The sequence below is a fragment of the Ruminiclostridium josui JCM 17888 genome, from assembly GCF_000526495.1.
GTDB lineage: Bacteria > Bacillota > Clostridia > Acetivibrionales > DSM-1351 > Ruminiclostridium > Ruminiclostridium josui.
This window is the reverse complement of the sequence record NZ_JAGE01000002.1, coordinates 634,386-692,056: the sequence shown is the minus strand read 5'-3', so window position 1 is coordinate 692,056 and position 57,671 is coordinate 634,386. Positions and strand designations below refer to the sequence as shown.

The window sequence follows — 57,671 nt, the reverse complement described above, 5'->3', positions numbered from 1 at the left end:
AAGCAAATTAAGGAAGAGGCTCAAAAGCTTTCTGTTCATGAAGCAATTGAGTACTTGTCGTCTTTACATAACACAGGATTTAAAGTAGACAAGCTGTTAGAAAAGTATTACAAACTAAAAGAAAAACACCAAAAGGAAATGGAACGCCTTCATAAAATGCTTTCCTTTGAAAGACAAGCTATAAGCGAAGGCTTTGAATACATAGCAGGTGTTGACGAAGCAGGCCGGGGACCTCTGGCTGGGCCTGTAGTTGCAGCAGCTGTTGTTTTGCCTAAGGGATTGACAATAGAGGGTGTAAATGATTCAAAAAAACTTTCAGAGGCTCAAAGAGAAAAATTGTTTGAGGAAATAAAAGAAAAAGCCATTTCTTATGGGATTTCTGTTATTGATGAAAAATACATAGATGAAGTTAATATTTTAAATGCTACCAAAATGGCAATGACAGATGCAGTAAACCAACTTAATCCCATTGCTGATTGTATTCTTTTAGATGCTGTAAGTCTTGACAATGTAACCACAAAGCAAATGCCCATTATAAAGGGGGATAGCCTAAGTCTATCCATTGCAGCAGCTTCAATCCTCGCAAAGGTTACAAGAGATAGGATTTTAACAGAATACGATAAAAAATATCCCCAATATGGTTTTGCTACTCACAAGGGATATGGAACTCAACAACATATTTCCGCTATTAAAAAATTTGGTCTTTGTCCGATACATAGATTAAGCTTTGTAAAAAATTTCGTGAAGTAATACATATTCTTCAGAGATTTGCATAGCAATTTACTGTATGGCTGGAGGATAAGAGATTGAGAATAGATGGGTTAGCAGCAGGTCAAATAAATATTTCAAATAACAATACGGACATTCTGAATAAGCTTAAGCCGGGTGACGTTATCCGAGCACAGGTACTTGAAAACAGCGGAGAAGAGCTGACCATAAAGCTTTCAGACGGTTCAGAGGTACATGCAAATGCCCTAACAACCATAAATGCAAAAGAAGGAGACTTTGTCAACTTTGTTTTCAAGGGGACAGAAGGGGGCAAGATTGTTCTTGAGTCTTTAGGTGCTAACATGACACAACATGTTAATGAGGCTCTTGTAAATGCTAAAAACGCTTTAGCTTTAATTAATGTGCCTATTTCTGATAAAAATATAGAATTGGCAATGGCATTACTTAAGCAAAATGTACCTGTAACCAATGAATCTTTACTAAAAATGGAGCAATTAGTAAATACAGACAAAGGATTAAAAGCTGATGCAGCTGCTTTTCTAATAGCCTCAAAATTATCTGACAATATAAATAATATAGAAAAGCTGCAAAGTTTGCTTTCTGGCCGATTAAAAATAACAGACAACATAAGTGGACTTATAAAGCTTATAGAGGGAACAGGGAAAACTGAAGCTCCCAAAACGCCGCAAGAAGTTGTTAACAGACTTGCAAGTCTTGTGAAGGAAAACAATGAAAATGTACCTGTAAAAGCAGCCGTAATGGATAATCTCTTTGAAAGACTTACGCAAAGCGTTAAAATAAAGTTTGAAACTTCTCAGGAGATGTTGGAAAGAAACAGTGCAAGTAGCAGTACTGCTGGAAGAGCCGCAGCGGCGATTTTAACCGAAGATGGTCCCGCTACAATTATAAAAAGTTCTGCTGTACCTGAAAATTCGGAAAATACTGAAAATACTAAAAATGGTCAGATTAAACCTGAAACTAGTCCTATATTACGTGAAGAGAATGGTTTTACTATAGATAAAAGCGTAACTCCTACAGCTCTTTCAAAAGCAGACCTGCCTGTACTCAAGGAGCTAGGAAACCAACTTCAAACATTGGCAGAGAACCAAAAACTTAGTCAAGAACAATTAACTGCTGTAAAATATATTGCCAAGGAAATTAACAATGCTATTGACAAAATAGGATTGAGACAGAAGGAATTGGATAATTTCAACCTCGATGCAGGGAAGCAGCATATTATAAAGGATGCGGTAAATACCCTTAAGAATCTGATTGTCAGAATAGACCATCAGAACAACGATGAAATTAATCCTGTAAAGCTTTACAATGAGTTGGAAAGTTCTTTAACAGTAGTAAAAAATGCTATACAGCATTTACCTTCCGTAGTTAGGGAGTCAGCGGTAAACATAGTCAATAATTTGGAAAGTAATGTTAATTTTATAAACCAACTAAATAATTATAGCTCTTATGTTCAAATTTCTTTAAGTATATTCAACCAAAACACTACTGGTGAACTTTATATGTTAAAAAAAGGCTCCAAGGCAAAAAAACTGGACCCTTCAAATTTAACGGTACTCCTTTCATTGGAAACTAATAATATCGGAAGAATAGATACCTTACTAAGCATAAAAGAAAAGGATGTCAGCACAAATTTCAGGCTTAAAGACAGTGGAGTTTTCAATATTTTAAAGGACAGTCACAAGATGCTGTACAATTCTTTGCTTGAAAAAGGCTACAGGTTGGTGGATTATACTTATCGACTTTTAGAAGACCCAATCAACATTGTGAATTTTGAAGATGAAGCTAAAAAAGAGTTTATTAAGACGCCAAATAACATAGACATTTTAGTGTAAATAGCAGCAACAATAAAATACGAATGGTGGGGGATGTGGGTTGAAGGAAGACAACATAAAAAAACAAATAAAACATGCAGCTGCTTTGCAATATTCACCTGAAACTGACGCAGCTCCTAGAATAGTTGCGGCCGGAAAGGGCCAAGTAGCAGAGCGAATTATTCAGAAAGCACAAGAAAGTAATATTCCGTTATATCAGGATAATAATCTTGCCCAAACCCTTTCCTCTTTGAGTATTGGGGATGAAATACCTCCGGAAATATATGAGGTGGTAGCAGAGATACTTATATTTATAGGCTGTGTGGATGAAAGTTATGGGGATTTGCATGATGACTGATTCAAATAAAAGGGAAATTGGAGCAGCCGGTGAGAAGGAAGCAGTGGAGTTTCTTCAAAGAAACGGATACACTATTCTGAAAGCAAATTACAGGGTAGGACGTTTGGGCGAAATAGATATAATTGCTAATGAAAATGAATACATTTGTTTTATAGAGGTAAAAACCAGAAGAACAATCACCTTCGGAACACCTGGAGAAGCAGTGAACTGGGTAAAACAGCAGAAGATTCGCCAAATAGCATCTATCTACCTGACAAACACAAGAAAAATGAATACTAAGGTGAGATTTGATGTAGTTGAAGTTTTAATTGAAAAATCTACAGGAAATGCAAATATCGTAAAAAGTATAAACCTTATAAAAGATGCCTTTTAAAAAGTGAAAAATTTATATTATTTAATGGAGATGACAGCATGACTTATGTTGACGCACATTGTGATACCATTACAACTATCATGAAAACAGGGGAAGCTCTGAAAAAAAATAGCGGTCATATTGATCTTGAAAGATTAAAAAAAATTGATAGTTTTGTTCAGTTCTTTGCAGCATTCATTTCTCCTGAGCAGGCAAAAATGGGGGCTTTAAGGCGGACACTTGATATTATAGACAAACTTTATAGAGAAATTGAAATTAATAAGAATGACATAATGTTATGTCGTAATTACAAGGATATAGTAAATGCAATAAATAGTCGTAAAGTAGCTGCTGTTCTTACCATTGAGGGCGGGGAAGCACTTGAGGGAAGCTTAGCTGTGCTGCGTATGCTATACCAACTGGGTGTAAGGGCAATAACTCTTACATGGAATTTTAGAAACCAGATTGCCGATGGTGTAGCTGATGGGGTTACCAATGGAGGATTAACACCATTTGGTAGGGAAGTAGTTGCCGAGATGAACAGGTTGGGAATGATGGTTGATGTATCCCATTTGTCAGAGGCAGGATTTTGGGACGTAATAAATCTTTCCTCAGCACCAATAATAGCATCTCACTCCAATGCTAAAAAGATTTGCGGCCACAGTAGGAACTTAACCGACGAGCAGCTTCTTGCATTGAAAAAAAATGGTGGTGTAACAGGCATAAATCTTTGCCCATATTTTATCGTTAATGAGGGTAAAGCGGAAATGAAGCATGTCATATCTCACATTGAACATATTGTTGGACTTACAGGTGAGGATACTCTTGGATTTGGAGCAGATTTTGACGGGATAGATAATACACCTGTCGGACTTGAAGGAGTACAGTTTATCCCTGATTTAATCAATGAACTGCTGAAATTAAATTATAGCGAATCTCTTATTAATAAAATTGCAGGAGAAAATTTTTTAAGAGTAATAAGAACTGTAGTTAAGTAATTAAGTAATAAAATAATTTACAAGCCGCTAATCTCAACTAACAGGAAGGGGAGTATTAGCGGCTTATATTATTATTCTTGAAAATGCTGCTTAATGGCATTTATGTCTGATGTGGAAGCTTTACAGGCCTCTTTATTTTTCAGAAATAAGATGAAGGGTTGCTTATAATATTTATGTTTCCAGCTGATTTAGCTTGAAAAATAAGGCGCAGGTTACGCTGGCACCTATGTAAGATAACCCAACATGAACTTATATCTTATTAATATTTTTACATTGTGGTTTACATAATATAATTGCCTTGTACTTATTATACAAAGTATATGTCTTAATGTCAATTAACAAAAAATATATAATCCATCTACTTTTTGCTTAATTTTCCTTACAAATATAGATATGCAATAATGGCCTTTTATTGCTATATTTCAACATAGAAATCCATTTAGAAAATAACTGCAGTTTGTTTTTTGAATTCCTGCATAATTTCTAAAAAAAGTCTTTTTAAAAATATTTTAGATTAGATTTTTTGAATTGGTAAGAACATAAAACTTGCATATATTAATAATATGTATTAAAATTGATTTATGTTTGTTTAGGTCAAAATGGCAATCGGAGGAGATAATAATGAAGAGTTATAAAGATTTGTCTAAAGAAGAATTAAAAAATGAGATTGAAATATTAGAAAAAAGATATAATGAATTTAAAGCACAGAATCTAAAACTCGATATGACAAGAGGTAAGCCTTGTGCTGAACAACTTGATATAAGTATGGATATCCTTGATATACCTGCAAAAGAACTCAGAAAGGCTGCTGATGGTACAGACTGCTTCAATTATGGTGTTCTGGATGGTATTCCGGAAGCAAAAGCACTTTTTGCTGAAATGCTGGAAGTAGCTACAGACGAAATTATAGTTGGAGGTAATTCCAGTCTGAATTTGATGTATGATACTGTTGCAAGAGCTATGTCGCTAGGTATCTTGGGAGGTACTCCATGGTCAAAGCTTGACAAAGTTAAATTCCTTTGTCCCAGTCCAGGATATGACAGGCATTTTGCTATATGTGAATTATTTGGAATAGAAATGATTACCGTTGATATGAAACAGGACGGACCTGATATGGATACTATTGAAAAACTTGTTTCAGAAGACGAAAGTATAAAGGGTATTTGGTGTGTACCAAAATACAGCAATCCTGACGGAATTACCTATACAGATGAGGTTGTTGACAGGTTTGCAAACCTTAAACCAAAGGCAAAGGATTTCAGAATATTCTGGGATAACGCTTATTGTGTACATCATCTTTCTGAAAATCCTGATAAATTAAAGAACATACTTAAAGCATGTAAGGATGCAGGAAATGAGAATATGGTATATATTTTCAGCTCAACATCCAAGATAAGTTTCCCGGGAGCAGGGGTTGCGGTAATGGCGTCAAGTGTTGAAAATTTAAAAGGAATCAAAAAGAGTCTTACCATACAAACAATTGGTCATGATAAAATAAATCAATTAAGACATGCTAAGTACTTTAAAAACCTTGAGGGCATCAATAATCACATGAAGAAACATGCTGAAATATTGAAACCAAAATTCAATACAGTTCTTGAAATTCTTGAAAAAGAACTTGGAGGCAAGGACATTGCATCTTGGAATAAGCCAAACGGAGGATATTTTATCAGCCTAAATACAATGGACAATTGTGCAAAAGAGGTTGCTAAGCTTGCAGGGGAGGCTGGCGTGGCATTAACTAAAGCAGGCGCTACATTCCCATATGGCAATGACCCAAGAGACAGGAACTTGAGAATTGCTCCAACAATGCCCCCTGTTGAAGAATTGAAGAAGGCAATAGAAGTTCTGGCAATATGTGTTAGGCTTGTAAGTGCTACTAAACTGTTAAATCAATAATTATTTTATAAATAGCTTGAATAGGTGAATTATTCAAGCTATAATAATCCATGAGTTAGAATTGTAATGTAAATTACAATCTCATATTCATAAATGTCTAAAGCGGGATAGTATCCCGCACTTTTTTTGCAGTTTCAGAATCCGAACATTTTTAAATTTATTGGTGCAAATATTCGGCATATGTTGTATAATATTTGAGTGGTATGAGATATGATTAATTTAATTATTTTGTTAGTTGGGGGATTAGTTGAATGAAAAATGTTTATGAAAGTCCTTTTAATGCAAGATATGCAAGCAGTGAAATGCAGAAGATTTTTTCACCGGATATGAAATTTACTACATGGAGAAAGCTATGGATTGCACTGGCAGAAGCTGAAAAGGAACTTGGATTGAATATAACCGATGCTCAAATTGAGCAAATGAAGAAAAATCAGGATAACATTAATTATGAAGTTGCCGAAAAGTATGAAAAAGAGTTTAGACATGATGTTATGTCCCATGTTCATGCTTTTGGCGAGCTTTGTCCCGACGCAAAGCCTATAATTCACCTTGGAGCAACATCCTGTTATGTAGGAGATAATACTGATATTATAATTATGAATGAAGCATTGAAGCTTGTAAAAAGTAAAATGCTTATTCTTATTAAGAAACTTTCTGACTTTGCAATAGAGTATAAGGATCTGCCAACTTTAGGTTTTACTCACTATCAACCTGCACAGTTGGTTACGGTAGGTAAAAGAGCTACCTTGTGGATTCAGGAACTTCTGATGGATATGGAAGATTTGGAGCATGTAATTGATAATATGAAACTCCTTGGCTCAAAGGGTACAACTGGTACACAGGCTAGCTTTTTAAATCTATTTGATGGAGACCACGAAAAAGTTAAGAAACTTGAAAAACTTATTGCTGAAAAGATGGGCTTTAAAAATGTATTTGCTGTTTCCGGTCAGACTTATCCAAGAAAGCTTGACAGCAGAGTTCTTGGAGTATTAAGTGGAATAGCTCAAAGTGCGTATAAATTTAGTAATGATATGAGATTGTTACAGAGTATGAAGGAAATAGAGGAGCCTTTTGAGGAAAAACAGATAGGTTCATCTGCAATGGCATATAAACGTAATCCAATGAGATGTGAAAGAATTTCTTCCCTTGCAAGATATGTTATAGTTGATGCATTAAATCCTGCTATTACAGCGTCTACACAATGGTTTGAAAGAACACTTGATGACTCTGCAAATAAGAGAATCTCTGTACCAGAAGCTTTTCTTGCAATAGATGCTATACTTAACATATATATTAATGTAGCAAGCGGTCTGGTAGTATACCCAAAAGTTATTACAAAGCACGTTATGGATGAACTTCCATTTATGGCTACTGAAAATATAATGATGGAAGCTGTTAAGCGTGGGGGAGACAGACAAGAACTTCATGAGTTAATAAGAACCCATTCAATGGAAGCTGGCAAGCGTGTCAAAGTTGATGGTGAGAAAAACGATCTAATTGAAAGAATTGCAGGAGACCCACGTTTTGGAATGACTCTGGAAGAACTGAATTCTGTGTTGGAGCCAAAGAACTATATAGGAAGAAGTCCGGAGCAGGTTGTTGAATTCATAGAGAATGAAGTAAAGCCAATTCTGAATAAGGAACACTTAGCTGATATTCAGGTTGAATTGAAAGTTTAGAAGATTTATGTTGAAGTTTAGTATTATGTTGTTATAATTATAAAGATAGGATGTCTATACATCATCCTATCTTTTATCATATTCTGGGAGTGATTCAATGATAAATAAATTTAGCAGCATACCGCTATATTTGCAATTAAAGGATTTAATTATAAAAAAGATAGAAAATAATGAGTTTCCGGCAAATTCTCAAATACCTTCTGAGCAGGATTTATGCCAGATGTATGACATAAGCAGGCCTACTGTGAGACAGGCTATAAGTGAGCTTACTAACAGCGGCTATCTATATAAGGAAAAGGGAAAGGGAACCTTTGTATATGGAAGAAAGAACGTAATTGATATTAAAGATTACAGCGGATTTACAGATTCAATTCTTGACTGCCAGACTCCAGCTGAAAAAAATATTATTGAATTGAAAGAAATAGATAGTTCATTGATAAATCAGCTTAATGAAATATTTAACTATAATTCAAATATGCCAATTGCAGAGATAACGTATTTGTCATTTATAAATAATGAGAGAAATGAAGTTTATTCTCTCAATAAGTCGTACATACCCCTAAGTCTTTTCCCTGATATTATTTCCCAGTTGAAAGACGGAAAATCTTCCATAGATATTTTAAGAGGGAAATACCCTTTAATTCCTGATAAGAGCAGGAGTATACTTGAGATAGTGTTTGCGGACCAAAATGATTCGCCGCTTCTGAGAGTTCAGCCTGGTCAACCACTTATTAAGCTTCAGAATACATTATTTTCAAAAAGCGGTCAGCCGGTTGAATATATAATATCTAAATACAGGGCAGATAACTGCAGATTATTGTTTGAAAATAGTAAATAAAGGATACATTTTACAGAGTACATTAATTCTACTATAATGTTACTGTTAGAAGCAAATGTAATTATATACGGAGGATAAAAATGAGTTCTTACTACATTAGAAATGAAAAAAAATATAAAAAAAGACGTGCACTTATTACTGTAATAAGCGTGTTTGGAATAATAGCAATAGCTATGGGAGTTTACCTGTTCATGAATAAGGGAGAAACAACGGCTACTTCTCCTACTGATTCAACAAAACCCACAGTCGCTCAAACGGATACATCACCAACTACACCAACATCGTCAGAGCATTCTGCGGCAGCAGCATCTACATCAACTTCTGTCACCAGCCTAAACGGAGTGAATACAAAGGACCATGGCTTTTTACCTAATATAGGATCTGTTAAAAAAAGCGGTAAGATGGATGGATTAAGAAAATTAATAACCGATTATACTTCGAGACTTTCAGGAAAGTATGGAGTTACATTTATTGATTTGGCTACCGGAGAGATGGTCAATGTTAACGATACCGACAGATATATAGCAGCAAGTACTTCGAAGCTTCCTATTAATGTTCTTTTGTATAAGTATGTTGAAGCTGGAAAGGTTAATTTGAACGATATGCTTACATATCAAAAGGAAGATGTTGAACCTGGTACGGGAATAATACAGCAATCTCCTTTCGGAACCCAGTATAGCGTTCGAGAAACATCAAAGCTGTCAATACGAAAAAGCGATAATTGCGGTGTTAATATGATAATCCGACTTCTGGATATTCAAAATGTACGTCAATACCTGGTTGATCTTGGTGGAAAGGTCTATTATGATAATCGTCATCGTTCATGCCCATACGATATGGCATTGGTAGCACAGGATTTGTACAAACATTATCTAAAAAATGAAGATGTTTATGGAGAACTTATAAATAACCTTGAAAATACTGATTGGCATGATAGAATTGATGCACAGCTAACAGGTGTGTTAATGTCAATCAAAATTTAGGCCACTTACCGGAGTAAAATCAGGCCACCATTTCATAAAAAATCAGTCATTATTTGCCTGCTTGGAAAGAGCCTGCTTAAACCTGTAGCTTTCACCATTGATGTTCAGTATGTGTGCATTATGGGTCAGGCGGTCAAGCAGGGCAGCTGTCATTTGTTCATCGCCTAACACCTCCGTCCATTTTGGAAATTCTAAGTTTGTAGTTATGATCAGGCTGCCTCTCTCATATCGGGAGGAGCAGAACTGGAACAATAATTCAGCTCCGACTTTATTGAAGGGCACATAGCCCAATTCGTCAAGGATCACTAATTGCGGCGCCAGCCATTGCTTTTCGAACTTGTTAAGACGATATTCCTGCTGTGCTGCAAGCAATTCATTTATCAAACCAGCTGCCGTATAGAATTTGACCTTCATACCCTGCCGACAAGCCTCGTAACCGAGCGCAGTTGCAATATGGGTTTTCCCTACTCCGGAGTTGCCTATCAAAATGACATTTTCTCTTCTTCGGATATATTCTCCCTGCATGAGTTTCAATACCCGTGGTTTGTTCAAAGAAGGTATGGCAAGGAAGTCAAAGCTTTCAATCGTTTTGATTACGGGGAAGCCCGCTTGTCGTATCCCTCTCTGAATCCGGTTGTTCTCCCGCTGGTGTACTTCCTGCTCCAGCACACACAGCAGATATTCTTCATAATCCAGATTGTTGTCTGCGGCTTCTCTTGCCAGGGATTCATAGGTTTTTGCCACCTGAGGCATTTTTAGCTTCTTCAAGTAAGTTTCAATAAGCATTTTATTGACCGGCATTATTGCCCACCTCCTGACATGAGAGCGCTGTATTTGCTGAGATCAGGAGGTATTACAACAACCTCGGGGATGCCCTGAAGCTTGTCTTTGCTGACAGGAGCCGTCTTAGGATTGCCTGAGACCAGCAGCTGTCCTAATATGTTAAATAAACCGTCATAACTGTATACATTGTATGCCATAGCTATTTCAATAGCTTCTGTCACCAGTGCCGTAGGGTAATCCCTGTGCAGCATAAGTATCTTTACGAATTCCCTGTTGCCTCTCGGACTTCTTGCATTTAAGCTTCGACGATACTGCTCATAAACGGGTGCCAGCATCTGAGGTTTATATACTTTTGTGTTGCCCAGGGCGCGTGATTTTTGCAGCAGCAGTTCCAGATAGTGATCAAGCTTTATCTGCTCCTGGTATCGTCCGTATATCCTTGGATGGCTTGCTATCATTGTCCCTTTGTATAGTATTTTTACTTCATCTGCTGTAGCTTTAACAGTGACTTTCTCTCCCACATATATCGTGGGAACAGAGTATCGGTTAGTTTCAAACTGTACCATAGAATAGCGGTTGACCTTTGCTTCTTTATACCTCGCGCCATCAAACCTTACTGTCGGTAATGGCCTCAAAGCAGCCCTTTCCGCCTCCCATTTCGGATTACTTTCCAAAATCTTTATGCATTCGTTGTGCAGATATTCATTCAACTCCTCAAAGGAATCAACCTCAGGGTAGGGTACGAAGAACCTTCGCACAGCCTCTTTGCCTGCATTCTCCACACCGCCTTTATCGCTTCCCTTTGCTGGCCGGCAGAATGAAGATTCATAAAGGTAATGGGTACGTAAGGCGATAAATTGCTCCTGTTCTTCTCTGTTGCTGCCTTCGAGTATCTTCTTCACTGCCGTTTTTAGATTGTCATATGCTATCTTGTATGGTACACCGTTCATAAACTCAAAGCATTTGATATGCCCATCAAAAAATGCTTCCTGTTTCTCAAAAGGGTATGCTCTTACGTAGAATCCGCCTGATCCTCTCAACTTCATTACAAACAAATGTGCCTTGGTTTCTTTGCCTTTCAGATAAAAGTATGCTTCTGTCCAGTCCACTTCTGCATAGGCCCCCAGTTCGAACTCCAATGGCAGGAAAGCTTCCTTTTGCTTTCTGTATTCCTTCCTCAGGTAATCCATTACAGTATTGTATCCGCCCAAGAAGCCTTCTTTTTTAAGTGTCTCAAATATTTTAGTCCCTGTGTGACGCTGCTTACGATGCCTTGTTTTATCGTCTTCTATTATTTGCTTGATCATTGGTATGTATGGGCCTAATACCGGATGGCTACGTTCTTTTGTCAACTTATATTTCGGCGGTTTTGGTTCATCCATGGAAATATATTTTGAGATCGTATCCCTGTGCATTCCAGTTCTGCGGCTTATTTCCCTGATACTTAGGTCTTCCATGAAGTACATTTTTCTGATATCCTCTAATTGTGCCATCTTAATCATATCCTTTCCTCCTGTACGATGATGCTGTCAACATAATCATACAGGAAATTTGATTAAGGTGGCCTAATTTTTTACCGGTATGTGGTACAATTTTAGAGTAGCACTAACACAGGTGTAAAAGTTGCTCATAAAATAGGCAATCAGGTAAAAACCGCCAATGACGTAGGTATAGTATTTGCCTCTCATCCATATGTACTTTCCATTATGACGGATAATGTTGATTTTGTGGCAGCCTGTAAGAATGAAGCTACATTATCAAAAAAGATTTATGATTATGTAGAGAGTTATGCTGCTCAAGACCAATTACAAAATTGATATGAATAAATAAATTGCAAGAGCTCATTCACAAGTCATGTGCAATGAGCTTTTTGTCTTTTTCAGACAAACTGCGAGTTATTGGGTATAATAGATATATGTTTACCAAGGAGGCTCCCAAAAATAATGCAAAATTTTATTTTAAATTTGATAAATGACGTAATAAATAATAATGTTATTGTTACATATTTATTTTTCTTTTTATCTGGAATTCTTCAGTTGGTTTTTCCGCCGTATCCTTCAGATGTTATAATTGTATTTGAAGGCTATTTGACAACTTTAGGAGGTCAATTTCATTTTGCACCAGTATTAATTAATTCAATATTGGGCAGTCTTGTGGGTTCAATACTTGTTTATTGGTTCGGGTATAAAAAGGGTAATGAAGTTTTAAGGTATAAGATAGTATTAAAGTATATTGACGAAAAACATATTAAACGTTCTGAAAAGGTATTCCATAAATATGGTAAATATGGACTGATACTAAGTAAATTTATACCTGGGACAAGTACCATAATGGTTTTATTTTCAGGAGTTTTCCGGGTTAAAAAGAGTGTTTATTTTTCATATATTGTTATCTCAATATTAATACAGCAGGTTATATATATGATTATTGGACGTTTTATAGGCAATAATATTTCCATGGTAAATAAGTTTTTATCATATTTTAATATTCTTTCAGTGATTGTTTTAGCTTTCCTGGTTATTGCGGGATTTTTATTTTACAAAGTTAAAAAGTCTAAAAAAAACGTAAGTACAGATAACCAGTAATTTTGATAATGTTAAAAATTCCTTTGTTTAATTATTTATAATGTGAAAATAATATCTCTTAGTACAGCATTACAGAAAAAATACTGGGAGGTGATTGTAAATGGATGCACCTTGTATGAAAGTTAAGTGCGGTGTCACAAACTGTGCCTACAATGAAGGTCACATGTGCTATGCCAATGCACTTGAAGTTAACCCTATGGATGGAGCTAAAGCCAGTATAAGTGATGAGACATGCTGCACAACATTTAAAGAGAAAACTTGATATAGAATAACCAAGAATAGGATAATCAGTTTATTGCTGATTATCCTATTCTTTAGAAGAGATAAAATATATTAAACAAGGAGAATTTAATTGAGCAGTAAATCTATAAAAAAAGGATTTAACAGAAACCATCTTATAATAATGGCACTTGGAAATATTATTGGCTCAGGCATATTTCTAGGGAGCGGAACAGTAATTTCAATTGCAGGCCCTGCAGCAATCCTAGCTTATATTTTTGGTGGGATTATTATGGTAATGGAAATAATGTTTATAACTGAAATGACTATTATTAATCCTGCTCCGGGGTCTTTTAGGGTACATGCGTCAGAAAATGTACAGTGCTTCAAGGATGCTGAACTCACTTAGTATGGGGAAACAAGCTCCTAAGGCATTTTTAATTAAAAATAAAAACGGAGTTCCTGTTTATGCTCTTGGACTCAGCAGCATTGTTCTGTTTCTTACAGCGGTTATTTCATATATAATACCATCAAAGGTATTTGAAATATTGGCGGCTGCCAGCGGATTTACTGCACTTGTTAACTGGCTTACAATTTCAATTACACACTTTTTCTATAGAAGGAAAACTCTAAAAGAGAAACCAGACAGACTTAAATATAAAGTTCCGGGATGGCCTATAATAAATTTTATCGCGGTAACATTTATATTGATTGTATTTGCCACATCACCTTTATATCCTGGACAGATATCAGGACTAATCGGAAGTATAACATTATTTGCATTTTTAGTAATTATTTATATAATAATGAAGTCAAAAAAGTTGATAAATTAATTATGTCGATATAATGTAAAGAAGTAATTACATGTAAAAACAAATATAAACGATAAAAAATATTGATTGCAGTTTGTCATTTAGCTTATAAATATGGTAAAAACTAAAAAATAAGTTTTTATATTGCATATTATTATTATTTATGGTAGTTTATATCTAGAAAATTACAAAAGTGGCAAACGATTAACATAAGACGGTTATTATTTGTATTATTGTTGCAGAAATTAGCATAAAAAACAAAAAAAAAGAAGGGCGAGCTTTATATAAAATTACTAAAAATCTGTTGAAAAAATGTTGAAAAAGTACTTGTAATTTAATTACATAAATGGTAATATGAATTTGAGGCATTTATGACTATACGAAAAATATGAAAAAAAGCGTTTAAAGGGGTAATGTATTATTAATTATTAAAACAAAAAATGATAAAATTTGATAATGGTAAGCACCTAAAGTAAACGGCTTAAACATATTCATTTCAAATATCTGTAAGACTCGCTTTATAAGTATTAATTCTCTAAGTTATATTCTTTCTAACTATCATTATATCTAAATTTAAATTACGTCTACGAACTATTTGGCTATATTTAGCTACAAGCATTATGACAGAATAGTACCTTCTTTTCAGAAAAAGTTATCGTTATTTAAAAAAATATAATAAAAGTGATTATAAAAAGTATCAAAATAATCGGAATAGATGACTGTGGTAATGTGTATATTTTGAGAATTTTATAATCAAGTTAAAGCATTTCTGAATTAATTTAAATTATGAAAAACCACTTAGCCAATAAAGATTAAGGAGGTGAAAATATTTATTCAGTTATATCGGTGTGCCTGTAAAAATGAAACATTTTAAAACATTTTTAGAGTAAGGCAGTTTAAAAGCATCTTTTATTTAAAAGTACTTTTTATTAATAACTGCCTTAAACTGATAAAAGACTGAATATTGGTGATAAAACCCATAGTCAAAAGGCCAGATGGTTTTCATGTAAAATAAAAAATAGGAGGTTTACAAATGCGTAAAAAGTCTTTAGCATTTTTGCTAGCACTAACAATGTTGGTGACATTATTAGGAGCTCAGCTTACAGCTTTTGCAGCTGATACTGGCGTCATATCAGTTCAATTTAATAATGGTAGTTCACCAACATCATCAAGTTCAATATACGCTAGATTTAAAGTTACAAACACAAGTGGTTCACCAATCAACTTGGCAGATTTGAAACTTAGATATTATTTTACTCAGGATGAAAATAAGCAAATGACATTCTGGTGTGACCATGCAGGTTATCTGAGTGGTAACAACTATATGGATGTTACTTCAAAGGTATCTGGAACATTTAATGAAGTAAGCCCTGCAGTTACAAATGCAGATCATTATCTTGAAGTTGCATTAAGCAGTGATGCAGGAAGTCTTCCAGCTGGAGGATCTATAGAAATTCAAACCAGATTTGCAAGAAACGACTGGTCTAATTTTGATCAATCAAATGACTGGTCATATACTTCAGCTGGTTCATACATGGATTGGCAGAAAATTGCTGCTTTCGTAGGCGGAACTCTTGTATATGGTTCAACACCTAATGGTGATGACAACCCAACACAAGACCCAAAAATCAGTCCTACTTCTATTTCTGCAAAACAGGGACAATTCTCAGACGCTGTAATAGCTCTTACACCAAATGGAAATACATTTAATGGAATTACTGAGTTGCAGAGTAACCAATATGTAAAGGGAACAAACCAAGTAACAATATTGGCTAGCTATTTGAATACATTGCCAGCAAATAGCACAAAAACTCTTACATTTGATTTCGGTGTAGGTTCAAAGAATCCTAAATTGACTATCAATGTAGGTGAAAGTGGTAATACAAATGGTCTTAAGGTTTCAGTAGGAACAGCTGTTGGTGCTCCTGGTGATACAGTAACAGTTCCTGTTACATTTGCTGATGTAGCAAAAGTAAACAACGTAGGAACATGTAACTTCTATCTTGGATATGATGCAAGTCTTTTGGATGTAGTATCAGTAGATGCAGGTCCAATAGTTAAGAATGCAGCAGTAAACTTCTCAAGCAGTGCAAGCAACGGAACAATCAGCTTCCTGTTCTTGGACAACACAATCACTGATGAATTGATTACTTCAGATGGTGTGTTCGCAAATATCACATTTAAGATTAAGAGTACTGCTACACAAGGTACAACACCAATAACCTTCAAAGATGGAGGAGCTTTTGGTGACGGTACTATGTCAAAGATAGCTTCAGTTATTAAGACAAGTGGTAGTGTAGTTATAAGTCCAGATCCTACAAATGCTCTTAAAGTAACAGTAGGAACAGCAGAAGGTAATGTTGGAGAAACAGTAACAGTTCCTGTTACATTTGCTGATGTAGCAAAAGTAAACAACGTAGGAACATGTAACTTCTATCTTGCATATGATGCAAGTCTTTTGGATGTAGTATCAGTAGATGCAGGTCCAATAGTTAAGAATGCAGCAGTAAACTTCTCAAGCAGTGCAAGCAACGGAACAATCAGCTTCCTGTTCTTGGATAACACAATCACTGACGAATTGATTACTTCAGATGGTGTGTTTGCAAATATCACATTCAAATTAAAGAATGTATCAACTAAAACAACAACACCAATAACCTTCAAAGACGGAGGAGCATTTGGTGACGGTACTATGTCAAAGATAACTACAGTTATCAAGACAAACGGTAGTGTAACAATTATTCCTGGTGACCCAGAACCTACAGAAGATCTTAACGTAGCAGTAGGAACAGCAGAAGGTAATGTTGGAGAAACAGTAACAGTTCCTGTAACATTTGCTAATGTAGCAAAAGTAAACAACGTAGGAACATGTAACTTCTATCTTGCATATGATGCAAGTCTTTTGGATGTAGTATCAGTAGATGCAGGTCCAATAGTTAAGAATGCAGCAGTAAACTTCTCAAGCAGTGCAAGCAATGGAACAATCAGCTTCCTGTTCTTAGATAACACAATCACTGATGAATTGATTACTTCAGATGGTGTGTTTGCAAATATCACATTCAAATTAAAGAATGTATCAACTAAAACAACAACACCAATAAGCTTCAAAGATGGAGGAGCATTTGGTGACGGTAATATGGCAAAGATAGCTACAGTTGTTAAAACAAACGGTAGTGTAACAATTATTCCTGGTGATCCAGAACCTACAGAAGATCTTAACGTAGCAGTAGGAACAGCAGAAGGTAATGTTGGAGATACAGTAACAGTTCCTGTAACATTTGCTAACGTAGCAAAAGTAAACAACGTAGGAACATGTAACTTCTATCTTACATATGATGCAAGTCTTTTGGATGTAGTATCAGTAGATGCAGGTCCAATAGTTAAGAATGCAGCAGTAAACTTCTCAAGCAGTGCAAGCAACGAAACAATCAGCTTCTTGTTCTTAGATAACACAATCACTGACGAATTGATTACTTCAGATGGTGTGTTTGCAAATATCACATTCAAATTAAAGAGTGTATCAACTAAAACAACAACACCAATAAGCTTCAAAGACGGAGGAGCATTTGGTGACGGTACTATGGCAAAGATAGCTACAGTTGTTAAGACAAATGGTAGTGTAACAATTATTCCTGGTGATCCAGAACCTACAGAAGATCTTAATGTAGCAGTAGGAACAGCAGAAGGTAATGTTGGAGATACAGTAACAGTTCCTGTAACATTTGCTAACGTAGCAAAAGTAAACAACATAGGAACATGTAACTTCTATCTTACATATGATGCAAGCTTGTTAGATGTAGTATCAGTAGCTGCAGGTCCAATAGTTAAGAATGCAGCAGTAAACTTCTCAAGCAGTGCAAGCAACGGAACAATCAGCTTCTTGTTCTTAGATAACACAATCACTGACGAATTGATTACTTCAGATGGTGTGTTTGCAAATATCACATTCAAATTAAAGAGTGTATCAACTAAAACAACAACACCAATAAGCTTCAAAGACGGAGGAGCATTTGGTGACGGTACTATGGCAAAGATAGCTACAGTTGTTAAGACAAATGGTAGTGTTACTATCGATGTTGGTGAGCCTGTTGTTACAGGACTTGGAGTAAAGATTGCTTCAGTAACAGGAAAAACTGGTGATACTATAACAGTACCTGTAACTCTCAGCAATGTTGCTACAGTAGGTAATGTAGGAACATGTAATTTCTATATTACATATGACCCAACCTTGTTGCAGGCTGTATCAGCAACAGCTGGTGATATAGTAATAAATGCACCTGTTAACTTCTCAAGCAGTATCAATGCAACAAATGGTACTATCAGTATTCTTTTCCTTGATAACACTATAACTGATCAACCTATCGCAAGTGATGGAGTAATCACTAACCTTACTTTCAAAGTATTAGGTTCTTCAAGCACAACTACTCCTATCGCTTTCAAAGCAGGTGGAGCATTCGGTAATGGTAACATGGCAAAAATCAGTGATATCACATTCACAAATGGAAGTGCAAAACTTAATTAATTATTGAATTTAAATTTTCCATACTTTATGGCTGAAAGGCCATAAAGTATGGAGCTTTTAAAAACTTATAGCAGTTTTACTGCCATAAAATTCAAATAATAAGGAAGGTGTAAAATGAGTAAGAATTTTAAGAGAGTAGGAGCAGTTGCAGTTGCTGCAGCAATGTCATTATCAATAATGACAACAACTAGCATAAATGCAGCAGCAAGCCCGGTAAACAAGGTGTACCAGGAGCGTTTCGAATCCATGTACAACAAGATTAAGGATCCTTCAAACGGATACTTCAGTGAAGAGGGAATTCCTTATCACTCAGTAGAAACACTCATGGTTGAAGCTCCAGACTACGGACATGTTACAACAAGTGAAGCAATGTCCTATTATATGTGGTTGGAAGCAATGTATGGAAGATTCACAGGAGATTTTTCAGGTTTTAACAAGTCTTGGACTACTACTGAAAAATATTTGATCCCTACAGAAAAGGATCAGCCTAATTCAAGTATGAGCAGATATGATGCTAACAAGCCTGCTACATACGCTCCAGAATTCCAGGATCCAAGCAAGTATCCTTCACCATTGGATACTAGCCAACCTGTTGGTAGAGATCCAATTAATTCACAATTGACTTCAGCATATGGAACCAGCATGCTGTACGGAATGCATTGGTTACTTGATGTTGACAACTGGTATGGATTTGGAGTAAGAGCTGATGGAACAGGAAAGCCATCATATATCAATACTTTCCAAAGAGGTGAACAAGAGTCAACTTGGGAAACCATTCCTCAACCATGTTGGGATGAACATAAATTTGGTGGACAGTATGGATTCTTGGATCTCTTTACAAAGGATACAGGTACTCCAGCAAAACAATTCAAATACACAAATGCACCGGACGCTGATGCTCGTGCAGTTCAAGCAACTTACTGGGCTAATGAATGGGCAAAAGAACAAGGTAAGAGCGTAAGTACAGAAGTAGGTAAGGCATCAAAGATGGGTGATTACCTCAGATATTCATTCTTTGATAAGTATTTCAGAAAGATTGGACAACCTACTCAAGCTGGTACAGGATATGATTCAGCACATTATTTGCTTTCATGGTACTATGCATGGGGTGGTGGAGTTGACTCAACTTGGTCATGGATAATCGGTTGCAGTCATAACCATTTTGGATACCAGAATCCATTTGCAGCTTGGGTACTTTCAACAGATTCAAGCTTCAAGCCTAAGTCATCAAATGGTGCAACTGACTGGGCAAAGAGCTTGGACAGACAGCTTGAATTCTATCAGTGGTTGCAGTCATCAGAAGGTGCTATTGCCGGTGGTGCAACAAACTCATGGAACGGACGTTATGAATCAATTCCTTCAGGTACTTCAACATTCTACGGAATGGGTTATGTAGAAAACCCTGTATATGCTGACCCAGGTAGTAACACTTGGTTTGGTATGCAGGTATGGTCAATGCAGCGTGTAGCTGAATTGTACTACAAGACTGGTGATACTAGAGCTAAGAACCTCTTAGACAAATGGGCAAAATGGGTTAACAGTGAAATTAAGTTCAATGCTGACGGAACATTCCAGATTCCTGGTACACTTGATTGGGAAGGACAGCCAGATACTTGGGACCCAACACAAGGATACACTGGAAATCCAAACTTGCATGTTAAAGTTGTAAACTACAATACTGACCTTGGTTGTGCTTCTTCACTTGCAAACACATTGACTTACTATGCTGCTAAATCAGGAGATACAACTTCTAAAGAGAATGCTAAGAAGCTTTTAGATGCTATGTGGAATAATTACAGCGATTCAAAGGGTATTTCAACTATTGAACAACGTGGTGATTACCACAGATTCCTTGACCAGGAAGTTTATGTACCAGCTGGTTGGACTGGAAAAATGCCTAACGGTGATGTAATTAAATCTGGTGTTAAGTTCATAGATATTCGTTCTAAGTACAAGCAGGATCCTGAATGGCAGACAATGGTAGCTGCTTTACAGGCTGGACAGGTTCCTACACAGAGATTACACCGTTTCTGGGCTCAGAGTGAATTTGCAGTTGCAAATGGTGTTTATGCAATACTCTTCCCAGAAGGATCTAATTTGGGAGATGTTAACGGCGACGAAACTGTAGACGCTATTGACCTTGCTATGCTTAAGAAATATCTGTTAAACAGCAGTACTTCAATAGTTGCTGGAAATGCAGATATGAACGGTGATGGAGCAATTGACGCTATTGACTATGCTCTTTTAAAGAAGGCACTTCTTGCTAATCAATAGTATTAATTAATGCTATAACGCATATGTAACCTTAAAGTCCGGACGGTATTTGATGTGATTAGATTATTCATTCTTGTGCCGTCCGGGCTTATGAGTTACAAAGAAAAATAAGAAAAGGATTAAGGTAAGAACATGATTAAAGGTTCAAGCTTAAAAAGAATTAAATCACTTGTTATGATGGCTATATTCAGTGTTTCAATAATCACAACGGCCATCGTGTCAAGTGCAGCTGATCAAATTCCTTTCCCATATAATGCAACATATCCATATGGAGCTTACAGTTGTCTGGCGGATAGTCAGTCAAGTGCAAATAATTTACTTAAAAGCGAATGGGAACAGTGGAAAAGTGCTCATATTACATCCAACGGAGCAAGGGGATATAAAAGAGTTCAAAGAGATGCTTCTACAAACTATGATACAGTTTCAGAAGGACTTGGATACGGAATGTTGCTAGCTGTTTATTTTGGAGAACAGCAATTATTTGATGATTTATATCGATATGTTAAAGTTTTTTTAAATTCAAATGGACTTATGTCTTGGCGCATTGATGCTAACGGCAATATAATGGGACAAAATGCTATTGGTGCTGCTACAGATGCAGATGAAGATATTGCAGTATCTCTTGTGTTCGCTCATAAAAAATGGGGAACAAGTGGAGGATTTAATTATCAGACAGAAGCTAAAAATTACATAAATAATATATATAATAAAATGGTAGAACCAGGTACATATGTATTAAAACCAGGAGATATGTGGGGAGGGTCTGATGTAACTAATCCATCATACTTTGCTCCTGCTTGGTATAGAATCTTTGCTGATTTTACAGGTAATTCTGGATGGATTAATGTAGCAAATAAATGTTATGAAATAGCTGATAAAGCAAGAAACAGCAATACGGGACTTGTTCCTGACTGGTGTACAGCAAATGGAACTCCGGCATCAGGACAAGGTTATGATTTCTATTATGATGCAATCCGTTATCAATGGAGAACAGCTATTGATTACAGTTGGTACGGTACTGCAAAGGCTAAGACACATTGTGATGCTATCTCAAACTTCTTCAAGAATATTGGGTATGCTAACATAAAAGATGGATACACATTATCTGGTAGTCAGATAAGTGCAAATCATACTGCTACTTTTGTTAGCTGTGCTGCTGCTGCTGCAATGACAGGTACAGACGCTACATATGCAAAGAACATCTATAATGAGTGTGTTAAAGTAAAAGATACAGGTAACTACACCTATTTCGGTAATACTTTAAGAATGATGATTCTTCTTTATACAACGGGTAACTTCCCAAATCTTTATAGCTACAGCTCTCAACCACAGCAAGGTTTAAAAGGCGATGTCAATAATGATGGTGCTATAGATGCCCTTGATATTGCTGCGCTCAAGAAGGCTATTTTGACTCAATCAACTTCTAATATTAATTTAACAAATGCTGATATGAATAATGACGGAAATATTGATGCCATTGATTTTGCTCAGCTAAAAGTTAAACTGCTCAATTAGAATTTAAAAGGAAGTATGTCAAATTTAATTTTAGGGAGTGATGGCAAATTGCTTAAAACTAAAAGAAAATGGACAAAGGCTATCGGTGTTGCATTATCGATTTCAGTATTGTCTTCTTTGGTATCATTTATACCTCAAACAAACACATATGCTGCAGGAACATATAATTATGGAGAAGCTTTACAGAAATCAATAATGTTCTATGAATTTCAGCGTTCAGGTGACCTTCCGGATGATAAGCGTGACAACTGGAGAGGCGATTCCGGTATGAAAGATGGTTCTGATGTAGGACTTGATCTTACAGGCGGATGGTACGACGCTGGTGATCATGTAAAATTTAACCTACCAATGTCATATACATCTACAATGCTTGCATGGTCTTTATATGAGGATAAAGATGCTTATGATAAAAGTGGTCAGACCAAATATATCATGGACGGTATTAAATGGGCAAATGATTACTTTATTAAATGTAATCCCACACCAGGTGTATATTATTATCAGGTAGGAGATGGAGGCAAGGATCACTCTTGGTGGGGTCCTGCAGAAGTAATGCAGATGGAAAGACCGTCTTTCAAGGTTGACGCTTCTCATCCTGGTTCTGCAGTATGTGCTTCCACAGCAGCTTCTCTGGCATCTGCAGCGGCAATTTTTAAATCCAGTGACCCTGCTTATGCAGAAAAGTGCATAAGTCATGCAAAGGACTTATTTGATATGGCTGATAAAGCAAAGAGTGATGCAGGATATACAGCTGCTTCAGGTTTCTACAGCTCAAGCTCATTTTATGATGATCTTTCTTGGGCTGCTGTATGGTTATATATTGCTACAAATGACAGTACTTATTTGGACAAAGCAGAATCCTATGTACCTAATTGGGGTAAGGAACAGCAGACAGATATTATAGCCTACAAATGGGGACAGTGTTGGGATGATGTACACTATGGTGCTGAACTTCTCCTTGCAAAGCTTACAAACAAGCAATTGTATAAGGATAGTATAGAAATGAACCTTGACTTCTGGACAACTGGTGTTAACGGAACACGTGTTTCTTATACACCAAAGGGATTGGCATGGTTATTCCAATGGGGTTCATTGAGACATGCGACAACTCAGGCATTCTTAGCTGGTGTTTATGCAGATTGGGAAGGCTGTACGCCATCCAAAGTATCTGTGTATAAGGATTTCCTCAAGAGTCAGATAGATTATGCTCTTGGAAGTACTGGAAGAAGTTTTGTTGTAGGATATGGAGTAAATCCTCCTCAGCATCCTCATCACAGAACAGCTCACGGTTCATGGACAGATCAAATGAATTCACCAGCATACCACAGACATACTATATATGGTGCGTTGGTAGGAGGACCTGATAATGCAGACGGCTATACTGATGAAATAAACAATTATGTTAATAATGAAATAGCCTGCGACTATAATGCTGGATTTACAGGTGCACTTGCAAAAATGTACAAGGAGTTTGGCGGAGATCCGATTCCGAACTTCAAGGCTATTGAAAAAATAACCAACGATGAAGTTATCATAAAGGCTGGTTTGAATTCAACTGGTCCTAACTACACTGAAATCAAGGCTATAGTGTATAACCAGACAGGATGGCCTGCAAGAGTTACAGACAAGATTTCATTCAAATATTTCATGGACTTGTCTGAAATCGTAGAAGCAGGAATTGATCCTTTAAGTCTTGTAACAAGTTCAAATTATGCAGAAGGTAAGAACACAAAGGTTTCTGGCATATTACCATGGGATGTTTCAAAGAATATTTACTATGTAAATGTTGATTTGACAGGAGAAAATATCTACCCAGGCGGTCAGTCTGCGTGCAGAAGAGAAGTTCAGTTTAGAATTTCCGCACCACAGGGAACAAGCTATTGGAATCCTAAGAATGACTTCTCATATGATGGATTACCAACCAGCAGTACTGTTGATACAGTTACCAATATACCTGTTTATGATAACGGTGTAAAAGTATTCGGTAACGAACCAGCTGGTGGACCAGAAAATCCAGATCCTGAAATCTTGTATGGTGATGTAAACAGCGATAAGAATGTAGATGCATTGGATTTGGCTGCCTTAAAGAAATATTTACTGGGTGGCACTTCCAGTATAGATGTTAAGGCTGCAGATACATACAAGGATGGAAATATTGATGCTTTAGATATGGCTACTTTGAAGAAGTATTTATTGGGAACAATTACCCAATTACCTCAAGGCTAATAGAAGTTTATTTTAATGCTTATTGAGTTTTTAATGCTTGCATTATTTAAAAATGTAGGCTTTAAAAAATAAAAAATTTTACTAGGAGGTAAATATGAAAAAAAGGTTAGTGAAGAAAATTGCGATGCTTGTCGCAATTGTGCTGGTTCTATCTTCTTCAATAGGACAAGCATTTGCCCTTGTTGGGGCAGGAGACTTAATTCGAAACCATACCTTTGACAACAGAGTAGGTCTTCCATGGCACGTGGTTGAATCATACCCTGCAAAGGCAAGTTTCGAAATTACAGCAGACGGTAAGTACAAAATAACTGCTGAAAAAATCGGTGAAGCAGGAAAAGGTGAAAGATGGGATTTACAGTTCCGTCACAGAGGACTCACAATGCAGGCAGGACATACATACACTGTAAAGTTTACTGTTACTGCTAGCAGAGATTGTAAAATCTATCCTAAAATAGGAGATCAGGGTGAGCCATATGCTGAATATTGGCATATCGGTCAATGGGAATTTTTGGACTTAAAAGCAGGTGTACCAGTAACTTATACTGATACATGGAGACAGAATGTAGATAAGAGTAATGTTGAATTTGCTTTCCACCTTGCTCCAGATAAAGATAAGGCTTCATATGAATACAATGGCAACTTCCAGCCAATAACATTTACTTTTGATGACATTTATCTTCAGGATCCTCAATTCGCTGGATACGAACCAGATCCAGTTGAACCTACTAACGTTGTACGTTTGAACCAAGTAGGATTCTATCCTAATGCTGATAAGGTTGCAACTGTAGCAACAAGTTCAACAACTCCAATTAACTGGAAGTTGGTTAACAGTTCAGGAGCAACTGTTTTAAGTGGTAAATCAACTGTTAAAGGTAACGACTCTGCATCAGGTGACCATGTTCATATCATTGATTTCTCAAGTTACAAAACACCTGGTACAGGCTATAAGATAGTTACAGATGTTCCTGTAACAATTGCCGGAGACAATGAAAGTATGCCTTTCGATATTGGCGATAACCTCTTTACTCAAATGAAATACGATTCAATGAAGTATTTCTATCACAACAGAAGTGCTATTCCAATAGAAATGCCATACTGTGATCAACCACAATGGGCTCGTCCTGCAGGACACACAACTGATATACTTGCGCCAGATCCAACAAAGTCTTACAAGGCTAACTACACACTTGACGTTACAGGTGGTTGGTATGATGCTGGTGACCATGGTAAATATGTTGTTAATGGTGGTATTGCAACTTGGACTGTAATGAATGCATATGAGCGTGCACTTCATTTGGGTGGAGACCTTTCAGTTGCTCCATTTAAAGATGGTTCATTGAAAATACCTGAAAGCGGAAATGGCTATCCTGATATACTGGATGAAGCACGTTACAACTTAAAAACATTATTAAATATGCAGGTTCCAGCAGGAAATGAATTAGCTGGTATGGCTCACCACAAAGCTCATGACGAACGTTGGACAGCTCTTGCTGTACGTCCTGACCAGGATACAATGAAGCGTTGGTTGCAGCCTCCAAGTACAGCGGCTACATTAAACCTGGCTGCTATTGCTGCACAAGGTTCACGTCTCTGGAAACAGTATGATTCTGCTTTCGCGACTAAATGTTTGACAGCAGCAGAAACTGCATGGGATGCAGCTGTTAAACATCCTGACATATATGCAACTATGGAACAGGGCCCAGGTGGTGGAGCATATGGAGACGACTACGTTCTTGATGATTTCTACTGGGCAGCATGTGAGTTGTATGCAACAACAGGCAGTGATAAGTACTTAAACTACATAAAGAGCTCAAAGCATTATCTCGAAATGCCAACTGAATTAAATGGCGGTGAGAATAATGGAATTACAGGAGCTTTTGACTGGGGTTGTACAGCAGGTATGGGAACAATAACACTTGCACTTGTACCTAACAATCTTCCAGCTGCAGATGTAGCTAAAGCTAGAGCTAATATTCAGGCTGCTGCTGACAAGTTCATATCAATTTCAAATTCACAAGGTTATGGAGTACCAATTGAAGAAAAAGTAATTTCTTCTCCATTTGATCAATCAGTTGTTAAAGGTTTCCCTTGGGGATCAAACTCATTTGTTATTAATGAAGCAATAGTTATGTCATATGCTTATGAATTCAGTAATAACAAGAAATATATCAATGGTGCATTAACTGCTATGGATTACCTCCTCGGACGTAACCCAAATGTTCAGAGCTATGTAACTGGTTATGGTGATAACCCACTTGAAAATCCTCATCACCGTTTCTGGTCATATCAAGCAGATAACACATTCCCAAAACCACCTCCGGGATGTCTCTCTGGCGGACCTAACTCTGGTTTACAGGATCCTTGGGTTAAGGGTTCAGGTTGGCAACCAGGTGAAAGACCTGCAGAAAAGTGTTTCATGGATAATATTGAATCTTGGTCAACAAACGAAATAACTATCAACTGGAATGCTCCTCTTGCATGGATGTCAGCTTACCTTGATGAAAAGGGTCCAAAGATTGATAGTCAGACTTCTACAACAAACTTAGGAGATGTTAACGGTGACGGTAACAAGGATGCAATAGACTTCGCATTATTGAAGAAAGCATTGTTAAGTCAAGATACTTCTACTATAAATGTTGCTAATTCTGATTTAAACCAAGATGGTTCTATTGATGCAGTTGACTTTGCATTACTTAAATCATTCTTGTTAGGAAAAATCACACTGTAATTTAAGTTTTATTTGGAACAATAGGAATGCATAAAAAGCATTCCTATTGTTCCTATCCTATTATAGTTTCAAGTGTTTGAACGGATATGTTATTTCCTTTAATTAAAATGTCTATAGTCATTTTATAGTAATAAAATATTGAATAAACAAGGAGAAAAGCCATGAAAAAAGTAATATTGGCAATATTATTAATTATTTTAGTGACTGCTGCAATAATATTTGGGGTAAACCATTTTACATCTGATTCAGAAACATCAACTTCAACAATAAGTAGTACAGCTTCATCATCACCTTCAGTATCCGCATCTTCTTCACCGGCCCAAAATTCAGATTCAAAATCTACTAAATCAACATCCGATAAGGATAGTAAAGATTCAAATAGCGATTCAAAAGACAAAACTCCAGGCGGTGAGGCAGAAATATCAATAGGAAAGGCAAGCGGAGCTACTGGTTCAACTGTAACAATCCCTGTAAAGCTTAATAACTTACCTAAAAAAGGTATTGGAAGTTTTAATTTCAATATTAAGTATGACACAGATGCTCTTGAAGTTGTTGAGGTAAAACCAGGTGAAATTTTTGGAAGTAACAATTCCAATTTTGATTATACAGTTATTGATGCAACAGGTCTGGTCAGTTTTCTCTATACAAGCAGTAACAGTGGGAAAGATACTGTAACAAAGTCAGGAGTTATCACAAATATTACTTTCAAAATAAAGGATAATGCTAAGAAGGGAACAATTAAAATTTCAAAAGGTACTGCTGGTGCATTTGGAGATACTGAACTTAAGAAAATTAATCCTGTATTCACAGATGGTGAGATAACAGTTAAATAACTGATTCATGCATGGAGTGTGTAAATATGGATAAAATGAAAAGAGTAAGTATATATGCCCTTATCGTTGCCATAGTAATAACCATAACTCAATTTAACTTTCAGTATGAATGTTCTTCTGCAACAACCGCTTTTAACTATGGAGAGGCTTTGCAGAAATCTATTTTATTTTATGAAGCACAGAGATCAGGTTCATTATTAACATCAAATATTCCAACCAGATTATTATGGCGTGGAGATGCTCAATTGACAGATGGCCAAAAGGAAGGCTTAGACCTTACCGGAGGCTGGGTAGATGCAGGTGATAATATCAAGTTTGGTGTTACATGTGCTTATACAACAAGTTTACTTGCTTTTGGTGCTATAGAATATAAAGATGCATATGAAAAAAGCGGTCAGATGAAATGGCTTCAAAACCAGTTGAGATGGATTAATGATTATTTTATCAAGTGTCATCCTGAGCCAAATGTTTTTTGGGCGCAGGTTGGAATGACGGCAAATGATCATAATAATTGGGTTCCCATTGAAGTTACACATCTAATGAACGATAGAACAGCAATAAAACTGGACGAACAGCATCCGGGAACGGAAATAGCTATGGGAACAGCTGCTGCTATGGCTGCTTCATCCATTGTTTTTAGAAATACAGATCCGACATATGCTGATAAATTGCTTGAACATGCAAAGCAGTTATATGAATTCGGAGATAAATACAGAGGAGTTTTTTCTGATGTAATAAGTAAAGTTGACCCACAAGGTGCAGCTGCTTATACCTCACACAGCGGTTATAATGATGAATTGGTATGGGGTTCAATCTGGCTTTACAAGGCTATGGAAGACAAGTCTTCAGGAAGCGGTTCAGATTACCTTGCAAAAGCAAAAGAATATTATAATGGAATTGGTAAAGAAGCAAACCAACAGGTTCACAAATATAAATGGGCACATTGTTGGGATGACCAAACATTTGGATGCTATATTCTCATGTCTCAGATTGAACCAGAAACAAGCTTGTACAGAGAAGATGCAGAACGTTGGTTAAACTGGTGGACTGTAGGCGGTACAGAGCACAATGCCGATGGCACCAAGATTTCTTATACTCCGGGTGGACATGCTAAGTTGGACAACTGGGGTTCTTTCAGGTATGCTTCCACAACTGCATTATTTGCTTTTGTTTATTCCGATAAACTAAGTGATACTGTAAAAAAAGCACGTTATCATGACTTTGCAGTAAAGCAAATAAATTATATCTTAGGTGATAATCCTCGTAAAGCAAGCTACATGGTAGGTTTTGGTCAGAATTATCCTCAACATCCTCATCATCGAACAGCTCACAGCCCATGGGGACAAGAGATGGACACTCCAGCTGAACATCGGCATATTTTATACGGTGCACTGGTTGGAAGTGTTGATTCAACAGATGGTTTCAATGATGTTATAAGTGATTATGTTAGCAATGAAGTGGCTATAGACTATAATGCTGGCCTTACTGGGGCTCTTGCAAGAATGTATTCTGAATTCGGAGGAACTCCTATTCCAGACAGTAGTTTTCCATTACCGGATAAACCCCATGAGCCTAAAGATGAATGGCCGGTATTTGCCAAAACATATTTTAATGGTACAAGTGGTACCCAGCTTTCACTAAGTGTTGAAAACCGTTCAGCATGGCCTGCTCGTCCTAGTAATCAATTAAAAATACGTTATTTCTTTACTCTTGATGCAAAGGATATAAGTGATGTTAGTATAAAGGCTCCAGCATGGGTTAAAGTAACAGGTCCTACAGCATGGGATACTGAGAAAAAAGTTTATTACTATACACTTGATTTATCAGGTAAAGATATATATCCCAGTTATATGTGGGGAGCCGGTGGACCTGAACTTGACTTTACAATAAGTTCAGCTACCAATACATGGGATGCATCAAATGATTGGTCATTTGAAGATTGGGATTCAACATATATAAACGGGACAAGAAAATATGCTCCCAATATTCCAATATATGAAGGTAACAACTTTAAAAAATTGGCTGGAAATGAGCCGGCAGGTGGAAGTGAAGAACCACCGATAATTTTAGCTGGTGATATTAATAAAGATGGAAATATTGATGCGTTGGACGTTGCTCTTTTAAAGAAATATTTATTGGGCAACGCTTTGGAATATGATGTCTCTGTAGCAGATATGAATTCGGATAAGAACATTGATGCTCTTGATTTTGCACTACTCAAGAAAACTCTTCTTTCTCAATAATATACCTTTTTACAAATCAAATGAATTAATCAAAAATTACTGTCCATTACCCGGCAAATGTTTTGCCGGGTAATGACAATGCTTGAAGTAATCTAAAATAACTATGCAATTTAGGTTTAATCAAAAAATAAATAAAAAGGAGGTCAGTATTTTGAATTTCAAAAAGTATGTTAGAAAAACAACCGCTTTTGCTACAGCAATGGCAGTTGTATCCTCAGTGTTTTTGGGCAGCAGTGTTTATGCAGGCTCGACAACACCTCCTTTCAATTATGCAGAAGCATTTCAAAAATCACTGTATTTTTATGATGCTGAAAAATGCGGCCCTGGTGTAACCGGTGGTAAGATCGAATGGAGAGGTGACTGTCATGTGGAGGATTGTCAGCTCCCATTAGTTCCTATGAAAGACTATGTAGGGACTAATATGTCACAGGCTTTTATTGATAAAAATAGGGAGTTCCTTGACCCGGATGGAGATGGATGTCTTGATCTCCACGGAGGATTCCATGATGCAGGAGACCATGTTAAATTTGGATTGCCACAAGGTTATACTGTATCTACACTTGGTTGGGGATTCTATGAATTTAAGGAATCATTTACAAAAATCAATGAAGAAGATCACATGAGGGATATACTCAGGTGGGGAAATGACTATTTCTTACGCTCCACATTTATGGATAACAACGGAGAAGTAGTGGCATTTTGCTTCCAAGTTGGTGACGGAACTGTGGATCATGCATGGTGGCAGCCACCGGAACTCAATAAAAAAGAAGAAGTACCAAGGCCTGCGTTCTTTGCAACATCAGAGACACCTGCAAGTGACCAATGCGGAGAAGCAGCAGCTTCATTGGCAATAAATTACTTGAATTTTAAAGATTCTGATCCAGCATATGCAAAGAAGTGCTTGGACACAGCAAAGGCTTTATACAGATTTGCTGTTAAAAACCGTGGTTTGGGTGATTCAGGCGGGTTCTATGGATCAGCATATGATGAGGATGAATTGTCATGGGCAGCTGTATGGCTAAATATTGCAACAGGAGAACAATCATATATCGATGATATTGCTGCTGTTTCTGATGGTAAATATACTGGTTACATGAGTAAGATAATTAAATCTACTCAAGACAATTGGCAGAATATATGGGTACATTCATGGGATGTAGTATGGGGAGGAGTTTTTGCAAAGTTGGCTCCAATAACAAATGACCCTCTACATTGGTACTTATTTAGATGGAACCTTGAATATTGGTCAGGTATACCACATGAAGATCCTTCAGATCAAACATTTATGGCTGCAACACCAGGAGGATTCAAGGTTGTAAACACTTGGGGTTCTGCAAGATATAATGCGGCAGCTCAGTTGTGTGCAGTAGTGTATACAAAGTATAAAGGTAATATGGATGTTACTGAGTGGGCAAAATCACAGATGGATTATATTCTAGGAGATAATCCTATGAATAGAAGCTATGAAGTCGGATTTTCAGATATCTCTGCAAAGCATCCTCACCATCGTGCAGCACATGGCTCAAAAACTCTTAGTATGAATGATCCCGTTGAACACAGACATACTTTATGGGGGGCATTAGTAGGAGGCCCGGATGCAACTGATAATCATAATGACGATACTACAGACTTTGTTTCCAACGAGGTAGCAATAGATTACAACGCAGGCTTTGTAGGTGCACTTGCTGGATTGTACAAATATTTCGGGGAAGGCATGGAACCATTGGAGAATTTCCCTCCAAAGGAACCGGTAACAGATGATTTCTATGCAGAATCAAAACTAGAACAGGAAAACAAGGAAAGAACTCAGGTTACAATTAATATTCACAATGAAACAAGCAGACCGCCTGAATTTGTAGATGGATTAAAGGCTAGATATTTCTTTGATATTTCAGAAATGCTTGCTGCAGGACAAACAATAGATGATATGACTGTTGCGGTTATGTATGACGAAGGTAAAGCCAGCGATGGCAAGGAAACAGCAATTAATGGACCATTTGCCTGGGATGCTGAAAAGGGAATATACTACGTTGAAATAGACTGGACTGGAAATGCCTTCTATGGAGACAAAGAATTCCACTTTGGATTAGTTTCATCTCTGGATTCCAATTGGGAATCCCACTGGGATCCGACCAATGACTGGAGCAGACAAGATATAGGAAAGGAATATTCTATTAATCAGAATATTTCTGTATATAGGGGGGATGTAAAAGTGTATGGAAATGAACCACCAAAAGGCAGCACAGGAGCAAAACTAGGAGACCTAAATGGTGATGGAAGCGTTGATGCTCTTGACTATGCATTAATGAAAAAATACATTCTATATCCAACAGGAGATGTTGATCTCAATGTATGGGATATGAACAAAGACGGTGAAATAAACGCCCTTGACCTTGCTTTATTAAAGAAGACTTTACTCGGTTAATAAAAGTCTGATAATTCAAAAGTAAGGAGGATTTGCTATGAAAAAAGTGATCAGCTTGTTACTTACCACAGCAATGGTAGTTCTTGCAGCATTACCGTTGCCAGTTTCTGCCGAGACAACATACAAGCTTGGTGATGTTGACAATGATACACTAGTTTCTGCTGTGGATTTGGCTGCTGTACAGAGTCACATACTTGGGAAAAAAACCTTAACGGGTGAGGCGTTTAAAGCAGCTGATGTAAATGCAAACGGAGAAATTGAGGCATTAGATTTGGCAGAAATAAAGCAATTTATTCTTGGTAGGATAATCAAGTTTTCAGGAGAAGGACAACAGCAACCGCCTGGATTAGGAATAATATGGATGGATGGCAGTACCATATACCCTGTTGGAGTCAACTATGCATGGTATAACTGGTCCTATGAATTTTTGGATAATAACTGGACTTACAACTTTACAAGAATTAAGAGTGACTTGGATGCAATGTCCACGAAGGGAATTCGTTCATTGAGATGGTGGATATTCCCGGACCTTGCCTATGGTCCCCTTTGGTCAGGTCCAAATGAAGGCAGCCTTTGTACAGGTCTCCCTGATAAGTGGGTTGACCATATGAAGGAAACCTGCGATTATGCATATTCAAAGGGTATAAAGATTTACTGGACAATAACAAGCTTTGATTGTGCAAGAGAAGATGATTCTGTTGACCATGACGATATCATTGATAATCCTACAGTGCTTCAGAGCTTCCTTGACAATGCTATGAAACCAATACTGCAAGCATTGGGTACGCATCCAGGAGTATTAGGCTGGGATATCATTAATGAACCGGAATGGATTATCAAAAAAGAAGACAATGGCGAACCAAACAATAAGGGAGAAATCTTTCCACTTTCCGCAATGAGGAACTACATAAAAACTACCTGTGATTTTATACACCAGTATGCAAAACAGCCTGTAAGCTTCGGCAGTGCAAATATGAAGTGGCTGGGTGCACAATATGATTTATGGGATGGATTGGGTCTTGACTTCTACGACTTCCATTGGTATGACTGGGCGACACCATATTTTAACCCAGTTACAACACCTGCTTCAAGTCTGAAGCTAGATAAACCGGTGATAATAGGTGAGATGATGCCTGACACTCTGAGTTCTTCATTGAAAATGACCCATAAGCAGGTACTGGATGCCATTTATAAGAACGGTTACGCCGGATACATGCTTTGGTCATGGAATGATGGTGCTTTTGACTGCAAGCCTTATATTGAAAACAACTTTATTGACTTTGCAGCAGAGCATACGGACGTAGTGCGATAATTTTATTACAGTACTGATAACCTGTTACGGCAGATGACATTTCTGCCGGACAGAATTATACATATTTATTAGGGAGGGATAGTTTTGAAAAGTAAGTTAAGTAAATTATGTGCTTTAATGATTTCTGGAGTTATGCTGACAACATCCTTTGTCAGCTCAGGTACAGCTTTTGCCGCAGGAACATATGATTATTCAACTGCATTAAAGGATTCAATACTTTTTTATGATGCAAACAAATGTGGTCCTCAAGCAGGAGAAAATAATGTATTTGACTGGAGAGGCCCATGCCACACAACAGACGGAAGTGATGTTGGCATTGATTTAACAGGCGGTTATCATGATGCAGGAGACCATGTAAAGTTTGGTCTGCCTCAAGGCTATTCGGCAGCTGTTTTGGGTTGGTCACTTTATGAATTTAAAGAGTCATTTGATGCAACCGGAAATACAACAAAAATGCTGCAGCAGCTGAAATATTTTACTGACTATTTCCTTAAGTCACATCCGAACTCAACCACATTCTACTATCAGGTAGGAGAGGGAAACGCCGACCATACATATTGGGGCGCACCAGAGGAGCAGCCAGGTGAAAGACCTTCATTATATAAGGCTGATCCTAGTCATCCTGCTTCAGATATTTTGGGTGAGACATCTGCAGCACTTACTCTTATGTATCTCAATTACAAGAATATTGATTCCGCTTATGCAGCAAAGTGCCTTACTGCAGCAAAAGAACTCTATGCAATGGGTAAAGCAAATCAGGGCGTAGGTAATGGCCAGTCATTCTATCAGGCTACCAGCTTTGGCGATGATTTGGCTTGGGCAGCAACATGGCTATACACTGCAACTAATGATAGTACTTACATAACTGATGCTGAGCAGTTTATCACCTTAGGCAATACAATGAATGAAAATAAGCTGCAAGATAAATGGACCATGTGCTGGGATGATATGTATGTTCCTGCTGCTTTGAGATTGGCTCAGATCACAGGAAAGCAGATATACAAAGATGCAGTAGACTTTAATTTCAACTATTGGAAGACTCAAATAACAACTACTCCTGGAGGACTAAAGTGGCTCTCCAACTGGGGTGTACTCAGATATGCAGCTGCAGAATCCATGGTTATGCTTATTTACTGCAAGGATAACAAAGATCAATCACTTTTGGATTTAGCTAAAAAACAAGTAGACTATATTTTAGGTGATAATCCTGCCAATATGTCATATATAATTGGCTATGGAAGCAATTGGTGTATTCATCCTCATCACAGAGCAGCAAACGGTTACACATATGCAAACGGGGATAATGCGAAGCCTGCTAAACACTTATTAACAGGTGCGTTGGTAGGAGGACCTGATCAGAATGACAGATTCCTTGACGATGCAAACCAGTATCAGTATACAGAGGTAGCCCTTGACTATAATGCAGGTCTTGTTGGAGTACTTGCAGGAGCTGTTAAGTTCTTTGGCGGCGTAATTGTAGATCCGCCTGCTAAAAAGGGTGATTTAAATAAAGATTCATTCATTGATGCTATTGACCTTGCACTCCTGAAAAACTATATTCTCACTCAGAATGGAAATATTGATAAAAATAATGCAGATATGAATGACGACGGTTCCATAGATGCAATTGATTTTTCTCTATTAAAGAAGGCTTTATTGGGGTAAAAGGGTTTATTACCTTTAAAGAAGTATTTATTAAGGTTATTAAAATTAAAAGGAGAACAGGTTATGAAAAAACGAATAGTTTCAGCGCTTATGACATTAGCACTGACTTCAACGATGATGTTGACTAATCTCGGTATTACTGCATCGGCTGCAGTAGATACAAATAATGATGATTGGCTTCATTGCGTTGGTGATAAGATATATGATATGAACGGACGTGAAGTTTGGCTTACTGGTGCAAACTGGTTTGGTTTTAACTGTAGTGAAAATGTTTTTCACGGTGCTTGGTATGATGTTAAGAATATATTGACCAGTGTTGCCGACAGAGGTATAGGTTTTCTGAGAGTACCTATTTCTACTGAACTTTTATACAGCTGGATGATTGGTAAACCAAACAAGGTTTCCAGTGTTACAGCCAGTAACAATCCTCCATATACCGTTGTAAACCCTGATTTTTATGACCCTGAAACTGATGGGCCAAAAAACAGTATGGAAATATTTGACATAATAATGGGATATTGCAAGGAGTTGGGAATCAAGGTAATGATAGATGTTCACAGCCCTGATGCCAACAACTCAGGTCATATGTATCCGTTATGGTATGGTCTTGAAACTACAACAGCGGGTATGATTACTACAGAAAAGTGGATAGACACATTAGTATGGCTTGCAGATAAATATAAAAATGATGATACAATACTTGCCATAGATTTGAAAAACGAACCTCACGGAAAAAGAGGATATACCGCAGAAACACCAACTGACATGGCAAAATGGGATAACTCAACAGATGAAAACAACTGGAAATATGCAGCTGAAAGGTGTTCAAAAGCAATATTAGCTGTAAATCCAAAGTTGTTAATTATGATTGAAGGTATTGAGCAATACCCAAAAACTGAAAAAGGATACACATTTGATACTCCTGATGTATGGGGAGCTACCGGTGAAGCTGCTCCATGGCATGGCGGATGGTGGGGCGGAAATCTGAGAGGTGTAAAGGATTACCCTATTGATCTAGGTCCATTAAACAGTCAAATAGTATATTCACCACATGATTACGGACCTTCTGTATATAATCAAACATGGTTTGATAAGGATTTCACAACACAAACCCTCTTAGATGATTACTGGTATGACACATGGGCATTCATAGACGATCAAAAAATAGCTCCTCTTCTTATAGGTGAATGGGGAGGATTCATGGATGGTGGAAAGAATCAGAAATGGATGACTTTATTAAGAGATTACATGATTAAGAACCGTATCAACCATACTTTCTGGTGCTTGAATCCTAACTCAGGTGATACAGGCGGATTGATAGGAAATGACTGGGCAACCTGGGACGAAGAAAAATATGGATTGCTGAAGCCAGCATTGTGGCAAGCAAACGGTAAATTTATAGGTCTTGACCATCAGATTCCTCTCGGTAAAAACGGAATATCTCTAGGTGAGTACTACGGAGATGGACCAATTATAGTAGATCCTGAACCGATACTAGGAGATGTAAACGATGATGAAAACGTTGATGCATTGGATTTAGCTATAATGAAGCAGTATATCCTCGGTGCAAACCCAATAATAAACTTAAAGAATTCAGATATGAATTCAGATGGAGACATAAATGCCCTTGACTTTGCATTGTTAAAGGCAAAGGTTCTGGGTAAGTAATCAATTTTATTTGAGACAACGAAAAAAGAGGCTGACGAAAACTTACGGCAGCCTCTTTTTCATAAAGTAATTTTTACAAATACTATTCGTTGGGAGAAAGCCATGTGCCGCATCCGATTAACTGTTTTAAAAGCAGAATATATTCCGACGCCGCCTTTGATAAATACCTGTTTTTCTTATATGCAACCATAATATCACGTTTGGCAAAAGGAGCATTTAATTTGTAATACACAGGGTGCTTTTGATAATTTCCATACCGTATAAGTGTATCCGGAATAAAAGAACATGCGATTCCGGATAAAGTCCAAGAAAAAGCAGTTTCAATCCGATCTGTATACATTGTATTTTGATGACTAAACTCAGGAAACTGAGACAATTCACTATATATTGCATCATCATTCTGTATAAGAACAAAATTCTCTTTTATACAGTCAACCAAGTTAAGAGATTGTGCCTGAAATAATGTAGAGCTGTCATAAATTATATCTTTGGCACTTAGTTGGTAAGCTTCCTTTCCGTTGTTAAAAGGACTAAAATTAGGAACTGCCAAGTAAAGCTGTTCCTGAGCCAGAGTTTCGGTTTGAATAAGATTATTATGGATAGAACCTGATAAAATGCATAAATCCAGCAGGCTATCGGTAAGTAAAGATTCAAGATTTGCTTCTTCATTCTCAACAATATGGATATCCACACCGGGGTACTTTTTCTTGAAAGAAACAATACTTTTTGGAAGCATGCAGGAGGCTCTAAAAGGGATAGTACCTATAGTTAGTTTACCTATATTGAGAATTGCCAGGTCTTTAAGTTCATTATCCAGTTCCGACAGGATAGTTTGAATCTTACGAGCAGCGGTTATATAAAGTTCTCCTGCATATGTAAGCTTTATGGGAGTGGTACTCCTGTCGAACAATTGTACATTCAGTTCAGTTTCAAGGTTTTTTACAAATTGACTTAATGCAGGCTGAGAAATAAGAAGTTTTTGGGAAGCTCTTGAAAAACTTCTCTCGTCAGCAAGTGTAATTATGTATTCTAACTGTTGAGATGTCATACTAAAATCTCCATTGATATAAGATTATAAGTCTTAACTTATATGCTTCATACTACTATAATTACTAGATTATTTCAATACAAAGCTATTATTTATAAAATAGTATTTATCGTTTGAGTTCAGTATAAGTGTTGTTATGTAAAGTACTAAACTCGGAGGACTAAATTTTATGAAAAATTCTCAAGAAAACCATTCCAAAATTATAAAACGTTCACTAATGAGCACAGGAAATAATTATAGAATGAAAAAGACCATGAAGAAGGCAGGAAATGGACAGAAGATAACTATTGCTTATCTTGGAGGCTCAATAACAGAGGGTTACAACGGTGGTCCCGAGAAGTGCTATTCAAAGTTAACCAGTGATTATTTTGCAAATAACTTTGGTACAGGTAATAACGTAAATTACATAAATGCAGGAAGGGCAGGAACAACTTCTACAATAGAATTAATACGAATTGAGGAAGGTTTATTAATCCATAAACCAGACATTGTATTTGTTGAATTTGCAGTTAATGATGCAAAGAATAAAACTAGTATGACTGCTTTTGAAAGTCTTTTACTAAGAATTTTGGGTTCAGAATATGAAACTGCCATTGTATTACTATTTACAATAGCAGAATCCGGCTTTTCTTGTCAGAATGAGATGGCACAAATCGGAAGTCATTATGAATTACCTATGATTAGTGTTAAGAATGCCATAGTTCCTGAGTTTGATGAAGGTACAATGAAATGGCAGGATTATTCCGATGACTATATACATCCCCATGAGAAAGGACATGAATTTATTACAGAGCTTATAAAAAATTATCTAAATGAAGTCAGTAATGAGGTTCAGGACGATGTTTATAATGTTTCACAAACTCCTATAGTTGGCAATGAGTTTAAAAACCTAAAAATGTTGGATAATACAAATACGCCAGTTGAAAATTCAGGCGGCTTTTTTCCGGATATTACTATAAATCAGTTTCCTAATGGATGGACACACAAAGGTGGGAATAATAGGGGAGAATTCTGCTTTTATCTATATTGCAAGAATCTGTTTATTGTGTATAAGATATCAAAGAATACTCAAATAGGTTCAATTGATATCTATATTGACGATATATATGTGCTTACTTTAAATGGTTTTAACAGCTCAGGGTGGAATAATCCGGCATCTAAATTATTAATAAACCATGAAATTCCTGCAACTCATAAAATTAAGATTAAAATGTCAAAAGATTCACAAGATAAAGAATTCAGTATTCTGGCATTTGGATACAGTGACTAATAAAAACAGACTTATTAATCAATTAATTCAATACTCTCAGTAAAATTGTCAATATCTTTACCAAAAAAGCTGTATTTTTTGGTAAAGGGAGAATACAGGGAAACGTTAAGAGTACCGGAACTGGGATAAAATTTGAGAAATCTTAAAAAACCGTTACCTCCATTTGGAGCCTTTTGATAATCAGAGAGAATCTCTAAAACCTTTCTTGTAGTCCCATTAGAATTGCAAACCATTTTAACTTTTTTTTGAGCACCATGATAATGTCCACATAATACTAAAAAAATATTAGCATTTTTAATGACAATACTGTCAGAAACTATTCTTGCCTTTTCTGTCACTTCGCCATCTTCATTAAGATATTCATGTAAAACCAGAATAGCATTTCTGTCTGAGTACTTTTCAAGAATGCTATTTGCCCAAGTTATTGTTTCAAGGGATGTTTCACTACCATAACCCAGATACATAATAATAAAGTCATAGGAGTTGAAAGATATTAGGTCGTAATGATTGCGATTATCATCCATACCTCCTCCGTACCAAGACTTATTAATATATCGGGAAGTACCAAAATAACTTTTAAATACACTATAATTAAGTCCATTCATCATGACATCATGATTACCTGCTAGTACACCATATGGAACATTTTCATTATCAAGTTTATGAAAGTTTCGACTTGCAACCTCCCATTGATTTACATGGCTTGCATTATTTACAATATCCCCCGATACAATCAAATATCCGAAAGAGTTGCGCTTATAGTTTTTTACAAACCAATTACCGAGACAATCATAAATTTGTGGATAGCTTTCTGCATAATACTGAGGGTCGGAAAGCCATACCATAGTAAAAGGCCTTTCATTATATGAACCTTTTGTCTTACCGGAGAAAAGAGATGCATCTACATGGAAACAGTTAAAGGACAATAAAATCAAAAGATATATAGTAAAAAAGCCCATTAGAAGTCTTTTTTTCATAAAACTACCCCCTCATATGCTGCAAAAATTAATCCTATAACATATAATCTGTAAATCAATTAAAAAATATTATAGAATCAAATTGTATTCCTCCATAAAATCTTCACATAGAAATGATAAGCTAATAAAACTGAATAAGTAAAATTGTGAAATGAAGGAGGAAAATCTAGTGGATATAATTCTCCAAGTTGAAGGCATGACTTGTATTGGTTGCGAAACAAGAATAGAAAATGCAGTTAAAAAACTAAATGGAATTGTAAAAGTTAAAGCTATTTACAGTAGTTCTAATGTTTACGTAACTTACAATGCAGATGCTGTTAAGCTTAACACAATAATAAAAGTAATTGAAAAATTGGATTATATAGTAAAGAATAAGCCCCAAGAAACATCAAATAACATACAGACCTCAAATATTCCCTCTAAAAAATCGGAATGGCCCGGAGTAGGTCAAATTGCGGGAATAGCAGTAATTATACTCGCCCTTTATGTAATTATAAAAAATACAATAGGGTTTGACTTTATACCTGAAGTGAATCAATCAATGGGATACGGAATTTTGGTTTTAATAGGGCTGTTGACATCACTACATTGTGTGGGCATGTGCGGAGGGATAAATCTATCAGTATGTGTTGGATACAAAACCATATCCGGTGTTTCAGGATTGGCAAAATTTAAACCTAGTATTTTATATAATTTGGGACGTGTAATTTCATATACCGTCGTAGGTGGAATTGTAGGAGGAATAGGCTCAGTTGTAAGCTTTTCTGGTTCTGCTAAGGGTGTAGTTGCAATACTTTCGGGTGTTTTTATGGTTATAATGGGAATAAATATGTTGAATGTTTTACCTGTACTTAGAAAATTGAATCCTAGAATGCCAAAGATTTTTGCAAAAAAAATACATCAAAACAGCGGAAGCCGCGGGCCTTTGATTGTTGGACTACTGAATGGACTTATGCCCTGCGGACCTTTGCAGGCAATGCAGCTATATGCACTGGGGACAGGCAGTACCATTACAGGGGCATTATCTATGTTTCTTTTCAGCCTCGGAACAGTTCCCTTAATGTTTGGAATTGGGGCTGTTAGCTCACTCCTCAGTAGAAAATTTACACACAAAATGATGAAAATAAGTGCTGTATTGGTATTGCTTCTTGGTATTATAATGTTAAACAGAGGACTTTCACTTTCGGGATTTAATGCAAGGGTACTCCTTAATGAATCATCTTATAAAGGAGGAATTGCAAAAATAGAGGGAAACATTCAGGTAGTTACCACAAAACTTGATTCCGGTAGATACAGTCCCATAACGGTTCAAAAAGGTATGCCTGTGAAATGGATAATTACAGCTGATTCAAGTGACATAAACGGTTGTAACAACAGAATAAACATACCTGAATACAATATTGAGAATGTGCCACTAAAGTCTGGAGAAAATGTTATTGAATTTACACCGGACAGAGAAGGAAAATTTGTATACAGTTGCTGGATGGGAATGATTAGCAGTACTATAAAGGTTGTCAGAGATTTATCATCCCTCGCTGAAGACATAGAAGGTGACACCGATTTACAGGTGGATGTTTCCAATTTTGAAAGTTGCTGCGGTTAATGTATACAATATTACAATAGTAAAGGAGCAGATAAAATGGATAGAAAAGAATCCCTTAAAATCACAGGAATGAGCTGTGCGGCTTGTGCAGCAAGGATTGAAAAGGGTCTAAATAAGCTTGATGGGGTAAAACAAGCAAATGTTAATTTTGCGGTAGAAAAAGTAACAGTTGAATATGATGATACTTTGATCCATTCAGCTAAATTTCAAGAAGTAATTGAAAAACTGGGTTATGGTGTTATAAAGGAAAGCCCAAAATCCGCAAACAAAGTTGAATTAAAGCTTTCCGGAATGTCTTGTGCCGCATGCTCTGCAAAAATCGAAAGAAAGCTTAATAAGACAGAAGGAATTGTTGGAGCTGCTGTTAATCTTGCCACTGAAAAGGCAAATGTTGAATATGACCCGTCAACAATAAAGGTCTCAGACATAATTAAGATAATTGAGGGCCTGGGATATGGGGCAGAAAAAGTTGAGGAGGTAAACAGGGATACTGAGAAAGAGCAAAGGGAGAAGGAAATTAGATCCTTGAAGCTTTCACTTATTGTATCGGCAGTATTAAGTGCTCCTCTTGTACTTGCAATGATACTGGGAATGTTGAATCTGAACAGCCCTTTACTGTCATGGCTTCACAATCAGTATTTCCAGCTGATAATAGCAACTCCGGTACAGTTTATAATTGGTTTCAGATTTTATAAGCATGCATATTACGCACTAAAATCAAAAAGTGCCAACATGGATGTATTAATAGCCATGGGCACTTCTGCTGCATACTTTTTTAGTATTTACAATGTTTTCTTTGAGGAAGTTCACAAAGGCATGATGAAAAACCTCTACTTTGAGGCTGCAGCAGTTATTATTACACTTATTTTGTTGGGCAAATACTTTGAAGCGGTTGCAAAGGGAAAAACTTCAGAAGCAATAAAGAAGCTTATGGGCTTGCAGGCAAAGACGGCCAGAGTACTCAGGAATGGTGCGGAAGAAGACATACCTATAGAAGATGTTCTGCCTGGAGATATGGTAATTGTGAGACCTGGAGAAAAAATTCCTGTTGACGGTAAAATATTAGAAGGTAACTCATCTATAGATGAATCAATGCTCACAGGGGAAAGCCTTCCGGTTGAGAAAAAACCAGGCGATGTTGTAATTGGAGCAACCATAAACAAATTTGGAACCTTTCGTTTTGAAGCTACAAAGGTAGGCAAGGATACCGCACTTTCACAGATAATTAAAATGGTTGAAGATGCCCAAGGCTCAAAGGCTCCAATTCAGAAAATTGCCGACAAGGTATCAGGCATATTTGTTCCCGTGGTTGTGGCAATTGCTTTATTGACCTTTGTAATATGGTTACTGGTAACCGGTGATGTAAATAAGGCTATAGTAAGTGCTGTAGCCGTTTTGGTTATCGCTTGTCCATGTTCCCTTGGTTTGGCAACTCCTACTGCAATAATGGTAGGTACTGGAAAGGGTGCTGAAAACGGCATACTAATTAAAGGCGGAGAACATCTGGAAATGGCTTATAAGCTAAACGCTGTAGTTCTTGATAAAACAGGAACAATTACAAAAGGCCAGCCGGAAGTTACCGATATAGTTCTTATAGACACTTCTTATACTGATAAAGAAATATTAAAACTAGCGGCAACTACTGAAAAAAGTTCAGAACATCCTTTAGGAGTAGCAATTTATGAGTATGGTAAAAAAGAACTTGGTAATATAAATGCTCCTGACAAATTTGAAGCAATACCGGGAAGAGGCGTAATGGCTGTTGTGGATGGCAAAACCATATATATGGGTACCAGAAAGCTAATGAGTGAACAGGGAATTGATGTTGGGGATGTTGAAATTGTTATTGAAAGACTTGAGGATGAAGGCAAAACAGCAATGTTGATGTCTGTAGACAATAAGCTTACTGCTCTAATTGCAGTAGCCGATACCTTGAAGGAAAGTTCAAAGGAAGCAATTGAAGAATTGAAAAAAATAGGTATTGAAGTATATATGATTACAGGGGACAATAAAAGAACTGCTAATGCAATTGCAAAATTGGTAGGAATAACAAATGTACTGGCAGAAGTACTACCTGAAAACAAAGCGGAGGAAGTTGAAAAGCTAAAGGCACTAGGCAAAATTGTTGCAATGGTTGGTGACGGAATAAACGATGCCCCTGCTTTAGCTACAGCAGATATCGGTATGGCAATAGGCACAGGTACTGACGTTGCCATTGAAGCAGCAGACATTACCCTTATGAGGGGCGATTTAAGAACAATTCCTGCTGCAATAAGACTCTCACGAAAAACTATGACTAAAATAAAACAAAATTTATTCTGGGCATTTTTCTACAATATTATAGGTATACCATTTGCAGCGCTGGGATTACTCAATCCAATGATTGCAGGTGGTGCAATGGCCTTTAGCTCGGTATCGGTAGTAACAAATTCATTAAGCCTTAAAGGTTATGAGCCAATGGATACCCGTAAGGCTTAATACTGTTGAGAAATAGTAGAATCAATGGCAGGGTGTATAAAAAGCCGCAAATTCATCTTTTGATGTTTTTGCGGTTTTTTATATTATACAAAGCACAGAATTAAAATGGATTGAAGGAAGCGGTTATGAAAAGCACTTTGTCAGTTGAGACTTTGCTTGATAGGAAGGAATAATATAATCATAAAATAATAATCTTTGTTGCATTTGCAACAACTCTCAAAATAGTTTTCTTGTATCATTATAGTATTAAATCAAGAGACTAATATTCAGGAGGGTTTGTCATGGGCATGTTTTGCTACCAATGTCAGGAGACTGGCAGAAACAAAGGCTGTGAATTTGGTGGTGTATGCGGCAAAAGTGAAGACCTTGCAGATTTGCAGGATCTTTTAATATATACGCTTAAAGGAATTTCGGAAATTGTTATTAAAGGGAAACTTGATATCAATAGTTTATCTTATGTTAACCACGAAGTTATAAAGAGTTTATTTATGACAATAACAAATGCTAATTTCGATGATGATATTATTATAACAAAAATTAATCAAATGCTTTCTATCAGAAATGAATTAAGAAGTAAAGTATCTGTAGAAAATTTACACGATGCGGCCACATTTGAAATAGAAACCTTAAACGATATGGTGTATAAGGCGTCATATGTCGGTATGATACCCAAGGATAACGAGGATGTCAGGTCTCTGAAAAACCTTATTTTATTTGGAATAAAGGGACTGGCTGCATATACTTATCATGCATTGAATCTTGGAAGAGAGCTTGAAGTTCTCTATGCATTTATCTATGAAGCACTGGAGGCAACCTTGAAAACAGAGGTTACCGTTGAATACCTTGTTACTCTTGCTATGAAGGCAGGCGAGGCAGGTGTTAAAGCAATGGCCCTTTTAGATGAGGCGAATACTTCTCAATACGGTAATCCTGAAATAACAAAAGTTAATATAGGAGTAAGAAAGAATCCGGGTATTCTCATATCAGGCCATGATTTGACTGATTTAGAACAGCTTCTTGAACAGACTAGAGGGACAGGGGTTGATGTATATACACATAGTGAAATGCTGCCATCCCATTATTACCCAGTATTTAAAAAATATGATAATCTGGCCGGTAATTACGGTAATGCTTGGTGGAAGCAAGAAGAGGAATTTATTTCTTTTAATGGTCCAATCCTTTTTACCACAAACTGTATAGTTCCGCCAATTAACGAGGAAGTAAAATCTAGAATCTTTACTACAGGCATTTCAGGCTTTCCGGGCTGTATTCATATAGAGGCTGATTGTGATGGAAAAAAAGATTTTTCAAGAATAATAGAACTTGCAAAAACTCTGAAACCACCAGTAGAGATTGAATCAGGAAATATAGTTGGAGGATTCGCACATAATCAAGTTTTTGCTTTATCTGATAAAGTAGTTAACGCAGTCAGAACAGGAGCCATAAAAAAGTTTTTCGTAATGGCAGGGTGTGACGGAAGGATGGAAAGCAGAGAGTATTACACCCAATTTGCCAAAAAGCTTCCAAAGGACACGGTTATTCTTACGGCAGGGTGTGCTAAATATCGATATAACAAGTGGTAGACCTTGGAGACATCGGAGGAATTCCAAGAGTGTTAGATGCAGGACAGTGCAATGATTCATATTCACTTGTAATGATTGCTTTGAAATTAAAAGAAGTATTGGAACTTCAGGACATAAACGACCTTCCGATTGTGTATAATCTATCATGGTATGAGCAAAAAGCAGTATTGGTTCTTCTTGCCTTGCTGTATTTGGGTGTCAGAAACATTCATCTTGGTCCCACACTGCCGGCATTTTTATCTCCCAACGTTACAAAATTTCTTGTAGATAATTTTGGCATTGCAGGGATTGGATTAGTAGATGATGACATTAAGCTACTCATGGAGACATAGGTTTATATGAATTGTAAAATGTGGAATTAAATAGAAATAATTCATAAATATTTCGAAAAAAATTCAACTTTATTTGTGGAAAATGCACCAAATAGTAGATAAACAATGCAAATTATGATATAATTGGAAAAGTAACAAAAATTTTAAAAGAAAGGAGGAAATTTAATGAAAAAGAAATTATTGAAGGCTCTGACTTTGGGCTTATCAATTGCATGTTGTGCCTTTGCTTTAAACGTACAGGCAGCAACAACCATTACTGAGAATAAGACTGGAACCATTGACGGATACGACTACGAGTTGTGGAAGGATAGTGGTAATACAAGTATGACTCTAAATGGTGGTGGTAAATTCAGCTGCTCATGGAGTAATATCAATAATGCATTATTCCGTACCGGTAAAAAGTACAATGAGACACAGACTCACCAGGAACTTGGAAACATCACATTGGACTATGCATGTAATTACCAGCCATCAGGTAATTCATACTTGTCTGTCTATGGATGGACAAGCAGTCCTCTGGTAGAGTATTACATCATTGAAAGCTGGGGTAGTTGGAGACCACCTGGAGCTCAATCAAAGGGAGTCATTACTGTTGATGGCGCTACATATGATGTTTATGAGACTACTCGTGTAAACCAACCATCAATTAAAGGTACTGCAACTTTTCAGCAGTATTGGAGCGTTAGAACATCAAAGCGTACAAGCGGTTCCATATCTGTAAGCGAACACTTCAAGGCGTGGGAAAAGATGGGCATGAAAATGGGTAAGATGTATGAAGTTTCTCTCGTTGTTGAAGGTTACCAGAGCAGCGGTAGAGCTGATGTTACTGCTATGACAATTAATATTGATGGAGGAACTAAGCCTGAAGTAAAAGGTGACTTAAATGCTGATGGAAGCGTTAATGCATTAGACTTTGCAGCGCTAAAATCACATTTGATAGGTGCTACTAAACTTTCAGGAACGCCTCTTTCTAATGCTGACGTTAACGGAGATGGTCAAGTAGACGCTCTTGATTTCGCGTTAATGAAAAAGTTAATATTAGGTGTAATAACTACTTTCTAGTAGTATTGTGCCATTATTAAGAAGGAGCGTCGTAAACCTAAATAAGGTAAGCGATGCTCCTTTATAATACGCAAAAAATTGGACTATTGTTCTGGACATAATATGTACATTCAATAGCCCAATTTACAGTTATTTATGGAACTTTTATTGCATTGAACACTGAGTCGTTTTTAACTACTTTATAATTTTTATCTTTTCTCCAAGTGCTTAAATCATCATCATACTTTTGAGTAATATAACTGCTTTTTATTTCATCTTTTAATTGTGTAAATGAATAAATCTTCATAAGCTTCATTACATGGTAGCCATAGGAGGTTTTAATTATACCGGTATCACCGACTTTTTTTGATGTATCCATTGCCCAGTCCTGAAATTCCGGTACAAACTGGTTGTTATTCATTACAGTGTATTTTCCGCCAGTTTCTTTGGAACCTGGATCTTCTGAAAGCTCTTTTACAAGTGCGGGGAAATTGGTATTGGGATCATTTACCTTCATTAAGGTGTCTTCTGCTTTTTTTCTAGCTTCTGCATCTTTTTCGGGAGAGTATTGATTATATTCGTCTGTATTCAGGAACAATATATGTCCTACAATTACCTTGTAAAATTTATCTTTGTTGCTATTGTAGAACTTTTTAAGCTCAGCATCAGTACATTTGTAATTATTTTGTGTTTGCGAAGCAAATTTTCTTACTATGTATGCATTGTTATAAAAACTTATGAATTGATTAAGAGTAAATCCAGTTTCATTTTTAATAATTTTTTCTTGCTCTGCAGATGTTGATGCCAGAGCATTTAAATATGAACTCATATTAGCATTGAACTCATCCGCTTCCTCTTTAGTTAATGTTATTTTTGCAGCTTTAGCCTTTGCAAGTTGAATTTTAAAATCTACGATATTGTCAAGAGCCAGTTTTTTTGCATATTCAGATGCTGTCATATTGTTAATCTTTGCATTCCAATCAACATTATAGGAGCCATAATAACTTTGTATCATTGAAATTGCATCCCTAAGGAAAAAGTTGTATTCTTCCTTTGAAATCTTATCAGTTCCCACCTTTGCAACATATGTATCCGTAGTGGTGGTCTTTGTAGTTGCTGCAAAAGTATTTGCGGCCGGTACCAGCGACGTTAATACTAATGCAATTATAACAAGTGCATTTACAAACTTCCTATACATTTTTACCTCCTGTTTCGACCGCTATGCGGCATAATAGTGTTGTTAAAAATACCCACTATATATAATTTAACACCGGACTTCCAAAATCCTCTAATTTATTATAAAAAATTACTATTTTAATCAATTGTAAGAACCGCGAAAATGTAATAATATATGTATATAAAGCTATTTTATGACATTTATGTAAAATGACATAAAGTAGTTAAAATTTAAATTATAGAAAGGAGGGGATTAAACATGAATAAAAATTATTTTCTAAAGATTTTCTTAGTATTGGCATTGACAGCACTGATACCTTTAATGTCAGCTGCAAATGTTCCTGCAAATGCCATGTCAGTAGAAGGTATAAAATATGAATTTGAAAACGGCGTTCACAATAATGCTGAAATTCATACTGACTATGTAGGAAAAACTGATGATGGTTTAACCTTTGACCTTAGTGGTGCAACTTGCAGTTTCATTGGACAGAAGGGGACAAGTACTTCTGTTAATGTTGACATTGACCAGGCAGGACTTTATGAGTTAGTTGTACGGTATGCACAACCATATGACAAAACTAAGAAAATACAGTACCTGAATATCAACGATTCCAATCAGGGAGAGGTTAGCTTTCCTTACACACTAAGTTGGAAGGAAATGTCTGCAGGAATTGTCAAGCTCAACAAGGGACTAAACAATATCCAATTTGAAAGCTACTGGGGATATACCTTCTTTGACTACATTATTGTTAAGCCGGCAGATGAAAGTATTACAGCCCTAAAAGTTGAAAAAAAGTTGGTAAACCCTAATGCTACAAAAGAAGCAAAAGCACTTATGAGCTATCTTGTTGACGTTTATGGAAAACATATCATTTCAGGACAGCAGGAACTTTGCGGGTCCCACAACTATGAAGCTTCAGAGGCTGAGTTTACCTACATTAAGGAGAAAACTGGCAAGATGCCTGCAATAAGAGGATTTGACTTTATGAATTTCAGAGGCAACGGCTTGTTGTGGGATGATCTTTGTGCTGAACGTGTTATTGATTGGTACAAAAATAAAGGTGGTATACCAACAGTATGCTGGCATTGGTTTTCACCCGGAAATATCGGCAAAAAAGCCGATAATAGCTTCTATACCGAAAGCACCACTTTCAGTATATCAAAGGCTCTGACACCGGGAACTGCCGAAAATACCGCATTGCTTAATGATATTGAATTTATGGCAGGAAAATTTAAACAACTGCAGGATGCTGATGTTCCGGTACTTTTCAGACCACTCCATGAAGCAGAAGGAGGATGGTTCTGGTGGGGGGCTGAAGGCCCTGAGAATTGTGTAAAGCTGTACAGGTTGTTATACGACAAATTTACAAACGAATATCATTTAAACAATATTATATGGGTTTGGACATCTTATACATATGACACATCTTCAAAATGGTACCCAGGTGATGATGTAGTTGATATTCTTGGTTATGATAAATACAATGCCAAGGATGGACTGCCAAACGGAAGTGCTATTTCTTCAACATTCTATAATATGGTTAAGCTTACTAACGGTAAGAAGCTTGTTGCCATGAGTGAAAATGATACAATTCCGCGGGTTGCTAATCTTACAAATGAGATGGCCGGCTGGTTGTATTTCTGCCCTTGGTATGGATGGCATTTAACAGGAGAGCAGAATAATCCCGTTGATTGGCTAAAAGAAATGTATACCAGTGATTATTGTATTACTCTGGACGAGCTTCCTGATCTTGAAACTTACCCATTCCCCACAGACGGGGATAATCCGACAATTTTGTATGGTGATTTAAATGAAGATAAACTAATCGATGCAATAGATCTCGCTTTATTAAAAAAATGTATATTAGACAACAATCAGAGTATAAAGTCAGCAGATGTTGACGGCAACGGTTCTGTAGATGCTATAGATTTTGTATATATGAAAAAATTTCTGACAGGTGAAATTTCCAGCTTTCCCGCCAGTGGAAAGTAATTGATTTTTTTCTATTTAAAGAAAGGAAGATATAATATGAAAAAAGTTACGTTTTTAAAGGTAGCAAGAGCTTCTATAATGAGCATTGTTATCCTTGCTATGCTTGCAACTTCATTCACTGTGATGAATGTAAGTGCAGCAGGTACAGATTATAACTATGCAAAACTATTACAGTACTCACAATATTTTTATGATGCAAATATGTGTGGTACAGAAGTTGGCGAAAATAACCAATACACATGGAGAAATGACTGCCATACTTATGATGCAAAACTCCCTCTAGATCCAACAAATACAAATATGACAAGCAGCTTTATAAGTAAAAACAAGAGTGTGCTGGATCCTGACGGAGACGGAATGGTTGATGTTTCCGGTGGTTTTCATGATGCAGGTGACCATGTTAAATTTGGAATGCCTGAAGCATATTCAGGTTCAACTCTGGGATGGGGATTCTATGAATTCAGAGATCAGTATGTTACAACAGGACAGGATACCCATATCAAAACTATATTGAGATATTTTAATGATTACTTTATGAAATGTACTTTCCTTGATTCAACCGGTAAGGCTATAGCATTTTGCTACCAGGTTGGAGATGGAGACGTGGACCATGCATACTGGCAAGCACCTGAAGTTGATGAAATGTTCAGAAGAGGCTGGTTTGCTACTGATGAAATGCCTTCAACTGATTGTGTGACTGCAGCAGCAGCTTCACTTGCTGTCAATTACATGAATTTTAAAGACGAAGACCCAGAATATGCAGAAAAATCCCTTAAATATGCTAAAGCACTCTTTCAGTTTGCAGAAAGATGTCCAGACAAATCAGTAAATATAGATGGACCTAAAGGCTATTATGGATCATCTAAATGGCAGGATGATTACTGTTGGGCTGCGTCATGGCTGTACTTAGCAACAAGGGATGATCACTATCTTGAAGAAGCACTAAAGTTATTTGATTATTATGCACCTTCATGTTGGACACACTGCTGGAACGATGTTTGGGCAGGTACTGCATGTATTATTGCTGAAATAAATGATTTAATTGATAAAGACGGACAAGTATTGGAAGATAAATACAAAACATTAACAAATAAGAGTCCATATGAAGAAATTATTTTTTGGAGTCAGATAGAAAAGTTAGTGGATGGTTGGATGACAGGCAAAAATGTTACAGTATCACCTGGCGGATATGCTTTCTTAAATCAATGGGGTTCTGCAAGATACAATACAGCTACCCAGTTAATGGCTCTTGTTTATGATAAGCACCATGGAGATACTCCTTCAAAATACAGCCAGTGGGCTAAATCGCAGATGGATTACCTGTTAGGCAACAATCCGCTGAACCGTTGTTATGTAGTTGGATACAGTGATAACTCAGTAAAATATCCACACCACAGAGCTTCATCAGGATATGCTACTGCAGAAGGAACTGGACCTCAAAAGTATGTTCTTTACGGTGCATTGGTTGGTGGTCCTGATGCCAGTGACAATCATATAGATATTACATCAGATTATGTATACAATGAAGTAACAATAGACTATAATGCGGCATTTGTTGGAGCAAGTGCGGGTATTTACAGATATTTTGGAAACTCATCAATGCAGGTTACACCGAATTTCCCACCACCGCCAGTTGAAGAGGACCCTGAAGATCCTTCCGGTTCCGGATACTGGGTTGAAGGTTTCTGTGTTGATATAGCACAATCTGACGGACCAAAAGCAACTGAAGTAACTTTATATGTAAAATCCAATGTTACAAAAACTTCAAAAAATATTTCTGTTAGATACTATTTTGATTCTACAGGAATGACATCACTTGACCCTAACAAAATAGAACTGAGACAGTTGTACGATCAGACGGCAGCAGAAACAAATTATGCAGCTGAACTTTCAGGACCACACCTCTATAAAGATAAGATTTATTATGTAGAAGTAAAATGGCCTGGTTATGTAATTGCAAATTCCAACAAGAAATATCAGTTTGCTTTAGGTACATATGCTTGGCAAAACTACTGGGATCCTACTGATGACTGGAGCCATCAGGGATTAAAGGTTGTTGAAGACAGCTGGAAAGGGACACCTGAAAGGGCAGACAATATCTGTGTTTATGACAATGGTGTTCTAGTTGGTGGTATCGAGCCTGATGGAACTACACCAGGTGGAAATACTCCTGACCCAACCCCAACAATTAAATTGGGTGACTTGAATAACGATACAACAATTGATGCTTTGGACTTGACATTACTAAAAATGCACTTGTTGGGAATTAAAACACTTACAGGAGATGCTTTAAAAGCAGCAGATATTGATGCCAGCAATACAGTTGATGCAATAGATTATGTTCAGTTGAAGAAAATAATTTTGACACAAGCAGTATAACTAATAGATGTAACAGGGAGTGTAGCAAAACTACTAGCTAAGTAGCAAGCGAAGCTCCCTTTGCTTTTATAGAGATTGAATTTAGGAGGTAGGTTGAATGAATTTTATAAATTTTGATAGAAAGCAAAAAGTAAAAGCTAGAATTGCATGTTTTGTCATAAGCGGAATTCTTGCAATATCTGGCTGTATAATACCTGGGAACTTTTACCAAAATGTTTCTGCTGCAAGTATATCTCCCGGAGATTATCAGCAGGATTCTCGCATACGTCTCAACTCTATCGGCTATATTCCATCAGCCGAGAAGAAAGCAACAATTGCAGGTGTATCCAGCGATTTTATTGTAGTAAATTCAAACGGAACTGTTGTTCTTACTGGTAAAACAACTACAGCTTTTAATTCTGATACCAATGAGCAAATTAGTATTGCTGATTTTTCGCAGGTAACATCGGAAGGAAGCTACATATTGATTGTGCCGGGAATAGGCAAGAGTGTAACCTTCAAAATTGATCCCAATATTTACTTCAATCCCTTTAAAACAGCAATGCTTGGAATGTATCTATGGCGCTGTGGAACAGCAGTATCCGCCACCTATAACGGAAATGTATACTCTCATGAAGCCTGTCATACAAAAGACGCATATACTGATTATATTAATGGACAGCATAGCATAAAAGAAGGCAGAAAAGGTTGGCACGATGCCGGGGATTATAATAAATATGTTGTTAATGCTGGTATTACTCTAGGTTCAATGTTTATTGCATGGGAGCAGTTTAAAGATCAGATAAAAGATATTTCCTTAACAATGCCAGAGAGTAATAATTCAATGCCAGACTATTTAGATGAACTTAAATATGAGACTGATTGGCTTTTGACTATGCAATATCCTGATGGAAGCGGAAAGGTAAGCCATAAACTTTCTACAAAAGACTTTGGTGATTTTGTGCTACCTGAAAAAGAAACTACCGACAGGTTTTTTACTTCGTGGGGAAGTGCTGCAACAGCAGACTTTGTTGCTATGATGGCAATGGCTTCAAGGATATTCAGACCATATGACGAAGCATATGCTGATAAATGTATAAATGCTGCTAAACAAAGCTATACTTTTTTGAAAGCAAATCCTGGAAATACAATGCCTAACCTAAACGGCTTCAGTACAGGCGAATATAATACAACAGATACCGACGACAGACTGTGGGCTGCTGCTGAAATGTGGGAAACCCTTGGTGACAGCAGCTATCTGGCAGACTTTGAAGCCAGTGCAAACTACTTTACAAAGAAAATTGACGTTGATTTCGATTGGGGAAATGTAAATAATCTAGGAATGTTTACATACCTATTGTCTGAAAGAAGCGGAAAAAATACTACACTGTATAATACAATTAAGAATGCATTAATTTCAGCAGCAGATAGTATTGTTGCTACTGCAGATCAACATGGTTATGCTAGGCCACTGGGAACTACCTATTATTGGGGCTGTAATGGTACCGTGGCACGCCAGACCATGATTCTCAATATTGCAAATAAATTATCACCAAAGACAGAGTATGTTAATACATCTCTTGATGCATTGAACTTTCTGTTTGGCAGAAACTATTATAATCGTTCCTTCGTTACAGGACTTGGACTAAACCCCCCTATGTACCCTCATGACAGACGTTCGGGTGGTGATTCCCTGAGAGACCCCTGGCCCGGATACTTAGTAGGTGGAGGTTGGCCAGGAGCCAAGGATTGGAAGGATGATCAGGATAGTTACCAGACCAATGAAATTGCAATTAATTGGAATGGTGCATTGATTTATGCTCTGGCTGCATCTCTCAACATATCTGATACTCCTGATGTACTAATGGGAGATATAAACATGGATGGAAAAGTGGATGCTATTGATTATGCATTGCTGAAAAAGCACTTATTGGGAATGGGTGATTTATCGGGGGATGCAATTAGAATTGCAGATGTAAACCATGATAATGCAGTAGATGCATTAGATTTATCAATTTTAAAGAAGTATTTGTTAGGCAAGATTACAAGCTTATAATTTGGTTGCTTTATGATATGAATGCAATTCAAAGTGAATAAATAGTTAGTAGAAAACTCCTTTTTTGGTTGAAAATTCAACTAAAAAAGGAGTTTTTACTTTTCAGCTGATGTTTGCTTAACTTACTATTTTGGCTTATTTAATTAAATTTTATGACTAAAAATTAATAATTTATATTTTTTAAAAAACTATACAGTATATTTATGATATAATAAATATAGGTTTAAATATGGAAATTGAAATAATAATCAAATGAAAGGATAATTATTAGGTGAAGAAGGGAATTTGGAGAACTGCTTTAGTTATACTATTTATAAGTTTCATAATACAAATATTTCCTAATGTTATTTATATTAATAATAAATGTTCTTCCAATTCTCGTAATCAATTATTACCTAAAAACCTTTATATCTCTAAGCCTGTAATTAATAAAATAAATGATAAGTTTTTAAATTTGAAAAATTCGTTCAGGGTTAGTACCTTAAATAGTAATGTTGTTATGTTTACTAATTATTTAATAACGAAACCCTTACAACATAACAAGCCATTTGACCATCGAAAAAGTATAAGGCAGACAATTCCCAATTATTTTCATGGAAGTAATAATAAGTAAAGTTCTATATAAAGTTAGCTTAATATATAAATAAATTAGAGAGGTGAGTCAATGACAAGAAAAAATCATATAAAAAGAGAAATAAAAAGATATATATTTCTATTTATCGGTTCGATTTTAGCAGCTACAGGATTGGAAATATTTCTAATACCAAATAATATCATTGACGGTGGGATAGTAGGTATATCGATAATTACAAGTTATTTAACTAAGGTACCAGTAAGTATATATTTAGTTGTACTTAATATTCCATTTTTGTTTCTAGGATATAAACAGATAGGAAAAACATTTGTTTTTTCATCATTATTTGCAGTATTATCATTTTCTTTTTGGGTGTCAGTATTTCATTCCATACCTGTGCTTACAAGTGACATCTTACTTGCTTCGGTATTCGGAGGTATAATTCTGGGAATTGGAGTAGGTATAATAATTAGATACGGTGGTTCTCTTGATGGTACAGAAATGGTGGCAATAATCATTAATAAACGTACATCATTTTCAGTAGGCGAAATGGTTATGTTTTTTAATGTATTCATTTTAAGCAGTGCCGGTCTTGTCTTTGGTTGGGATCATGCAATGTATTCTCTTATAGCATACTTTATTGCTTATAAAGTCATAGATATTATTATAGAAGGTCTTGATGAAACAAAAGCCGCGATAATTATATCCGAAAGCGGTGAAGAAATTGCTAAAGCAATCACAGCACGACTTGGAAGAGGAGTTACATTTCTTGATGGAAGAGGCGGCTTTTCCCATAATGAAAAAACAATACTATATTCTGTTGTAACAAGGCTGGAGGTTTCAAAGCTTAAATCAATTATATACGATAAAGATGAAAATGCTTTTGTTACCATAAATGATGTATCGGAAGTAATGGGAGGAAAGCACAAGAAGCGGTCAATCCATTAAACGACAAGTACATGCACCAGATTTATCTTAAAGCCTCAAGTTTATATAGCTTGAGGCTTTTCTGCGTGGGTAAACTTTTAGTACTTATATACCAAACATACAAAAATATAGCACTTTATGTAAAATCATGATAAAATTAAAGCATATCTTTAAGAATAATATAAAAATATGAAATGAAATCAAAAGGTATGATTCACAAAGAGAAACTCAACCAAAACAAATGTATTTTTCTAGAATAAATGATTTCATTTTGAGTTTTTTTGTAATATAATATATAATGATTGTATTATTTTGGCAACAGCTTTTATGGCACCTTCATTCTTATGGATAAAATAAAAAAACTAAGAAAAAGATATTCTAAATCGTATTCTTCTGGAATACATATTACATTAGATAAACTAAAAAGAGAGACACAACAGCAAAAGAGAGGAGTGGGGGGTAAATGGTCGGAAATGTAATAGAAAATAACGTAGTGACCATTTCAGGAAGAGTAATTTCGGAGGTTGAATATAGTCATGAGGTATATGGAGAAGGATTTTATTCTTTTCATTTAGATGTACCCAGATTAAGTGAAAGCAGTGATAAAATATCTGTTACATTTTCAGAACGTCTGGTTCCAAAGGAGAAGCTTGTTATTGGCGCATTATTGGAAATAGAGGGTCAATTCAGATCATATAACAGCTATAAAAGTGAGTCAAATAAACTTGTGCTTACTGTTTTTGCAAGGGAAATCATATTTATTGATGAAGATAAAAG

At 36.5% G+C, this 57,671-nt stretch carries 37 protein-coding genes and 3 pseudogenes (2 of these 40 cut by a window edge); 35 read left to right on the top strand and 5 right to left on the bottom strand.

Annotated features, from left to right (window positions below; translation table 11 throughout):
- From K412_RS0119310 to K412_RS0119270, 9 genes are all read left to right on the top strand, one after another.
- Positions 1-750, top strand: partial view of a ribonuclease HII gene (locus K412_RS0119310; protein ID WP_024834608.1) — the 3' portion only. The gene continues 18 nt to the left of window position 1, outside the view; the window shows 750 of its 768 coding nt (coding positions 19-768); its start codon lies beyond the left edge, outside the window; its stop codon occupies positions 748-750.
- Between the two features lie 56 nt (positions 751-806).
- A complete protein-coding gene (locus tag K412_RS0119305; protein ID WP_024834607.1) occupies positions 807-2,582 on the top strand; it encodes a hypothetical protein in 1,776 nt (591 codons plus the stop codon).
- Between the two features lie 40 nt (positions 2,583-2,622).
- Complete coding sequence (locus K412_RS0119300) at positions 2,623-2,919, top strand: EscU/YscU/HrcU family type III secretion system export apparatus switch protein (RefSeq protein ID WP_024834606.1); 297 nt, start codon at positions 2,623-2,625, stop codon at positions 2,917-2,919.
- Positions 2,909-3,292, top strand: coding sequence for a YraN family protein (locus tag K412_RS0119295; protein WP_479691924.1), 384 nt, complete (start codon positions 2,909-2,911; stop codon positions 3,290-3,292). The genes K412_RS0119300 and K412_RS0119295 overlap by 11 nt, the downstream gene beginning before the upstream one ends.
- A 38-nt stretch (positions 3,293-3,330) precedes the next feature.
- A complete protein-coding gene (locus K412_RS0119290) occupies positions 3,331-4,269 on the top strand; it encodes a dipeptidase (RefSeq protein ID WP_024834604.1) in 939 nt (312 codons plus the stop codon).
- A gap of 621 nt (positions 4,270-4,890) precedes the next feature.
- Positions 4,891-6,168 carry an aspartate aminotransferase type Ic gene (locus tag K412_RS0119285; protein ID WP_024834603.1) on the top strand — a complete coding sequence of 426 codons (1,278 nt, stop codon included), beginning with the start codon at positions 4,891-4,893 and terminating at the stop codon, positions 6,166-6,168.
- A 251-nt stretch (positions 6,169-6,419) separates the two neighbouring features.
- Complete coding sequence (gene purB / locus K412_RS0119280; protein WP_024834602.1) at positions 6,420-7,847, top strand: adenylosuccinate lyase; 1,428 nt, start codon at positions 6,420-6,422, stop codon at positions 7,845-7,847.
- Between the two features lie 97 nt (positions 7,848-7,944).
- Positions 7,945-8,685, top strand: a complete 741-nt coding sequence (locus K412_RS0119275) for a GntR family transcriptional regulator (protein WP_024834601.1) — start codon at positions 7,945-7,947, stop codon at positions 8,683-8,685.
- Positions 8,686-8,765: 80 nt separating this feature from the next.
- Positions 8,766-9,668, top strand: a complete 903-nt coding sequence (locus K412_RS0119270) for a serine hydrolase (protein WP_024834600.1) — start codon at positions 8,766-8,768, stop codon at positions 9,666-9,668.
- Between the two features lie 42 nt (positions 9,669-9,710).
- Here K412_RS0119270 and istB read toward each other — a convergent pair whose 3' ends face one another.
- Together istB and istA are read right to left on the bottom strand one after the other, a co-directional pair.
- Positions 9,711-10,469 (bottom strand): IS21-like element ISCth9 family helper ATPase IstB, encoded by a 759-nt coding sequence (istB, locus tag K412_RS0119265; RefSeq protein ID WP_024832078.1) that lies wholly within the window; start codon positions 10,467-10,469, stop codon positions 9,711-9,713.
- Positions 10,469-11,953, bottom strand: coding sequence for an IS21 family transposase (gene istA / locus K412_RS0119260; RefSeq protein WP_024831343.1), 1,485 nt, complete (start codon positions 11,951-11,953; stop codon positions 10,469-10,471). The genes istB and istA overlap by 1 nt, the downstream gene beginning before the upstream one ends.
- A gap of 120 nt (positions 11,954-12,073) precedes the next feature.
- On the opposite strand from istA, the pseudogene K412_RS22250 reads away from it, so the two are divergent.
- From K412_RS22250 to K412_RS0119185, 16 genes and pseudogenes are all read left to right on the top strand, one after another.
- Positions 12,074-12,268: pseudogene (locus K412_RS22250) on the top strand (serine hydrolase); the annotation flags it as partial.
- A 126-nt stretch (positions 12,269-12,394) separates the two neighbouring features.
- Positions 12,395-13,036: a DedA family protein gene (locus tag K412_RS0119255; protein WP_024834599.1), complete on the top strand. Its 642-nt coding sequence runs from the start codon at positions 12,395-12,397 to the stop codon at positions 13,034-13,036.
- A gap of 100 nt (positions 13,037-13,136) precedes the next feature.
- Entirely contained in the window at positions 13,137-13,298 is a 162-nt protein-coding gene (locus K412_RS22075) for a DUF1540 domain-containing protein (RefSeq protein WP_081741836.1), read from the top strand.
- 90 nt (positions 13,299-13,388) lie between these two features.
- Positions 13,389-13,664 carry a hypothetical protein gene (locus K412_RS22860; protein ID WP_024834598.1) on the top strand — a complete coding sequence of 92 codons (276 nt, stop codon included), beginning with the start codon at positions 13,389-13,391 and terminating at the stop codon, positions 13,662-13,664.
- A complete protein-coding gene (locus K412_RS22070) occupies positions 13,618-14,088 on the top strand; it encodes an amino acid permease (protein WP_242835732.1) in 471 nt (156 codons plus the stop codon). Before K412_RS22860 ends, K412_RS22070 begins: the two co-directional genes overlap by 47 nt.
- Before the next feature lie 1,012 nt (positions 14,089-15,100).
- Entirely contained in the window at positions 15,101-18,589 is a 3,489-nt protein-coding gene (locus tag K412_RS0119235; RefSeq protein ID WP_024834596.1) for a cohesin domain-containing protein, read from the top strand.
- Positions 18,590-18,703: 114 nt separating this feature from the next.
- On the top strand, positions 18,704-20,863 hold the full coding sequence (gene celCCF, locus K412_RS0119230) for a cellulase F (RefSeq protein ID WP_024834595.1): 2,160 nt from the start codon (positions 18,704-18,706) through the stop codon (positions 20,861-20,863).
- Positions 20,864-20,995: 132 nt separating this feature from the next.
- A complete protein-coding gene (locus tag K412_RS0119225; RefSeq protein WP_024834594.1) occupies positions 20,996-22,378 on the top strand; it encodes a glycosyl hydrolase family 8 in 1,383 nt (460 codons plus the stop codon).
- Between the two features lie 48 nt (positions 22,379-22,426).
- Positions 22,427-24,604, top strand: coding sequence for a glycoside hydrolase family 9 protein (locus K412_RS0119220; RefSeq protein WP_024834593.1), 2,178 nt, complete (start codon positions 22,427-22,429; stop codon positions 24,602-24,604).
- Positions 24,605-24,698: 94 nt separating this feature from the next.
- Complete coding sequence (locus K412_RS0119215; RefSeq protein ID WP_024834592.1) at positions 24,699-27,332, top strand: glycoside hydrolase family 9 protein; 2,634 nt, start codon at positions 24,699-24,701, stop codon at positions 27,330-27,332.
- Between the two features lie 161 nt (positions 27,333-27,493).
- The gene (locus K412_RS0119210) at positions 27,494-28,165 is read left to right on the top strand and encodes a cohesin domain-containing protein (protein WP_024834591.1); all 672 of its coding nucleotides are present in this window, start codon (positions 27,494-27,496) and stop codon (positions 28,163-28,165) included.
- Positions 28,166-28,191: 26 nt separating this feature from the next.
- A complete protein-coding gene (locus K412_RS0119205) occupies positions 28,192-30,408 on the top strand; it encodes a glycoside hydrolase family 9 protein (RefSeq protein ID WP_024834590.1) in 2,217 nt (738 codons plus the stop codon).
- Between the two features lie 151 nt (positions 30,409-30,559).
- Positions 30,560-32,833 carry a glycoside hydrolase family 9 protein gene (locus K412_RS0119200; RefSeq protein ID WP_024834589.1) on the top strand — a complete coding sequence of 758 codons (2,274 nt, stop codon included), beginning with the start codon at positions 30,560-30,562 and terminating at the stop codon, positions 32,831-32,833.
- A gap of 37 nt (positions 32,834-32,870) precedes the next feature.
- Positions 32,871-34,145 (top strand): dockerin type I repeat-containing protein, encoded by a 1,275-nt coding sequence (locus tag K412_RS0119195; protein WP_024834588.1) that lies wholly within the window; start codon positions 32,871-32,873, stop codon positions 34,143-34,145.
- 84 nt (positions 34,146-34,229) lie between these two features.
- Positions 34,230-35,810, top strand: a complete 1,581-nt coding sequence (locus tag K412_RS0119190; RefSeq protein ID WP_024834587.1) for a glycoside hydrolase family 9 protein — start codon at positions 34,230-34,232, stop codon at positions 35,808-35,810.
- A 63-nt stretch (positions 35,811-35,873) separates the two neighbouring features.
- Positions 35,874-37,478: a cellulase family glycosylhydrolase gene (locus tag K412_RS0119185; protein WP_024834586.1), complete on the top strand. Its 1,605-nt coding sequence runs from the start codon at positions 35,874-35,876 to the stop codon at positions 37,476-37,478.
- Positions 37,479-37,560: 82 nt separating this feature from the next.
- Here the strand turns inward: K412_RS0119185 and K412_RS0119180 are convergent, their stop codons facing one another.
- On the bottom strand, positions 37,561-38,526 hold the full coding sequence (locus K412_RS0119180) for a LysR family transcriptional regulator (RefSeq protein ID WP_024834585.1): 966 nt from the start codon (positions 38,524-38,526) through the stop codon (positions 37,561-37,563).
- 169 nt (positions 38,527-38,695) lie between these two features.
- Here K412_RS0119180 and K412_RS0119175 point away from each other — a divergent pair, with 169 nt between their 5' ends.
- Entirely contained in the window at positions 38,696-39,796 is a 1,101-nt protein-coding gene (locus K412_RS0119175) for an SGNH/GDSL hydrolase family protein (protein WP_024834584.1), read from the top strand.
- Between the two features lie 14 nt (positions 39,797-39,810).
- Here the strand turns inward: K412_RS0119175 and K412_RS0119170 are convergent, their stop codons facing one another.
- Entirely contained in the window at positions 39,811-40,773 is a 963-nt protein-coding gene (locus K412_RS0119170; RefSeq protein WP_024834583.1) for a metallophosphoesterase, read from the bottom strand.
- Positions 40,774-40,942: 169 nt separating this feature from the next.
- Here K412_RS0119170 and K412_RS0119165 point away from each other — a divergent pair, with 169 nt between their 5' ends.
- The 4 genes and pseudogenes from K412_RS0119165 to K412_RS0119150 all read left to right on the top strand — a co-directional run.
- Positions 40,943-42,376 (top strand): urease accessory protein UreH domain-containing protein, encoded by a 1,434-nt coding sequence (locus K412_RS0119165; protein WP_024834582.1) that lies wholly within the window; start codon positions 40,943-40,945, stop codon positions 42,374-42,376.
- Between the two features lie 36 nt (positions 42,377-42,412).
- Positions 42,413-44,854 (top strand): heavy metal translocating P-type ATPase, encoded by a 2,442-nt coding sequence (locus K412_RS0119160; RefSeq protein ID WP_024834581.1) that lies wholly within the window; start codon positions 42,413-42,415, stop codon positions 44,852-44,854.
- A 281-nt stretch (positions 44,855-45,135) separates the two neighbouring features.
- Positions 45,136-46,769, top strand: a pseudogene (gene hcp, locus K412_RS21210) (hydroxylamine reductase).
- Between the two features lie 165 nt (positions 46,770-46,934).
- Positions 46,935-47,828, top strand: a pseudogene (locus K412_RS0119150) (glycoside hydrolase family 11 protein); the annotation flags it as partial.
- Between the two features lie 136 nt (positions 47,829-47,964).
- On the opposite strand, the gene K412_RS0119145 reads toward K412_RS0119150, so the two are convergent.
- Positions 47,965-49,008 (bottom strand): peptidylprolyl isomerase, encoded by a 1,044-nt coding sequence (locus tag K412_RS0119145; RefSeq protein ID WP_024834579.1) that lies wholly within the window; start codon positions 49,006-49,008, stop codon positions 47,965-47,967.
- A gap of 237 nt (positions 49,009-49,245) precedes the next feature.
- On the opposite strand from K412_RS0119145, the gene K412_RS0119140 reads away from it, so the two are divergent.
- From K412_RS0119140 to K412_RS0119120, 5 genes are all read left to right on the top strand, one after another.
- Positions 49,246-50,979 carry a glycosyl hydrolase gene (locus K412_RS0119140; RefSeq protein WP_024834578.1) on the top strand — a complete coding sequence of 578 codons (1,734 nt, stop codon included), beginning with the start codon at positions 49,246-49,248 and terminating at the stop codon, positions 50,977-50,979.
- Between the two features lie 36 nt (positions 50,980-51,015).
- Entirely contained in the window at positions 51,016-53,358 is a 2,343-nt protein-coding gene (locus tag K412_RS0119135; protein ID WP_024834577.1) for a glycoside hydrolase family 9 protein, read from the top strand.
- 97 nt (positions 53,359-53,455) lie between these two features.
- A complete protein-coding gene (locus tag K412_RS0119130; protein WP_024834576.1) occupies positions 53,456-55,393 on the top strand; it encodes a glycoside hydrolase family 9 protein in 1,938 nt (645 codons plus the stop codon).
- A gap of 664 nt (positions 55,394-56,057) precedes the next feature.
- Positions 56,058-56,915 carry a YitT family protein gene (locus K412_RS0119125; protein WP_024834575.1) on the top strand — a complete coding sequence of 286 codons (858 nt, stop codon included), beginning with the start codon at positions 56,058-56,060 and terminating at the stop codon, positions 56,913-56,915.
- Positions 56,916-57,357: 442 nt separating this feature from the next.
- On the top strand, positions 57,358-57,671 hold the beginning of the coding sequence (locus K412_RS0119120; RefSeq protein WP_024834574.1) for a single-stranded DNA-binding protein. Its footprint extends 376 nt past the window's final position; the window shows 314 of its 690 coding nt (coding positions 1-314); the start codon lies at positions 57,358-57,360; the stop codon falls past the right edge of the window.

Excerpts from the sequence above, each read along its gene's own strand:
- K412_RS0119295 (WP_479691924.1), top strand. The coding sequence starts at position 2,909 with ATGATGACTGATTCAAATAAAAGGGAAATTGGAGCAGCCGGTGAGAAG.
- K412_RS0119290 (WP_024834604.1), top strand. The coding sequence starts at position 3,331 with ATGACTTATGTTGACGCACATTGTGATACCATTACAACTATCATGAAA.
- K412_RS0119285 (WP_024834603.1), top strand. The coding sequence starts at position 4,891 with ATGAAGAGTTATAAAGATTTGTCTAAAGAAGAATTAAAAAATGAGATT.
- purB (WP_024834602.1), top strand. The coding sequence starts at position 6,420 with ATGAAAAATGTTTATGAAAGTCCTTTTAATGCAAGATATGCAAGCAGT.
- K412_RS0119275 (WP_024834601.1), top strand. The coding sequence starts at position 7,945 with ATGATAAATAAATTTAGCAGCATACCGCTATATTTGCAATTAAAGGAT.
- K412_RS0119270 (WP_024834600.1), top strand. The coding sequence starts at position 8,766 with ATGAGTTCTTACTACATTAGAAATGAAAAAAAATATAAAAAAAGACGT.
- istB (WP_024832078.1), bottom strand. The coding sequence starts at position 10,469 with ATGCCGGTCAATAAAATGCTTATTGAAACTTACTTGAAGAAGCTAAAA.
- istA (WP_024831343.1), bottom strand. The coding sequence starts at position 11,953 with ATGATTAAGATGGCACAATTAGAGGATATCAGAAAAATGTACTTCATG.
- K412_RS0119255 (WP_024834599.1), top strand. The coding sequence starts at position 12,395 with ATGCAAAATTTTATTTTAAATTTGATAAATGACGTAATAAATAATAAT.
- K412_RS22075 (WP_081741836.1), top strand. The coding sequence starts at position 13,137 with ATGGATGCACCTTGTATGAAAGTTAAGTGCGGTGTCACAAACTGTGCC.
- K412_RS22070 (WP_242835732.1), top strand. The coding sequence starts at position 13,618 with ATGCGTCAGAAAATGTACAGTGCTTCAAGGATGCTGAACTCACTTAGT.
- K412_RS0119235 (WP_024834596.1), top strand. The coding sequence starts at position 15,101 with ATGCGTAAAAAGTCTTTAGCATTTTTGCTAGCACTAACAATGTTGGTG.
- celCCF (WP_024834595.1), top strand. The coding sequence starts at position 18,704 with ATGAGTAAGAATTTTAAGAGAGTAGGAGCAGTTGCAGTTGCTGCAGCA.
- K412_RS0119225 (WP_024834594.1), top strand. The coding sequence starts at position 20,996 with ATGATTAAAGGTTCAAGCTTAAAAAGAATTAAATCACTTGTTATGATG.
- K412_RS0119215 (WP_024834592.1), top strand. The coding sequence starts at position 24,699 with ATGAAAAAAAGGTTAGTGAAGAAAATTGCGATGCTTGTCGCAATTGTG.
- K412_RS0119210 (WP_024834591.1), top strand. The coding sequence starts at position 27,494 with ATGAAAAAAGTAATATTGGCAATATTATTAATTATTTTAGTGACTGCT.
- K412_RS0119205 (WP_024834590.1), top strand. The coding sequence starts at position 28,192 with ATGGATAAAATGAAAAGAGTAAGTATATATGCCCTTATCGTTGCCATA.
- K412_RS0119195 (WP_024834588.1), top strand. The coding sequence starts at position 32,871 with ATGAAAAAAGTGATCAGCTTGTTACTTACCACAGCAATGGTAGTTCTT.
- K412_RS0119185 (WP_024834586.1), top strand. The coding sequence starts at position 35,874 with ATGAAAAAACGAATAGTTTCAGCGCTTATGACATTAGCACTGACTTCA.
- K412_RS0119180 (WP_024834585.1), bottom strand. The coding sequence starts at position 38,526 with ATGACATCTCAACAGTTAGAATACATAATTACACTTGCTGACGAGAGA.
- K412_RS0119175 (WP_024834584.1), top strand. The coding sequence starts at position 38,696 with ATGAAAAATTCTCAAGAAAACCATTCCAAAATTATAAAACGTTCACTA.
- K412_RS0119170 (WP_024834583.1), bottom strand. The coding sequence starts at position 40,773 with ATGAAAAAAAGACTTCTAATGGGCTTTTTTACTATATATCTTTTGATT.
- K412_RS0119160 (WP_024834581.1), top strand. The coding sequence starts at position 42,413 with ATGGATAGAAAAGAATCCCTTAAAATCACAGGAATGAGCTGTGCGGCT.
- K412_RS0119145 (WP_024834579.1), bottom strand. The coding sequence starts at position 49,008 with ATGTATAGGAAGTTTGTAAATGCACTTGTTATAATTGCATTAGTATTA.
- K412_RS0119140 (WP_024834578.1), top strand. The coding sequence starts at position 49,246 with ATGAATAAAAATTATTTTCTAAAGATTTTCTTAGTATTGGCATTGACA.
- K412_RS0119135 (WP_024834577.1), top strand. The coding sequence starts at position 51,016 with ATGAAAAAAGTTACGTTTTTAAAGGTAGCAAGAGCTTCTATAATGAGC.
- K412_RS0119130 (WP_024834576.1), top strand. The coding sequence starts at position 53,456 with ATGAATTTTATAAATTTTGATAGAAAGCAAAAAGTAAAAGCTAGAATT.
- K412_RS0119125 (WP_024834575.1), top strand. The coding sequence starts at position 56,058 with ATGACAAGAAAAAATCATATAAAAAGAGAAATAAAAAGATATATATTT.